Origin of the sequence: Burkholderia sp. Bp9012 (assembly GCF_003853825.1) — a bacterium.
Taxonomy (GTDB): Bacteria; Pseudomonadota; Gammaproteobacteria; order Burkholderiales; family Burkholderiaceae; genus Burkholderia; species Burkholderia diffusa.
In genome coordinates this window covers 1-56983 of sequence record NZ_QTQA01000025.1, presented here as the reverse complement: position 1 = coordinate 56983, position 56983 = coordinate 1, and the positions used below count along the sequence as shown (strand labels likewise).

The following is a 56983-nucleotide window of genomic DNA, read 5'->3' as shown; positions in this document are numbered from 1 at the left end:
ACGTGACGATGCTGCGGGTGTGATTTGCAAGGCGCGTCGGCGCGTAGCGCTCAGGCGGTGGAGAAAATCACGCAGGCAACGGTGAGGTCGACGTGCCGAGAGCGAAGTTTGGCAAGAATTGGGCGGGAATCACCCGAAAACGCCGCTTTGGCAAAAGAAATGTAGCACAGACCGGCCAGACGAGCCAAAGGGGCAGATCAAGATTGCGCAAGTCGGTAATTTCTGCCAGTTTCGCCCATTTGGGTGACTTTCGCCAGCTCCCAGCACCGGGAATCCCCCTCCGGCTCGTTTTCCGGCACGCTGGCGGCTTCGTGTGACGCGGACAAGGGGTAACTATGGCCCGGCCAGTCGATCGCTATCACGGCCGCACGTCTCAAATAGAAAGCTTTGTAATGTGCGGTGCGCCGCAACAATCGGCATCGCCAGGGCGTTTCGGGGGCGGATGGGCGTATTGTGCTCATTTTTTAAGCAAACTGGCCTGTTCCAGGTGATTGGCAGCCCGAAACCTGTGACGAGATGCTTGCGGAGGCCAGTTCACAGTGCAGACTTGGATTCGGCGAGGTCAATGAGTGGTTATTTTGAGCCTGCTCGACCACGCGGCGGCGCCGATGCGGTGCTACCCACGCCTGTTGTCAACTCGGCCGTGCTCTCCACAGCTTGTCGAAGTGGGTGAACACGTCATTGAGCAGCACGGACAACGGATGCGGCGTACCGCCGTGTTGGCTGGGCGCTCGCCGGTCGGTTCGAACGACTCAGCCAGCGCGCGGCATGGAGAGCAAGGGCGCTTTCTACGGCACCCGCTCCGTTCTTTGTCTCGTCCCAGCTTAGGCGGCCTCGATCACACCAGACTCATAGCTCTCAGAATCGGCCAGCGACGATTGTTCGACTAAAGCCTCCGCAAAGCGTGTCTGACAACTCTGCGTTACCCGCAGGCGGTCTCGTAGATGTGCACACAAACGCCGAAGTTCACTGGCCCGATTAACGATACGCTGCTGTTCGCTGAGAGGTGGCAGTGGTAGCAGGAATGAGTAAATCTTCTTGAGAACCAAATTCTTATTGCCGACTCCTTCTGTCCCATCGGCTGATTGCTGCCGGACCTCCGGAGAGTTGATGAGAAGCGCGAGATAGTCGCTGTTGATGAGCGCAGTTGGCAATTTGATCAGTGCGACACTCACAAATAAGCTAAATGGTCGATCATCGTCTACGACAACAGCTATACCTGTTGTGCCGATCTTCGTCAGCAAAACATCACCCGGTTTCGGATTGCACCGCATCGAAAGCTCTGCGTGGGTTTCCTCCGAGACAAACCGAGTGTCCGAAAAATCAAGGCGACCGGCGCTTATATCTTTAACTGATAGGAACGGAACGCCCTGCGGCGTGTATTCCGGCGTGTGATGCGCGCCATCTGTGATTTGCGTCGCAATATCCGCAAGCCTTACCCACTGCCAACTTGTAGGCAATTCACAGGGCTTGTCATCGTCGCTGATCGGCGCGACTGGCTTGTCTCGCTTGATCTTACCTCCAGCGAACAACCGATCCTTCTCTACCCGAATCTTTCGCAGCAGCTCCTCAGCAGGCTCGTCACTCGAATCCTGCGGCACGAGAAATCCGCGCACGGCAAGCTGCAGGATAGTCTGCTCAAACGCGTCCACAGCCTCCGGGCGATCTAGCAGAAGATCGAAATACGCGGACACCCGCCTCCAGTTCTCGGCGAGCACGTGCGGCGACCCGCTCGTGCCCAATGAATCAAGCAAGGTCGAGACCAGTCGTGCATGCTGATCCGCTTCCAGACGTCCACGTGCCTCTAATTCATCGCACAGGCACATCAGCTCGTCGACTTTCGTGACGATTCGGGCCTGCTCATTAATAGGTGGCAGCGGAAAACAATAGCGCGCCAATTCCCGCCCTGCGAAATGTTTGATCGTCGCGCCAGTGAAGTACTTCTCTAAACGGCCAGTCTTCGCATCAATTTCGAGACAAAGCGCAATATAGTCCGGAAGAATCCCACCATAAGGCCGAACTCGATGCAGCGCCTTCTGAAAGTACACTTCTGCAATCTGGTCGCGCCAAATAGCGCACCGCCCAGGCTCCCCGCCTTCGCATATCAACAGATCGCCGTATCGGACACGATATTCATCCAACTCGTGGGGCTCAAGGAATATCATCTTGACGTCGCCAAGATTAAATCGATTCCATTGAACGTTGGTGTTGCGAAGATAGGGGTATGGAGAGCCGGTGTTCTTTCCCTTATCAAGCATTTTCCCCAAGCGAGCGTCAGCAATCTGCTGAAGTCTTACCCATTTCCAGCTATCTGGAATCGTGATGGCCGCTTCCCCGAAAGCTATCTCGGCATGTACCCGATCAGGCTGCGTATTACGCTTGCCGCTTAATTGGATTTTCTCTGCTTCGACGCGAAACAATAGCGCATCAACTGGCTCATCGTTAGCGTTCTGAGGCACCAACTTGCCAGCCACGGCCAAACTTAAAATCAATTCTCGCAAGCGTGTGACGGCGTCCGGCGCTTTGGCCAGCAAGTCAAAACCTTCCTGGAGGTTCATGCTCGCCCCTCCAACGCATCCGCCAAGATTCCTTTGAGCTGTTCGCGCAACGCCTGAACCTCATCGGTCAGTCGCTGGTACTGCGCCAGCAATTCATCCGGGTCGTGACTCTCTTCCTCTGCCCGGTGCGGATTCTTTTGGTCAAGGTTGTAGCCGTTCGCCTTCAGCGCGTCGATACTGACCTTCCATGCGAATTCGTTTTCGACACGGCTCGCGAAGCCACCTTCTTCACTGCCCCACCATGCCTTCTCCGGCGCAAATTCTTCGATGCGAATCGGCTTGGTCTTCGAGTAGCTTTTGTACCCGGCGGGATAGGGATGCTCGTAGTACCAGACTTCGCGAGTCGGCGTCCCCTTCGTGAAGAACAGCAGGTTTGTCTTAATGCCGGTGTAGGGCGCGAAGACACCATTCGGCAAACGCACGATCGTGTGTAAGTTGCATTCGGTGAGCAGCTTTTCCTTGATTCGGCTCTTCACGCCCTCGCCGAACAGCGTGCCGTCTGGCAACACGACCGCCGCCCGTCCGTTGTGCTTCAGCAACTCAATGATCAGCACAAGGAACAGGTCGGCCGTTTCACGCGTACGCACATCAGCCGGGAAGTTCGTCTCGATACCCGGCTCTTCGGTGCCGCCGAACGGAGGATTGGTCAGGATCACGTCAACCAGATCGCGAGTGCCATAGTCCGCCAGCGGACGCGACAGCGTGTTGTCGTGACGAATCTGCGACGGTACCTCGATGCCGTGCAGCAGCATATTGGTCACGCAGAGCAGATGCGGCAACTGTTTTTTCTCGACGCCCCGGATTGAATTCTGTAGTACCGCGTCGTCATCCACGTGCTTGCGCTGGCCTTTCAGGTGCTCAATCGCGCAGGCCAGAAAGCCGCCCGTACCGCACGCCGGGTCGAGCACACGTTCGCCAAGCCGGGGGTTGATTTGGTCGACCATGAACTGCGTCACAGCACGCGGCGTGTAGAACTCCCCGGCATTACCGGCACTCTGCAAATCCTTGAGGATTTTTTCGTATAGGTCGTTGAATTGGTGGCGTTCCGACTGGCTGTTGAAGTCGACCTCGTTGATCTTATTGACCACCTGGCGCACCAGTTGGCCCGACTTCATGTAGTTATATGCGTCGCCGAACACCTCGCGCACGACAAAGCCGCGCGCATTGCGCTGCGCATCGGCATCCAGTTCCTTCAGGGTTGGGAACAGGTCGTCATTAATGAACGTCAAGAGCTCGTCGCCGGTAATGCTCTCGGGGTCCGCCGCCCAGTTACGCCAGCGCAGCCGTTCCGGCAGCGGCGAGCGGAACCCATCGCGCATTAGCTCAAGCTCGGTTTCCTGATCGTCGAAGATTTTCAGGAAGAACAGCCACGTCAACTGCGAGATACGTTGCGCGTCGCCATCGACACCCGCGTCTTGGCGCATGATGTCCTGTATGGACTTGATGAAGGTGGAACTGATAGTCATGAATACGTTGTTAATGCGTTACTGATAGAGGGCGCGTTCAAGTTCGCGCAGCGCGGCCTGATACTGGGCACGACCGCCGAATGCACTGATGATCTCGACCGGCGATCCAAGCAGGTCGAGCGGGGTGAGCTTCAGAACCTCAGGCTGTTCGATGTTCTCGATCCCGTCGTCGGCGTATTTGTCCAGCAGCGCCTGAAGGACCTTGCGAGCCGTGTCGCTATATTTTCCAAATGCGTCGCGTTTCTTCACGCGCTCGGCACGTTCACGGCGCGTGAGCGGCTTCTGTCCGAATGCGATGTGGCAGATCAGGTCAAACGGGTCCAGCTCCTTGCCAACCTCGCGGGCCAGCTCATCAAACAGGATGCCGTGTTCCTCTAGCTCTGAGATTATCGCCTGTTTCCGGTCGGCCTCACTCCACGCCTGCAGAAATGCATCGAGTGAGACGAAGCGCTTGCCAATCTGAATGCGCGTGAAGTCACGCAGCGACTCGGTGATCAGCTTGCCGTCCGGACCGAGGTACTGGACCCGCTCGTTGACAACATACACGGGCACCTCGTCGACCACATACCGGACACGTTCATCTCCACCCGGAGGTAATGGGCCTCCTGCCTGTCCGTCGATCCCCGGGGATTCGTCTTCATCCTCGGGGGGCGTGACCGGCGCATCGGGCTCAGGCTCAAAAACCACCACCGGATCACCATCAAACGCGGGATCGGCAAACAGTTCTGTCGCTTTCTTGAAGTCAAGAATCGTGAACCAAAGCTTCCCATGCTCTTCATCGATTCGTGTTCCCCGCCCGATGATCTGCTTGAACTCAGTCATCGAGTTGATCGTTCGGTCGAGCACTACCAACCGGCAGGTCTTCGCGTCCACACCGGTCGTCATCAAACGCGATGTAGTCGCGATAACCGGGTAGGCCTTACGCGGATTAATAAAATTGTCGAGCTCGAGCTTGCCTTCCGCGTTGTCGCCCGTGATCTGCATGACATACTTGGGATTGCTGGCGGCGAGATCAGCATTGGCGTTAGCGAGTGCCTGACGCATTCGCGCTGCGTGATCGATGTCTTCGCAGAACACGATGGTCTTTGCCATTCGGTCCGTCGCCTTCAGAAATTCCGTGATTCGCCTGGCCACCGCTTCATCGCGTCGCGTCAAAACCAACGACTTGTTCATGTCTGACTGGTTGTAGATGCGGTCCTCAATGATCTGCCCAGATTTATCGAGCATGCCCTGCGTCGGTCGCCAGCCGAGGTCCTTGTCGAGATCGACCCGGATCACCTTGTACGGGGCGAGGAAGCCATCCTCGATGCCCTGTCGCAGCGAGTATGTGTAGACCGGTTCACCGAAATAGGTGATGTTCGATATCTCGGCCGTTTCCTTGGGCGTTGCCGTCAGGCCAAGATGGGTTGCGGAGCTAAAGTAGTCAAGAATTTCGCGCCATGCAGAATCCTCGGCGGCACTCCCTCGGTGACACTCATCGATCACTATCAGGTCGAAGAAGTCCGGGCTGAACTCCCGGTAGACGTTCTGCTCTTCCTCGGTTCCCGTGACGGCCTGATAAAGCGACAGATATATCTCGTACGACTTGTCGATCGTGCGATTTTCGATCTTGGTCATCGCCCCGCCGAATGGCTTGAAGTCGTTGACCTTGGTTTGATCTACGAGGATATTGCGATCAGCAAGGAACAGGATGCGCTTTACTGCACGGGCTTTCCACAGACGCCAAATGATCTGAAAAGCCGTGAAGGTCTTGCCGGTACCGGTCGCCATGACAAGGAGGATGCGCTGCTGCCCCTTGGTCACAGCCTCGATCGCGCGATTCACCGCGTTCAATTGGTAGTAGCGGGCGGTCTTGCCGGGGTGGTAATCCTGCGAGTAGACGGGGGCGGCTTCCGGCGCAATGCCTTTCCATGCGAGATAGCGCTGCCAGAGCGCGTCCGGTGACGGGAATTCGTCGATGCCGATCTCACGTTCGAGGACGCCATCATGCATGGTCCGGTCGTGCCAGAGGAATCCGTCGCCGTTGCTCGAAAACGCAAATGGAACGTCCAGCATGTCGGCGTACGCGAGTGCTTGCTGGATACCGTCGCGCACCGAGTGCTTGTTGTCCTTTGCCTCGACCACGGCAAGCGGGATGCCGGGCTTCAGATACAGGACGTAGTCGGCCCGGCGGATAGTTTTCTCGTCGCGACGAGCTTTGTTGCCGCGTACCACGACGCGCCCGTCAGTCAGGGCGACTTCCTCGCGAATTTGCAGTTGGAGGTCCCAGCCTGCCTCGATCAGGGCAGGCGAAATGAACTTGCTGCGGATGTCCTGCTCGGATAGCGATTTTTTTTCCATGTTCTTCCGACTCTTTTGGGCTCCCCGAGAACGATCCACTTCTCGTGCAGGTAGCGGCGGCGTAACTGGCTGAACGGCTGTGATTTAAGCGTGTGGCCTGCATTATGAAGCAAGCTGCGGGAACTCAGCACCGAACTGGAAGCGATCAGCCAGCGTGCGGGACGCTGCCGAATCGAAATCGCCCAATGCCCCCGTCCACATCGCAGCTTTGACTGCGTTGCCGCCTGCGTGTGACGTGGTGGGGCGCGTGAAAGCCGGGCAAGCGTCAATGCTAACGCGACTTTGGTGCCGACGGAGCCGTTGACATTTGATCCCAAAACGGGAACAATCTTACCATGATCCCATCATGGGAACAAAAGAAAGGTGACGATGTCAACGGAGAAGTTGCAACATGAGAGTCATCGGGCTCGGCGTGCTAAGCGCCTTTTGTGACGAGCATGCTGATTGCCGAAAATGGGTCTCGAACTGGATTCAGGACGTCAAGCAGAGCACGTGGATGACAACGCACGACATTAAGTTGCGCTACCCCTCCGCCAGCTTTCTCGCAGAGAACATCGTGATCTTCAATGTTCGCGGAAACAGCTACCGGCTTGAGACGCAGGTTGCGTTCGGTACCGGGGTAGTTGCGGTGAAATGGATCGGCACTCACGCCGAATACGACAAACGGAAGTTTTAGGTATGAAGTACAGAGTTCTTAGGACAGAAGACCAGCATCGAGAGGCGCTCGAGGAGGCTGAGCGTCTAGTTGCGCTCGATCCCACGCCAGGATCGCCCGACGCTGAACGTCTGGAACTGTTGACGCTTCTCATCGAGGACTACGAAAAGCGCGCCTTTTCTTTCGACGCTCTCGATCCTCTCGATGTCATTGAATTCCGAATGGCAGAGCAGGGATTGCGCCAAAGGGACCTAGTCCCCATGATCGGCAGCCGCAGTCGGGTATCGGAGGTTCTTTCGGGCAAACGTCCGCTCACCGTACAAATGATCCGCTCTCTGTCGGTCGGCCTCGGAATCCCAGCCGATGCACTGATTGGGGCCGAGCCGAGCCGATCCTCTACGATCGCGGATCAAACCTCACTGACAATCGACTGGAAGCAGTTTCCCTATGGCGAAATGGAACGCCGCGGCTGGTTCAAGGGGATTCGAGTAACCGGTGCGACGAGCGAAGATCGATTGGAATCGTTCCTGAAGCAGGTGGTACCAAAAGAGCCAGCGGAGGTGCTTTTCCGCCGACGCTTCCAAGGAATCGAGATAGACGAGAAGTCGTATTACTCAACGCTGGCGTGGTCAGCGCGAATTCTCACGCGGGCTAGAGAGGCCGGTGAATCGCTGCCGCAATTTGATCCGGCAAAAATCACTACCGATACGCTGCGCGACCTTGCCCGCCTTAGCTGGCTGGACAACGGTCCGAGGCTTGCCGTCGAGTTCTTAGCAAAGCTTGGCATTGTCGTCATCGTCGAACAAAGACTACGTAATGCTGTTTTGGACGGCGTGGCTCTCATGTCCGAGACAAGGCGGCCAATTATCGGTTTGACGCTACGGATAGACCGGATCGACTATTTCTGGTTTACATTAATGCATGAGGTCGCGCACGTCTGGCGACACTTAAGTGATTCAAGCGAAGCGTTTATCGATAGGATCGAACGTATCGCGAGTGCTGAACGCACGACAGAATCGAAAGAGAACGAGGCAAACAGAATCGCGCGCGACGCGTTTATCAAGCGCGCGGTTTGGGAGCGGAGCCCGGCTCGGCTCGCTCCATCGCGGGAAAGCATCCAGATGCTCGCCGACCAATTGCATATCCATCCGGCCATCGTCGCCGGTCGAGTGCAGTTTGAGACGGGGCAATACAACCAGTTTCGCGAGTTTTTGGGCCAAGGCGAGGTGCAGAAACACTTCGAGGACGCTTTTCCTGATGCGGGGAACGAAACATGAAGTCGCCGGTATACGTGCCCATTGTGAAGGGCAAACTGTACGACGTGATGGCTGTCGGTGCGCTCTCAAGTCAAGAGCGTAACATCACGAAGCCGCTCATTGAGACGATGCCCATCAATCCCAAGAAGCCTGCGATCGATGAGCACGTCCACAAGTTTTGCCAGTACATTAGGAAGCACGTACCGCTCGGTGAGCTTTTTGTCGACTTTTATGGCCTGATGCCGGACGCATGTGCGTCCGATGGCACCAATGCAACGATCTTCGGGTATCAACTCCTAAAGGGCCTGGGACGGTATGCAACCCCCGTATACGGGCTTGAACGGAACGATGAACTTTGGATTTCGCTGAAAGATGTAGTTGCGAGTTTCAACAAAGGGTTCGCGTTTCGGCTTCGCCGGGATGATCTCGCCGAGGACTTAGTCGACGAAACATGGAGTTCCATCGTCGAGCGATCAGCTCAAATGGGCCTCAAGGAAGAGGCGGTCGACTTGATTCTTGATTTCGCGAGTCTGCCGGACGCTGACACAGCTGGAATCGAAGAAGCTGTGATTTCTTTCTTCTTTCACAATCCACGCGTGAGGCGCTATCGCAACATCGTCGTGGCTGCATCGTCTGCACTGCGGACGGTGGGTGATGTTGAGAAGGATGGCGTGAGCGAAGTTTTGCGTAGCGAACTTCACTTGTGGTCTCGCCTGTGGCACGACATGCCCGACGATGTCAAACCCATCTACGGCGACTACGGTGTAATCCATCCCGATTTCAGCGACATCGGGCCAAATAAATACATGAATGCCAAGATTCGCTATACCGTTGGCGACAAGATTGTGTACTTCCGAGGTCATGGTCTCTTACACCCTGTAAAGGATTACAACCAGTACTACGACCTGGCCAAAAAGGTGGTAACTGACATCCGCTATCGCACGCGGAAGTACAGCTTCGGCGACAGCTACATCGATGACTGCGCTCGCAAACTAGGCAAGCCCGGTGCGCCAGGTACTTGGGTAAGAGCTGACATGAATCACCACGTGACGTATGCGGCAGAGCAAGTGGATCGGCTGGTCAAAGTGTTCTCTTCATTGCCAAACCCGGCGGATGCCGCTGCGCTGCTGACTGCGGTCTGACTGCAAACTCCATTGTCCCGAGAAAAACGGCGGGGTCGGTTATACGGGGGGCAGCGTGTACTTCTATATTGACGAATCAGGACATACAGGACCCAACCTGTTTGATCCGGCACAACCAATGCTGTACTACGGAGTACTTTCAAGTCGCGTAAATCTGGATGTCGTTGCGGTAGAGAAAGTTGACGCAATACGGCGGCGCCTAGGAGTGCCTCGGTTGCATGCAGCCGAACTTGGCATTGGGCGTTTGATGGACGTAGTTCCTCACGTGCTCCCTCTTGTAAAGCAATTTGACATCCGTTTCGACGTCTATCGAATAGCCAAGCCTGATCACGCGATCATTTGCTTTTTTGACCAAGTCTTCGATCAGGGAGTGAACCCGGCGGTCACCTGGACAGGCTACTGGACACCTTTGCGATACGTCATCCTCATAAAGCTCGCCGCGCTCTTCGATGAGGACTTAGCTAGATCGGCTTGGCAGGCCCGTATTACACCCAAAGACGATATCTCCCTTCCCATCTTGCAACAAGTCTGCCGCGAGCTCAGGAGGCGCACTGATAGGCTGCCTGACGCGCGATCGAGACAGTTGATCGGCGACGCGTTAGCGTGGGTGGACGCAAATCCGGGCGAGATTTCCTACAACGTGTCGAGCAAGAGAGACATTCTTCAGGTGACGCCCAACGTGGTCGGATTCCAGTCTGTGGTGCACGGGATCGCAAGTCGACTTCGGAACATTAAGACGCGGGCTTCGCGCATCATCGTCGATCAGCAATCCCAGTTTAATAGCGCACAACGCACGCTGGCCGATTTCTATCGCAGTTCGCGTGGCTTCAAAGCGCCTATGGGTCCCGGGCTGCCCATGGTGGACCACACGCACGTTCCGGATGTGCCACTCGAATTTTTGGCCTCCACGAATAGTTGCGGCCTCGAGCTCGTTGACGTGCACTTGTGGGTTTTTAAGCGCGCGATGGAGGGCGCGGACCTACCGCCCAAAGTCGGCGCCTTGGTATGTGCACACATGTACCGATCCAAAACCGATGAGATTTCGATAAGCGCGATTGCGCATCGCTGGTCAAAGTGGTTTAGTGAAATCCCAGAGATTGAAGAAATGTCACCGGAAAAAATCGAACGCGCGAAAGAAATCATCAAGGTCGACGAAGAACGACGACTCAAGGCAATGGCAGGAGACCAGTCGCCGCGCTGACAACTCGCCCGACAGTACCGCGGTGCGAACCGAGCGGTGAATTCATGCCAGGAGTATTCTCGAAATCGAGCGTTGTTCCTCATCGATTTTATTGTATTGCACCGGCACAGCCAGCCGGGTATCACTGACGTCGTGTTCGGCAGCGTTCTTAAGCTTCGGACAAGAAAATTTCGATCTCCTTTCTGACAGCGTCCTCGCTTTCAAGCCGACCTGCAATCGTTATGGAGCGTTCTCGGCAATCCATTAGCAAGCCCAGGATAGCATTGACCTTGTCGAGCGATCTCAACAATTTCCTCACTCTGCCCAATTTGCTTGGATGGGCCGCCACCCAGGTCGTTGTTCTTATTTTGATCGGTGTTTTTCCATCATCCGCATAAGACGAGACCAATGAACCTCGCGATTCAGCATCCCTTATTAAGCCTTCAACCGACTCGTCAATTTCAGCATATTGCAACAACGCTGATGGATTGACGCCGACATCCTCGAAGCAGTAGTGGTAAATAATGCTGCTGTGAGAAAAACCACTCGGAAAGTATCTGAGCTCGTGCTGAAGGCATGACACCAACAGTTCCTGCATGGATTTTGTGTGCCCGAACAAAATAACGTCATTTTGAAGTGACGCGGAATCAAGAGTCGCTGTTGCATGCAGGTCGCATAGCACCGTTTCTAAGAATGCATCTATCTTTTTGAGTAACTCGAGAAGAGCGCAACTCTTAGGATCATACGGGAAGACATATCCAAGCTCGTCGTCCAGCGAGCGGTATGTTTTGTTTTGATCGGTAATGTCGAAATGCAAAAGACCCCTCAAGCTCTCAGATTCACGCATAACTTCGAGAGCGAGCGCTTGTGCAACAGCCGGTATCGTGAATGACTTTAGCCTGACCCACTTGTTGAAAAGAGCGTTTTGCTTTGCACGCAATTCTTTGCTGCGCTCGTCTTGCCATTGGGCCATGAGGCGGCCATGTGCGACATCGATCAGCAGTTGCAGCGTGCTTAACGGCAGAACACCCGCGCGAGGCTCAATCATACTCGCCCAGAAATCGCACCAATCCTTTCCGTCTATCGCCTTGAGATACCTGCCGTTCGACTTGTCATACATCATGACTCGCAGACCTACACCCCTACCCATACGTCCTCCCAGCTGATCGATCTTGTTCACATTGACACAATTATCATCCAGACATAGCCGCTCGGGGTCTATCACGGGGAGTTCAGGACGCGGTTAGCAGTGGGGAGTACGTTCCAGGGACCACCGACACGCCCCACTCGGCTCGTATGGGTACACCGTAGCGGGCCATGCGCCGGATCATCTGGATGTGGATCAACAGGGTCAACCGTTTATTTGATCCATGGTAAAATTGATCCATCATTTCAAATGATCCTCTCAAAACCATGCGCAAACTCTATTACGGGCGGATTTCCACCACGGACGGCCAGTCAGCCGCGAGCCAGTACGAGGACGCCAGAGCCCACGACGTGCAGGACAAGGACGTTTTCATCGACGAGGGCGTGAGCGGCTATCACGTGGCTCCTGACGCACGGGAGCAGTGGCGCAGAGCCGAACACGATCTGCGTCACGGCGGCATTCTCATCGTGCGCTGGCTGGACCGGATCAGCCGCCGCTATGACGAGTTGCACGCCACCATGCGTCGATTGATGGAGCTGGGTGTACGTGTCGAATGCACGCTCAATGGAATGGTATTTGACGGAAAGGCAAAAGACCCGATCGAGAAAGCGACACGCGACGCGATTCTGGCGTTCATGGCCGCACAGGGCGAAGCTGACTATCTGAACCGCGCCGAGATGCAGCGACGCGGGATTGCCATCGCGAAGGCCGAAGGGAAATACAGGGGGCGCGCACGGTCGCACGATTACGTAACGATCAAGGCATGGCGCGCTGAAAACGGCGCGAGTATCCGGGAAACCGCCGAGAAGTTCGGCGTCGGAACAGCGACGGTAAAGCGGGCGTGCGCCGAGACCATGCCGTCTGGTTCGGTAGTCAATCGCGGAAATCAATGTGACCGGTAATCAACACGCGCGGCTGGAGTTGTCTACCACGTTTGGGACGCTATCAGAGCGGTAGCTTATCGGACGATTCATTTCCAGACGTCCGGCATCTGCCAATGCGTCTCCCACGCAGCAGCACGGCAGAATCCATAGTTCGGTCGCATCCCAACTCACATGGGGACGCTTTCTCGGGTGATTGCGTGGTTCACCGCCGGGTTAGGCTAATTGGGGCCGCTCCCGAGCGCAGAGATGCCAGTGAATCCGTTCCCCGAGGCCCGTAGGCATCTCCTGCCGGACGCTCTGAGTAAGAGAGCGATGAAAAATCTGAAGACACAATGACAGAAACCGTGCTAAAACTACGCGAGCCGAAGTGAAAATTGCTCTAAATAGTCGATCATTATTGGGAATGCTGTGGTGGGTCTATTATTAAAGTCATTTCCTGCAATATTGTTGCCGACGCGCGCATAGTTCATTGCATTATCAATGCATCCCCCAGCCTTGATCAACGCATTGTATATATCCTTATCACTCTTGCCATAGTCGGGAAAAATTTCTTCCAGTCTACGTCTCATTTGAGTCCCGATGCTAGCATCGGGCAGAGCAGCAACAGGAGCGGTAGATGCTGCATCTTTGAAGTGCAGCAAGAGCCAGTACTCATAGCAAGGATTGCTGGGAATCGCAACAATAATCGGAAGGCCATCTCCATTTTTTAATGTCTGAGCCTGCGCCTGGTGGAGCGCGTCGCGAAAATGTGCATCATCATCATGGTCGAATACGCAAAAAATTTTCTCGTATTTTCCAGGGTGCCTGGCAGCATGTTCGACCGCCTCTTGCACTACCCTATGAGTTTGATAACCGAGACCAATGATTTCGCAGCGGTCCGGCGGCAGCCCAAGTTTTTCGCTGCAAAATGCCTTTAAATAATAGACAGAGCTTTTTGTATCTTCACAAAGGATAAGAACGCATCCTTTCAGGGGAAGCGCATGCCTCAGCATACCCATGGACGAGATGTTCGGAGCCTCCGCACTCTTTGTGTCACCGTTCTCATCTTCGACGACAACCTTGAGAATTGGCTCTTCCCAACATTTCCGTGATCTAAGGCTTATAAAGATACCGTTGCTAGCGACAACAGCACCTACAGCGTCGTGTGCGATCAATTCCCCGTCTACATCAGTATAGAAAATATGATTGTCAATCTCCTCCTTAGTTGGGCCGTCCGGCAAGCAATAGCGATACATCCATCCTGCTGCCACCTGCGCAAAGACGCTATCCTCAAATTTAATCTCATCGAGCCACGTGAAGAAGTCATACACCCCCTCTTCATCGGGCAATGGAAATCCTGGGCCATTAAATAGCGAGTCGCCGAAGTAAAGAGCCCCACCACAAACGCCTAGTTCGACCACATAGTCGATGAGCCCCGTCACTTCTGAAAACAAAGCTTTCGCTTCATTACGTGGAATCGTCGTTCCTGGTGAAACGCCCATGGATAAGGGGTTAAATATAAGAGGATACTCACTCATTTATTGTTGCCGTCTCTGCGCACGCATAATTTTCATCAAGGCCGCCTGATTTTGATCAAAAAATCCAGATGGCCATTCGCTGAGACGCCCGTTCGGCAGAATGTCAATTCTTTTGACTTCAGCCTCTAGTGCCGAACGTTGAAAGTAGTTTAGCGCCATCCGCTCCGGCGGGACACCGTCGCACGCAACAGCAACACAAAGGCCATTCAAAATATGGTCGCTGTGCGACTCAACAATAAACTGGACATCCTCTGCCGCTCGAGCCATAAGTCGTGCTAGCGCGATCTGGCCTTCTGGGTGCAAATGCGCTTCAGGATTTTCCATAAGCACAAGCGAGTGCGGCCGCGCATTCAGAATCGCGACAACAATAGGTAAGGAGTAGGTCACCCCAAATCCGACGTTGGTTGGTCGATGTTTTCTCGACCCGGAATAATAGAAGCTCGGCACAGTGATATCCGCCTGCTTCATTGGAAGCGCTTCCAATCGTACACCCGGACTTATCTCCCCCATCCACTTCTCGATGTTATGAAATAGATCATCACTAATTGCTTCGGGATGCCTAAGTCTGGGGTTTGGCAGTGCAACATCGCTCACGATTTCAGCCAAATATTGAAATGTATATTCGCCTCTTGTCCCCAAATATCCCGCCTTGATTCTTACTTCGTCCTCCCCGGTAGGAAAACTCGTACGCGGGCCAATACGTTCCGCACTAAGGTATTGCGGGAACAACCTCGCCGCAGATGGTTCAGATTTCTTACTTGTTATTCGAATACGCCCGTCCGTTTGCGATTCGGCTTCAATTTCGTAACGCAGTCCCTCATCCCCCGTCAGAAGCAGCTTCAGTTCGCTGGTTTGTGCGCCCTCGAAGTGGATGTCGGACCCTGTGCCGAGCCTGACCCAGTCCCCATTCAGTTTGAGAAAATCGCTTGCGTATCGATCGCAGTTTTGCTCAATCAAAAGAATGGATTGCAAAACAGACGATTTTCCCGTGCTATTAAGTCCGGAAAGCAAGGTAACTGGAGCAAGTGCGACATTTGTCGTACGGTGCGCCTTAAAGTTTGTTAATGTCAGTTGTCTAAACATTCTTTGAGAATTTCTCTGATAACCCGGTGTCTACAGTGAACTCGTGCAGTATCACCCGTCGTTGCAGAGATGGCGCTCATCAGCGTGACAGGTGCGCCACTTCCGCTCGATCTGTTTTCCTCCGTAGACTGGGCGTGCAATACGCGCTCGAAGGTCTCCAAAACTCTGCCTTTGCTCGTAACCAGCCTCTGAATCTGCTTTTCAGTTAGGTCAGTTAACGAGACCATCCAAGCCTCGTAAAGTGCTTTGTTGATAGGGCCGCGCCGAATTCCTGAGTCTGTAGCGTAGACTTTCCGGAATGCATACCGCCCGAGAATATTCTTTGCCGCAGTGCTGGCGCGAATAAAATCATCTTCCCACTTGTCTCTGTCCTGATCCGATGCCAGATTGAGACGCTCCATGGCTCTATCGAGAAACGAACCAAGTGTGTTATAGCCAGCATCTTCCCGCGATAAACTATAGTTTTCCCATCCGTAGGTATAAAAAGCGAGATACCGCAGAATGCATTCTCGAGCCTCCATTCTGCTGTCGTCAATTTTCCCCTCAGTCGACGCTTTGAACATTGGGTGTTCGACAATACGCCCAAGCCACTCACTGCCAGGCCCTTGAAAGAGAGCATGTCGAATCTCTTGATCCGACAGCGGCAGGCCCCCCGTATTGATCCGTCGAAATATGCTGGTCATGACTGTTTTGTCATGAACAGGCTGAATAATGTGAACTGTAATCTCGTATTCTTCAAAGCGCCTGACGTAGCTTCGCGGAAGGTCGCTCCATTTTTTCCCCTCCAGATCAGTCAGATATTCCAGGCCACTTAACACAAGTGGATCGGATTTATTCAGAACAAATTGTTGAATGCTGGATAGTCTCTGAAGTCCGTCGACAACGAGCCAGTGATCAGCGTCTTTTGCCGCAAAATAAAAAACCGGCAATGGTATTCGAAGCAAAATCGACTCGATTAACCGTGACTTTCTTTCGTTTGTCCACAGGTGAGCTCGCCGTTGAAAATCGGGGCTCAGCTCGATTTCATTGTGCGTGAGTCTTTTGACGAGGCTGTCCAGCGTAAGAGGCTTCGTTTTGACGTCTAGCTTTTCTGGATCAAACGGGACATGTGGAACGCCAGCTCCGGCGTTTTCTTCTTCAACGCTCGTAGTTTGGCCGCCCTCGACAAGAAGGAGGTCATTCTCAATTGGTAGTGTTGCACTCGCTGCCATTGTGCTCGCCACGGAAAAAATAGTTTGATCGCACGGGTTCCCGCTAGCTCCGAACTGCATGTAGGAGCTGAAGCCGGGACTTATCAGGCTGCCCGTTTGACACGTATCTTATCGTACGTATGCTTCAACGCCATCAACCCTCACACAAATGCATCGTGGGATATAGGTTGTGCATCCGCAGCTCGGGCACAAGACTGACCCTCGATGCAGTTAATAATCGCTGCGCCTTCCCATTCTAGACGACCAGACGGACGGGCTTCTGGCCTCTCAATCGGTGGATCGAAATGCTTCCTTCGGCGAACCGGTTTTCGCCGCCACAGCGCACGACAACACAGCCAGCGAACATTGGCGGACTTGCCCGGACGTCTGCAGACGATTCGCCAGCCACTGACCGAAGAGAAGACGTACGGGGCAACTCTGGGGGCAACTCGGCGTGGTAGATATTATGGATCGTTGCTACACATGGCTTTTAGTCATGAGTTTGGTTGTCCTCCGCCCACCAACGGAATTCGAAGGGTTCGGTCGCAAGACCGAACCCTTTTTGTTTTTTCGCATGTCCGCCCCCCCCCGCCGTCACCCGCGCCCGAAACTCGGCCGCTTCGGATCGTACGTCCACCCCGGCACCAGATACCGCATCGCCATCGCATCGTCGCGCGCCGTGCCGCCGACTTGCCCGTACAGCGCATGGGCAGCCTCGACCTGCGCCATGTCGAGTTCGATCCCGAGCCCGGGCCGCTCGGGCACGGCCACCTGGCCGCCGACGATCTCGAGCGGCTCGCGCGTGAGCCGCGCGTCGCCTTCCTGCCAGATCCAGTGCGTGTCGATCGCGGTGATCGTGCCGGGTGCCGCCGCGGCCGCGTGCGTGAACATCGCCAGCGAAACGTCGAAGTGGTTGTTCGAGTGCGAACCCCACGTGAGCCCCCAGTCGCGGCACAGCTGCGCGAGCCGCACCGAACCCTGCATCGTCCAGAAGTGCGGATCGGCGAGCGGAATGTCGACCGCCTGCAGCCGCACCGCGTGATCCATCTGCCGCCAGTCCGTCGCGATCATGTTGGTCGCGGTCGGGATGCCGGTGGCGCGCCGGAATTCGGCCATCACCTCGCGGCCCGAGTAGCCGGCTTCCGGCCCGCACGGGTCCTCCGCATACGCGAGCAGATGACCTTGCCCGCGGCACAGCGCGACGGCTTCGTCGAGTGACCACGCGCCATTCGGGTCGAGCGTCGCGCGCGCGTCGGGAAAGCGCGCCTTGATCGCCGCGATCGCTTCCATCTCGTCCGCGCCGGCCATCACACCGCCCTTCAGTTTGAAATCGACGAAGCCGTAGCGCTCGACCGCGGCCTCGGCCTGCCGCGCGATCGCGGCCGGCGTGAGCGCGGCTTCGTTGCGCAGACGGAACCACGGATCGGCCGCGTGCATCTCGTCGCGATACGGCAGGTCGGTGCGGCGCCGCTCGCCGATGTAGAACAGGTACGCGAGCATCGGCACCGCGTCGCGCTGCTGGCCTTCGCCGAGCAGCGCGGCGACGGGCACGTCGAGATGCTGGCCGAGCAGGTCCAGCAGCGCGGCCTCGATCGCGGTGATCACGTTGTCGAGCCGCAGGTTGATCTCGTGCGGCTGGCGCAGCACGGCCGCCTCGCCGGCCGACGTCACCTCGTGCCGGATCGTGCGTCCCGCACCCGCAGCGGTGCCGGACAGCACCGCGCGCACCGCGTTGAGCGTCGCCTGGTAACGCCCGATCGACTGGCCGACCACGAGATCGGTCATCCGTTCGAGCGCCTGTCGGATGCCTTCGCCGCCGGGCACTTCGCCGACACCCGTGTGGCCGCTGCTGTCGTCGAGGATCACGAGGTTGCGCGTGAAATACGGTGCGTGCGCGCCGCACAGGTTCAGCAGCATGCTGTCGCGGCCGGCGACGGGGATCACTTGCATGTGCGTGACGCGCGGGGTGCCGGCACGGCAGGGTTCGGACATCGGTTCGCTCCTGGTTCCGGTGGCGTGCGGGCCGCTGGGTGCACTGGCGCAGCCCACGCCGTTCATCATTGAAGCTCGACGCGGCGAATTTCGCCGACGACGAACAGGTAGCAGATTACGGCGACGAGCGCGTGCGCGACGACGTACACGAGCGCGCCGTTGAACGAGCCGCTGCGGTCGACGATGTAGCCGATCGCGATCGGCGTCGTAATGCTGGAAAGATTGCCGCACGTATTGAGCAGCGCGCCGCTCAGGCCGGCGATCTGGCGCGGCGCGGTATCGGCGTTGACGGCCCAGCCAAGCGCGCCGAGCCCTTTGCCGAAGAACGACAGCGCCATGAACAGCACCACGAGCACGTGCGAATCGGTGTAGTTGCAGACGATCATCGACATCGACAGCAGCATGCCGATCACGATCGGCACCTTGCGCGCGACCGACAGCGACTGCCCCTGCTTGAGCAGCGCGTCGGACACGATGCCGCCGAGAATTCCGCCGAGGAACCCGCACACGGCCGGGATCGATGCGACGAGCCCCGCGTTGAGGATCGACATCCCGCGCGCCTGCACGAGATAGACGGGAAACCACGTGATGAAGAAGTAGGTGAGGGCGTTGATGCAATACTGCGCGACGTACACGCCGACGAGCATCCGGTTCCTCAGCAGCGCCTTCACGTGACGCATCGACGGGCCGCCGTCGCGCGCGCCGGTCGCCTGGTCGATGTTGACGAGCGCACCGCCTTCGGTGAGGTAGTCGAGCTCCGCGCCGTTGATGCGCGGGTGCACCTTCGGGTCGTACATCGTGCGGTTCCACACCAGCACGAACGCGAAGCCGAGCACGCCCATCACCGCGAACACCGACTGCCAGCCGTACGCGTGCACGAGCCAGCCCATCAGCGGCGCGAACACGACGGTCGCCGCGTACTGAGCGGCGTTGAAGATCGCCGACGCGGTGCCGCGCTCCGCGGCCGGAAACCACGTGGACACGATCCGGCTGTTGGCCGGGAACGACGGCGCCTCGGCCGCGCCGACGAGGAAGCGCAATCCGAACAGCAGCGCGAACGCGGTCGCGCCGCCGACGAAGCCGATGCCGCCCTGAAGCAGCGTGAACAGCGACCAGAAGAAGATGCTGAACGCATAGACGATGCGCGAGCCGAAGCGGTCGAGCAGCCAGCCGCCCGGCAGTTGCGCGATCACGTACGACCAGCCGAACGCCGAGAAGATGAAGCCCATCTGCACATGGCTCAGGTGCATCGTGCGGGCGAGCGCCGGGCCCGCGATCGCGATCGCCGCGCGATCCGCGTAGTTGATCGTCGTGACCGCGAACAGCACGGTCAGCACGAGCCAGCGCACGCGGGTGCGCCGGGCCGTTGCCGACGCGGACGCCGGCAATGCGTGAAGCGGATTCATGACTGTCTCCTCCGAAGGGCGGAAGGTGCCGTCGTGCGGCTGCGCGTCGGTGCGCGCGTTTTTTCGTGGTGGTCTTGCCGGCCGGAGGCCGGAGGCCGGAGGCCGGACGCCGATGCCCGGAGGCGGGGCGTCCGGATCATTCTGTCATGGCGAAAATTGCGCTTTCATGCCAATTGCTGACTTGATCGATTCAGGAATTGGATCGATCCGTGGCATCGGCATGTCTCTTTTTTACCCGGATGATATTGACAACAATTTATACCCGGATAAAAATGGCGTCATTCCGATTCCTGCCCACGGGCAACCACGATGACTCTCTCCATGCTTCTCCCTTCCTACACGGCGTTCGATGGCCACCGGCGCGTCGCGTCGGGCCCGCTCGCGACGGTGGCGGTGGCGGTCCGTCAGGCGGCCGGCAATGCGATGTCCGGCACCATCGTGATCTTCGACGACGCGACCGGCCGCTCGATCGACCTCGACCTGCGCGGCACGGCGGACGATATCCGTGCGCGTTACGCGCCAGTGCCGGGCGAGGCATCCGCGCCCGCCGAGCCCGCCGGCGCGGCCGAACAACGCGGCCGCGGCCGTCCGAAGCTCGGCGTCGTCTCGCGCGAGGTCACGTTGCTGCCGCGTCACTGGGACTGGCTCGCCGCGCAGCCGGGCGGCGCGTCCGTCGCGCTGCGCAAGCTTGTCGAGGACGCGCGGCGCACGCACGCGGCGGCCGACCGGCGCCGCGACGCGCAGACGCGCGCATACCACTTCATGTCGGCGATCGCGGGCGACCTGCCCGGATTCGAGGAGGCCGCGCGTGCGCTGTATGCGAACGACCTCGAGCGGATGACCGAACTGATTGCCGGCTGGCCGGACGACGTGCGCGACCATGCGCTCGCGCTGGCGCGCGGCGATTTGCCGCCGTCGACCGAAGACTGCTGACGGAGCAGACGACGCGATGACGACGTTCGATCTGAACCGCGGCGCGATCGCGCCGGTCGCCGACGAAGTCGACCTCGTCGACCTGCCCGTGACCGGCACGATCCCGCCCGAACTCGACGGCACGCTGCTGCGCAACGGCCCGAATCCGCCGGGCGGCCGTTTCGAGGGCAACGACGTGCTGTCGTGGTGGCCGGAAGCGGCGATGCTGCACGCGATCGCGTTCGAACGCGGCCGCGCGGCCGGCTACCGGAACCGCTGGGCGCGCACGCGCCGCTGGGCCGATGTGCACGCGCCGGAGCAGGCGCCGCACCTGCCCGACACGAATCCGAACGTGAACGTGCTGCAGCACGCCGGCGAATTGCTCGCGCTGGCGGAAGGCGGCGCGCCGCTCGCGATCACGGCCGCGCTCGATACGCTCGGTGCGCCCGCGCGGCACACGGCGTTCGGCGGCGCGATGACCGCGCATCCGAAAGTCGATCCGGTGACGGGCGAACTGATCCTGTTTCGCGCGGACTGGCGCGCGCCGTGGCTGCGCTACGGTGTCGCGGATGCGCAGGGCGTGCAGCGCGTCGACCTTGTCGTCGACGTGCGTGCGCCGTCGATGATGCACGACCTCGCGATCACCGAAACCCGCAGCCTGCTGCTCGACCTGAACGTCGGCTACGACTTGGCGATGCTGAAGCAGGGGCACCGGATGCCGCTGCGCTGGCACGACGACCGCGACGCGCGGATCGGCGTGATGCCGCGCCACGGCGGCGACGTGCGCTGGTTCGGCATCGAGCCGTGCTTCATCCAGCACGTCGTGAATGCGTACGACTGCGATGCGTCGTGCATCGTGCTCGACGCGGTGCGCTATCCGTGGTTCCTGCGGCTCGACGCGCGCACGGGCCGCTTCGCCGACAACCCGGTCGGCGAGCTGTGGCGTTACGTGATCGATACCGCGAACGGGCTGATCGACGAAGGGCCGCTGGCTGACGGCGGCATCGAGCTGCCGCGCATCAACGAAAGCCGGACGGGGCGCCGCTACCGCTACCTGTATGCGGTCGAGCAGCCGAACAACGCCGAGATGCGCGGCGTGATGCGTTTCGACCACGTGCGCGGCACGACGACCCGCTACGCGGTGCCGGCCGGCGACCAGAACGGTGAGCCGGTGTTCGTGCCGCGCCCGGGCGGCACCGACGAGGACGACGGCTGGCTGCTGGTGGTGGTCTACCGCGCGGCGACGGATACGAGCGATGTCGTGATCCTCGATGCGCGCGCGATCGACGCGGCGCCGGTCGCGACGGTGCACCTGCCGCGCCGCGTGCCGGCCGGGTTCCACGGCGCGTGGGTGCCGCGCGAGCGTCGGGCGTGAGCGGCCGCGCGCGTCACTGTGCGCGCAACGCGTCGACGATGTTCAGCCGCGCGGCGCGCATCGCCGGCAGGAAGCCGCCGACGAGCCCCATCACGAGCGAGAACAGCAGCGTCTTCACGACGATCGCGGGCGTCAGCACGAAACGAAACGACAGGTCCGCGAAGGTCTGGAAATTGGTCGTCGAGAACGACGCGAACTCCATCAGCGACGCGCACACGAGCCCCGCGACACCGCCGACGAAGCCGAGCAGCAGCGCCTCGAGCAGGAACGCGGCGAGCACGTTCATGCGCTTGAAGCCGAGCGCGCGCAGCGTGCCGATTTCGGCGGTGCGGTTCGCGACCGACGCATACATCGTGATCATCGCGCCGATCATCGCGGCGATCGAGAAGATCGTCGACAGCGTGATGCCCAGGATGTTGATGAAGGTCGACAACGCCTTCGACTGGTCGCCGTAAAACGTCTGCTCGCGTTTCGCTTCATCCGTCAGGCGCGGGTCGACGTCGATGTCGGCCTTGAAGCGCGCGAAGCCGTCGGCGCTCGGGATGCGCAGCACCATCGACGAGTAGCTGGTGCGCCGGAACGACTGCATCAACTGGTCGACGTCGCCCCAGATCTCCGAGTCGAAGCCGCTGCCGCCCGCGTCGAAGATGCCGACGACGGTCCAGTCGCGCTGCGCGAAATGCAGGCTGTCGCCGAGCTGCGTGCCGCTGAACCCCTTCGCGATCGCGCTGCCGACGATGATCTCCGACGAGCCGGGCGTGAACATGCGGCCGGCGACGAGCTTCACGTGCGGGCGCAGCGCGAGGCCGGCCGGCGACACGCCGCGGATCACGACGTTCGACGGCTTGCCGGACGACGTCTTTACCAGCGAAATCAGCACGACCGCTTCCTTCGACACGAGCGGCCGGCCGTCGGGGCCGAGCGCGACAGCCGGATGCATCTCGAGCGCGTTGGCCTGCTGGTGGTCGATCGCACTCTGAATCTCGGTTTCGGCGCCCTTGCGGATCACCACCGCGTTGTCCGGTTCGCCGGTCGACACGAGCGTCTGCGTGAGCCCCGCGTCGAGCATCTGCACCGTCGCGAACACGAAGATTACCAGCGCCATCCCGCCCGCGGTGAGCGCGGTGGTGAGCCGGCGGGTCCACAGGTTGCGCGCGATGTAGGTGAGTGGAATGGCCATGCGCCTATCCGATCGCCCGCAGGCCTTCGACCACGCGCACGCGCGCCGCCTGCCACGCCGGCACGAGCGCGGCCGCGAGGCCGACCGCGACCGAGCATGCGGCCTGCAGCGCCATCGTTTCGGCCGACACCTTGAATACCGGGAAGATGCCGCCCGCGGCCTGCTTGAAGAGGCTCGCGGCCGGCGGTGTCGCGAGCATCGCGAGCCCGCCGCCGACCACCGCGATCACGACCGATTCGCCGAACACGATCAGCGCGAGAAAGCCGGGGCCGAAGCCGAGCGCCTTCAGCGTCGCGTATTCGGCGGTGCGTTCGCGCGCGCTCATCGCCATCGCGTTCGCCATCACGGCCATGATGATCAGGATCACCACGTACGACACGACGCGGATCGCCGCGATGATCTGGTTCGACATCGCGACGAAGCCGAGCTGGAACGCCTGCTCGGTCTCGGTCAGCGTTTCGGCGAGCGAGTTCTTGAACACCGCGTCGACGTTGCGCGCGATCGCGGCGCCGTCGTCCGGGTTCGCGACCCCGAGCACGAACACGCCGACCTGGTCGGCCTGCTTCGGCGTTCGCTTGCGCACCGTCTCGTTCAGGTAATCCCAGTGGAACACCAACTGGCGCGTGATCGTCGAATCGTCGCGGCCGTCGAGAATGCCGCGCACGACGAAGTCCCACGTGCCCGGGTAGATCGTGCCTTTCAGCGGAATCACGTCGCCGACCTTGAAGCCGAACTGCGTCGCGAGCTGGCGCCCGACGAGGCAGCCGCGGCGGTCGCGGTCGTAGTCGGCGCGCTGCGGCGCCGGGAGGATGAATTCCGGATACAGGTCGAGATAGTTCTCCGACACCGCGAAGCTCGCGAAGAAGTTCTTGGGGTCGCGGTAGATGCCGCCGAACCAGTTCGAGCGGACCACGGCCGTCACGCCGTCGACACCGCGGATCCGGTTCTCGTAGCTGACCGGCAGCGGGAACACGAGCGAGATCGCGTTGCGCGTGACGAGCCGGCCGCTGGACGCGGCGGCCGCGCCTGCGTACCACGCGTCGACGACGGTGTGCAGCAGCCCGAACGCCAGCACCGCGATGGTCAGCCCGAGCACGGTCAGCAGCGTGCGCAGCCGGTGCCGCAGCGCATTGCGCGCGATCAGCTTCAGCACGTACATCGCGCGCGCTCCCGTCCGTCAGACGGCGTGCCCATCGATCAGCTCCCCTTTTTCCAGATGCACGAGCGAGCGCGCGGCGGCGGCCGCGTGCGCATCGTGGGTCACCATGATGATCGTCTTGCCGAGCTCGGCGTTCATCCGCTGCAGCATCGCGAGCACGTCGGTGGCCGATGCGCGGTCGAGGTCGCCGGTCGGCTCGTCGGCGACGATCAGCACCGGATCGGTGATCAACGCGCGCGCGATCGCGACGCGCTGCTGCTGGCCGCCCGACAGCTCGGACGGGTAATGGGTCTTCCGGTCGCCGAGATTCACCATGTCGAGCACCATCTCGACGTGCTCGCGCCGTTCGCGGCGCGACAGGTGCGTGAGCATCAGCGGCAGCTCGACGTTCTCGAACGCGGTGAGCACGGGCATCAGGTTGTAGAACTGGAAGATGAAGCCGACGTTCGCCGCGCGCCATTCGGCCAGTTGCGCTTCCTCGAGCCGCGAGATGTCGAGGCCGCCCACGCGCAGCTCGCCGCTGTCGGGCCGGTCGATGCCGGCGATGAGATTGAGCAGCGTGCTCTTGCCGGAACCCGACGGCCCCATCAGCGCGACGAAGTCGCCTTCGCCGATGTCGAGCGTGATGTCGGTCAGCACCGGCACGATCTGGTGGCCGCGCCGGTACGACTTCGCGACGTGGCTGATCTCGACGAGCGGCGGCGAGGCGTCGTTCACGCGCGCCACGCTACTTCTTCGCGACGGTCACTTTCGCGCCGTCCTTCAGCTTCGCGCCCGGCGCGAGCACGACGGTGTCGCCGGGCTTCACGCCGCGGATCGCGACGAGTTCGCCGATCCGCGCGCCCCTGGTCACCGCTGCTGCATGCACGGTGTCGTCCTTCACGACGAACACGACCGGTCGGCCGTCGCGCTCGACCACCGCGCTCGCCTGCACGGCCGTCACCGGCTGCCGGTCCTGCGGCGAAGCGGGCTTCGACAGGAACGCGATCTTCGCGCTCATATCGGGCAGCACGCGCTCGTCGCGGTCGACGAAACGCACCTTCACGAGCACCGTCGCCTTCGAGCGGTCGACGGTCGGCACGATGCGCGACACGCGACCCGCGAAGCGCATGTCGGGCAGCGCGTCGAGCTGGATCTCGCACGGCTGCTCCGCGCGGATCTTCGCGATGTTCGATTCGGCGACGTCGGCCTCGACCTCGAGCGTCTCCATGTCGGCAATCGTCACGACCGCGCCCTTGCTGTCCGACGCGGACGAGAACGGCGTGATGTTGTCGCCGACGTTCGCGTGCTTTGCCAGCACGATGCCGTCGAACGGCGCGCGGATCACCGTCTGATCGACCGCGACCTGCGCGGCCTGCGCATTGGCCTCGGCGGACGCGATCGCGGCCTCGTCGCTGTTGACCGATGCGCGCGCCTTGTTCACGCGGGCCGTGTCGATGTCGAGCTGTGCGGCCGGCACCGCGCCCTTCGGCGCGAGCACGGCGGTGCGGCGCAGCGCGATCTCCGCGTCCTTCAGCTCCGCCTGAGCGACGCCGAGGTTGGCGCGGGAGACTTGCGCCTGTGCGCGTGCCTGCGCCAGCGACGCTTCCACGTCGCGGCTTTCGAGGCGCGCGATGATCTCGTCCTTTTTCACGCGCGTGCCTTCGAGCACGCCGAGCCATTCGACGCGCCCCTGGCCTTTCGACGCGACCGCGGCCTTGCGCTGCGGCACGACGTAGCCGGTCGCGTTGAGCTGGGTGTCGTTCTGGTACGGGTAGGCGGACGTGACGGCGGTCGTGTCGACCGTCGGGCGGCCGGTGAGCGCCAGCACGGCAACGATCGCGACGATGACGAGCGCGGCGGCGACCGCGTAGCGGACCCACCGGCGCCGGCGTGGCGCGGTTGCGACGGGACGCCGGTCGATTTTCAGTTTGTCCAGATTGTGATCGGGCAATTTGGGCGCCTCGCGACGGCGGCGGTCTGTGACCGGCCGCGTCCGGTTGGGACGGAAGGAGGCCAGTATAGCGTCGCCGCGGCGGGCGCGAGAGACGGTTTGTCGGACGATTGATGCACGTCCCGCGGCGCGTCGCGCGGGCCCGAAACCGGCTCCCCCCGGGGAAACCCGAGGGATGCAAGCCGCATGTCAACTGGTCGCGCGGGCGATGCGTTATGGAGCCAGTGCATCAGTATTTGTCGAGGCGGAAAGGCATGAGCCGGCCCGCCCGGCGGCGACCGGCGATCCGGCGCGACTGATGTTCCGATGCGGATGCCTCGCATCACTTACCGGTACGTTTGACTTTTTCTCCGCTAAAGGAAGAACAATGAAGAAGACGCTCGCTTCGATCATGACCGCAGCATTCGCTCTCGCATCGGTTTCGGCATTCGCACAGGAGTCGGCGTCGGCTCCGGCAGGCGCGATGGCACCCGCTTCCGCACCGATGAAGAAGGATCACAGCAAGCCGAAGCACCAGCTGAAGCAGCACGGTTCGGCAAAGGGCAAGGCAAAGGCCGCAGCCGCTTCGGCCGCCGGCACGAACGACGCGGGCGCAGCGAACTAAGCGCGCGTCCCCGGCGCTGGCGCTGCCAGCCATCCGTCGCGAAACCCCGCACGCTTCGGCATGCGGGGTTTTGTTTTTCAGGCGTCCGCCGCGTCCGGAACGTCGAGGGCACCGGGCGGCGGCGCGCGCATCGCGTCGACCACCGCGCGCATCCGGCGCCAGTGCGATCCTTCCCAGAACACCCGCTGGCACACGTCGCACGCGGCAAAGCGCCGGTGCCGCTGCCGGACGCCGGCCGGCACGCGCGGCGCGGCGTCCGCCGCATCGAGCGCGTGCAGCGGTGCGTTGCAGCGCAGGCACAGCCGGAACGGCCACATGTGCGGCGCGAGGTCGAGCCGCGCGAACAGCTCGCGCAACTGCGCGTCCGGCTGCTGCGCGTGCAGGTAGCAGCCGCGTGCGACCGCGCGGCGCTTGAGCAGCTCGCGGTCGCGTGTCAGCACGATCCGGCCTTCGCGCGAGGCGAGCGCGACGAGCTCGTCGTCGCGGTAGTGGTTGTCGTAGCAGGTGTCGAAGCCGGCGAGGCGCAGCAGCTGCGCAAGGCCGCCGAGGTGCGCGTCGGCGACGAAGCGCCAACGGTCCGGTTGCGGCTGCGGGGATGCGGCCGACGGCTGCGCGCGCTCCGGATGGATGTCGACGCGGTCGCCGTCGCCGAGCGGCCGGTCGAGGGCGGACGGTGCGCCGTTCACGCAGAGCCGGCCGATTTCCGTATGCGGCACGCCGAGCGCCTCGATCGCATGTTTGACCGTCGCGTAGCGGGAAAACGCGTGCGCGAACGCGCGCTCGCGCTGGGCGCGAGCGAGAAATGCGTTCAGTTCACCGTGGAAGCGGAAGATCGCGGTCGCCATCCGGGCAGTATCGCACCGCGTGCAGCCGGTCGCCGGGGCTGCAGGTCACCGCCATCTGTGTTTAACTCCACGCTTCACGAGCGAAGGAGCGGGGAAATGGATCTCGGATTTATCGGGCTGGGCGAAATGGGGCAGGCGATCGCGACGAACCTGCTGAAGGCGGGGCATGACGTGCGGGTCTGGAACCGGTCGCGCGAGCGCGCCGAGCCGCTCGCCGCGCTCGGCGCACAGATCGTCGCGACGCCTGCCGACGCGTTTCGCGGCGATGCCGTTTTCTCGATGCTCGCCGACGATGCCGCGGCGCGCGAAGTATTCGACGACGCGCTGCTCGCGCAGGCGCCGCGCGGCCTGATCCACGTGAACATGGCCACGGTGTCGGTCGCGCTCGCCGAGTCGCTCGCGCACGCGCATGCGTCGCGCGGCCTCGCCTACGTCGCCGCGCCCGTGATGGGGCGTCCGGACGTCGCGGCCGCCGCGCGCCTGACGATCATGGCCGGCGGGCCGGCCGAGGCAATCGACCGCGTGCAGCCGCTGTTCGACGCGATTGGCCAGAAGACCTGGCGCTTCGGCTCGCTGCCGCAGCACGCGAACGTCGCGAAGATCGCCGCGAATTTCACGCTCGCGTCGGCGATCGAGACGCTCGGCGAGGCGTCCGCGCTGCTCGGCGCGCACGGCGTCGCGATGCGCGACTTCCTCGACGTCATCACGAACAGCGTGTTTCCGGGGCCGGTCTACGAAGGCTACGGCGGGATGATCGCCGAGCGCAGCTACGAGCCCGCGCGTTTCAAGGCGCGCCTCGGGTTGAAGGACGTGCGGCTCGCGCTGCAGGCCGGCGACGCCGCGTCGGTCCCGCTGCCGGTGGCGAGCGTCGTGCGCGACAGCCTGCTCGATGCGCTCGCGCACGGCGGCGGCGAACAGGACTTCGCGGTGCTCGGCGAAGTCGCGCTGCGCCGCGCGGGCCGCTGAGCCGGCGCGGGACAGACACGCCGCGTGCGCGGCATAATCGACATTTCGTTTCTCTTTCGGTCGGGGTGGTCATGAACCTGCATACGTGGTGGCTTTTCGTGGCGACGGTGTTCGTCGTGTCGGCGATTCCGGGTCCGAACATGCTGCTCGTGATGACGCACGGCGCGCGGCACGGGCTGCGGCGTTCGGCGTGGACGATGGCCGGCTGTCTCACCGCGCTGGTGCTGATGCTGTCGGTGTCGGCGGCGGGCCTCGGTGCCGTGCTCGAGGCCTGGCCGGCGATGTTCAACACGTTGCGCTTTGCGGGCGCGGCCTACCTGATCTACCTCGGCGTGAAGGCGTGGCGCGCGCGCGTTGACGACGAACAGCCTGCCGCCGACGTCGAAACGGTGTCGCGCCAGGTCGCGTCGGCATCGCGCTCGGCGTTGTTCCGCAACGGCTTCCTGGTCGCGGGCAGCAACCCGAAGGCGATTCTGTTCGCGGCCGCGCTGCTGCCGCAGTTCATCAACGCATCCGAGCCGACGCTGCCGCAGTTCGGCATCCTCGTCGTCACGTTCGCGGTGATCGAGGTCAGCTGGTATCTCGTCTACGCGTCGTTCGGCACGCGCATCGGCGCGACGCTGAAGAGCCAGAGCGTCGCGAAGGTCTTCAACCGGCTGACGGGCGGCATCTTCGTCGGCTTCGGTGCGATGATGGCGCTGGTCCGTCACTGAATTAAGCCTGCGCGGTCCGCCGGACGCCCCGCACCTCGTCAGAGGGCGGGGCGTTTTCCTGTCCGGGCCCGCGTCAAGCGCGCGGCCATGCGGCGGCGCCGGCCCGGCGGCTCGCCGACAAGCCGAACGCCGCGGCCGCGCCTGCGAACGCGAAGCCGACGCCGCACACGGCGCTCCACCCGCCCCACGCCCATGCGCTGCCCGCGAGCGCCGCGCCGAGCGCCCCGCCGACGAAGAACAACCCGACGAACAGCCCGTTCAGACGCCCGCGCGCGGCCGGATTCAGCAGGTTGATTTCCCGGCGGCCGATCGTCTGGTCGACGATCACGCCCGCGTCGAGCAGCGCCGCGCCGCTGGCCAGCAGCGCCAGCGCGAGCCCGCGGTGGGCGTGCGCATCGAAGCCGAACCAGCCGGCGCCGGCGATGCCGAGCACGGTGAGCGCGGCGAGCATCGTCACGTGCGCGATGCGCTGCGCGGCCGGGCCGTGGCCGCGATCGCCGGCGCGGCCGGCCAACGGCGTGACGATCGCACCGCTTGCGCCGGCGAACGCGAACAGCGCGATTCCGTGCAGGTCGAGGCCGAATGGCGGCTGCGCGAGCCGCAGCCCGACGGCGGTCCAGAACGCGCTGAACGCGGCCATCGCGAGCGCGGCCGACAGCGCATGTCGGCGCAGCACCGGTTCGTCGGCCAGCAGGCGGCCCATCGACGCGAGCAGCGCGCGATAGCCGGCCGTCACCGGCGGCACGCGCGGCGGCAGGCGCCGCGCGAGCACCGCCGCGATCGCCGCGTTCGCGAGCGCGGCCAGCGCGTAGAACGCGCGCCAGCCGGCCGTGCCCGCGATCAGGCTGGCGAGTGGCCGCGACAGCAGGATGCCGAGCATCAATCCGCTCATCACGTTGCCGACTGCCCGCCCGCGCTGCGCTTCGGGCGCCATCGACGCGGCCATCGGCACCAGCATCTGGATCACGCTCGACGCGGCGCCCGCGGCCAGCGTCGCGAGCAGGAAGACGGTGCCGGACCGCGTGAACGCCGGCAGCGCGAGCGCGGTCGCGCACGCGACGAGCGTCGCCACGATCAGACGGCGATTCTCGAGCAGGTCGACGAGCGGCACCAGCAGCACGAGGCCCGCTGCGTACCCGAGCTGCGGCAGCATCGCGACGAGGCCCGTGAGGCCGGGCGGCAGCTGCAGGTCAGCGCTGATCGGGCCGGTCAGCGGCTGCGCGGCGAACAGGTCCATCACGATCACGCCGACCGTCGCGGCGAAGAAAAGCGTCATGCCTGCACTGAGCGCGGGCGGTGCGCCGCGCGCGGGGTGACCGGCGGGCGGGTAGGAATCGGCAGGGCAGTTCATCGAAGGCCTCGGGTCTTGAGCGAAGGAAGTCCCATCGTAGGTGCCCGATGTTTATGCGACAATTGAAATATGTCTAACATGATTATGCGAGTTTGCTTTGAATACGCGTGATCTCCAGGCGTTCGTCGCGGTGGTCGACAGCGGGTCGATGGTCGCCGCCGCCGCGAAGCTCCATCTGACGCAACCGGGCCTCACGCGACGCGTGCAGAACCTCGAGACGCTGCTGGGCATGCCGCTGCTCGAGCGGCAGAGCAAGCCGCTGAAGCCCACGGCCGCCGGGCGCGACGTCTATGCGCTCGCGCGCAACGTGCTGGGTGCGGTCGACGAATTGATGGCGGCTGGCGCACCCGACAGCGAGCCGTCCGGCGAACTGCGCATCGGCGTGCCGCCGTTCCTGTCCGAGCTGGCGCTCGAGCGGCCGATCGACCAGCTGCGCGACACGTTTCCGCGACTGACGCTGCGCGTGACGGCAGGCTGGTCGCCGGCGCTGGTGCAGGGCATCGAACGCGGCACGCTCGATGTCGCGACGGTCATGGTGCCGACCAGCGCGGCGCTACCCGACACGCTGACGGCCACGCTGCTCGGCACGCAGCCGACCGTGCTCGTCGCCGCGCGCGACTTCCCGCTGCCGGACGGCCCGCTGTCGCTCGACGTGCTGTCGGGTTTTCCGTGGGTGCTGAGCCAGGACGGCTGCGGGATGCGTTCGGCGCTGAGCCGTGCGCTCGGCGCGGCCGGGCTGCCGTTCGACGTCGCGGTCGAGGCGTTCGGTTCGGAGTTGCAGTTGTCACTCGTCGCGCGCGGTGCGGGCATCGGAATCGCGTCGCCGAATGCGCTGGTGCGCAGTGCGCATCGCGATGCACTGAGGGTGGTGGAAACGGCGGGGCTGGAGACGCGGATCAACGTGTGGATCGTGCACGGTGCGCTGCCCGGCCGCCTGACACGGCCGGTCGCGCTGCTGCGCGATGCGCTGGGAGCGGTGCTCGACCGGGAGAACGAGAAGGGGTCGGATGCGAACTAACGCGCTAGAGTGCGCATTCGAGGGAAAATCCTGATTTTCTCTACGGAAATGTTGCAATGCGGAAATCAATTCGCTATAGTTACACCTGTCTCCTCCATGTCTCCTCTGATATGGATTCAGCCCGCCTCTTAGGCGGGCTTTTTTTTGCCCGCGTTTTTTGCGCGGGCCATCCATTCGTCCTCTGTCCGTCCTCCGTTGTCGGCGTCAGAACTTGTAGGTCATCCCGACATAGCTGATGATCGGGTCGGCCTTCAGGTCCGATTTCGACTCGGCGAGCACCGTGCCGTCGGCCGCCTTGATCGTCACCGTCGACGTCGTCTTCAGCGGGATGTACGTCACCGACGCGATCAGCCCGAAATGCTCCGTCATGTTGTACTGCAGGCCCGCGTTGAACACCGGCTGCCACGACGACGACGCCTTCGCCTCCACCGATGTCGTACCCGGCTTGCCCGCGCCTGCCGCGAGAATCGCGCCGAGGTTGTCCTGCGTCTGCTTGATGAAGTTCGTGTTGAGCTGCAGGTCGCTGAACCAGTTGTACGACACGCCGAGGCCGAGGAACGGCCGGAACTTCGCGGTCGCCTGTCCGAAGTAGTACTGCAGCAGCACGGCCGGGCTCCACTGCCGCACGCTCTTCACGATCGGGTTCACCGACGCCAGCCCGATGTTCTGCGTGCCGAGCGCGCCGGCCGGGCCGGGCGGCTTGATCGTGCCCTGGCCCGACACCTTGAACACCGGCGGCACGCCTGCCACCGACGTGACCGCGATGTGGTCGGTCAGGAAGTGGCTGACCGTCAGGCCGACCGTATCGGCACCGCTCGTACGCAGCCCGGTGCCCGGCGACGTGAACGACGGCGGCAGCCGCAGCGGCGTATTGATCGGTGTCGGCGCGACGTTGGTCGTCATCGGCGTGCTGCTTTGCTGCGGCATCACGTGGAACCAGCCCAGCGTGACGACGTTGCTGCCGGCGCTCTGCGCGTGCGCCGCGAGCGGCGCCAGCGCGGCGGCGCCGGCCGCCGCGCAAAGAAGGGTCTTCTTCATCACGGCTTGCCTCCGCTTACTGGACGAACGCGCCGATCGTGAAATACGGCGTCGAACCCGCGTTGTCGAGGAAACCGAACACGCCACCCGTGAAGATGAACTTGCCGGTCGGCGACGTGCTGCCCGAACCCGTGTGGATCGTCGTGACCGTGCCCGGCACCTTCTGCGTGTAGTCCAGGTCGAGCGCGGTCGCGAGCGATGCCTGCGACGGCTGGAACGGATCGAGCAGCGTGGCCTGGTTGTTGATCAGCGCGGTGGTCCGGTAGTCGAACTGGCTGTCGACGCCGATGTATTCGCCGTTCTGCGAGCCGGCCGCGATCGCGGTCTGCGGCGAGAGGATCGAGATGCTCGATTCGTCGTCGGCGGTCAGGCCCGGCACGCCGTTGCTGTCGGGCGTCGGGTTCGGGTTCGCGACGCCCGTGCGCACGAGGATCGGCACCAGCTGGTTGCGCAGCTTGCCGACGATCATGAAGCCCTTGCCCTGCGGCGTCGCCGACAGCGTCGGCTTCAGCTGGCTCTGGTAGTTGTTGCTCTGGAACGCGCCGCTCCCGTCGGCCGACTGCACGAAGTTCGTGCCCTGCTGCATGCACGCGCCGCCGGCGAACTGGCCGGTCGTGTCGCACTTGGTCCACGTGCCGTCCGCGTTGATCGTCACCTTGGCGTCGATCGACGCCGGCGCGAATTTCTGCGACGGCACTTCGCCGAAGCCGATGTGGCTGTACGTGCCCGCGACCTTCGTGATGTCGGTTTCGATCGACGAGAAGCCGATGAACGGGTAGTACGGGAATTTCGTGTCGGGCACCGCGGCCTGGCCGAGCACGCCGTCGAACTGGATCTCTTTGCCGGGAATCGTGCCGCCCGCCACGCCGAAGCCGACGAAGATGCGCGCCGGACGCGACGCATCGAGGCTCGCGCCATTCAGCCGGAACGCGCACTGGTTCAGCTTGTTGGTCGGCAGCAGCGTTTCCTGCGTGAGCGTGCCGCTGTCGACGGTGCCCGCGCGGGTCGGCGTGACGGTGCCGGTCTTTTGCGGAACCGCCGATTCGACATAGGTGACCTGCCAGGTCATCTTGGTCGTATCGAGCTGGACCTTGGCCAGTTCGCCGCTGCCCGCGCCGCCGGTAAACACGGTGCTGTAGTCGAGCGTCGCGGGGCAGAGCCGGTCTTCGACGAGCGGAGGCGGATTGTCGCTGCCGCCACCGCACGCGGAAAGAAGGGGGGCGGCAAGGGCCGCCGCCAGAACGAGGTTGCGCTTCATGTTGCTCCTCCAGATTTGTCTTGTCAGGCGGCCGGCTCCCTGTCGACCGCTTCTGTTGCTTGTGCTCGTGCTGCCTGCGCCGTGCCGGGCGCCGTCGTTTCGTGCCTTCCCTGCATCCCGCGGCGGCGTATCGAGCGCCGCCGCGTCCCCGATCGTTACTTGCTGATCTGTGCGCCCACGCCGAAGTACGGTGTCGACGACGTGCTCGAGTTCGCCGACGTCGACGTGACGCCGCCGTTCACCGTGCCCTGGATGAGCGCCGCGTACAGGCCGCCCGTCGCGATCACCACGCCCGGTGCGGACGGATAGGTCGCGCCGCTCGCCGGCGTCGTCGTCGTGTTGAGCAGGCCCGGCGTTCCCTGGCCGTAGTCGAGCGTGAAGGCGTCTTCCTCTGCCTGCGTGGTCGGGTTGATGAACGACGCGTTGCTGCCGCGGATCAGTGCAGCCGTGTACTTGAAGTTCGAATCGGCGCCCGCGTAGCCGCCGTCGATCGCGCCCGACTGGATCGCGCTCGCCGCGCCGAGCACCGCGATGCCCGATTCGTCGTCGACCTGCGCGTCGGCATGCAGCGGCGGCGTGCCGAGGTTCACGTTGCCCGTGCGCACGACCACTGGCACGGTCGCGCCGTTGAGCTGGCCGATCACCATGTGCGCGGTGGCCGACTTGCCGGTTGCGCCGATCAGCGGCAGCTGCGTTTGCGGCAGGATCTGCGGCGCCTTCGCGCTGTTGAGGTAGCCGCCGGTCGCGTTCACTGTCCATGGATCGCCGGTCGTCTGGCAGCCGCCGGCACTCGTCGACGTGCATGCGCCGTTCGCGTCGAACGTCTCGCTCGAATTCGTGCCCTTCGTCGCGTAGTTGCTCGACGGCACGAGGTGGTAGATCAGCGCGTTGTACGTGCCCGGCAGCTTCGTGAGGTCGGTCGTCGTGTTCGCGAAGCCGAGGAACGGATAGAAGTCGAAGTGGCGGTTCGGCACCTGGCCGACGTTCTGGATCACGCCCGGGATGATCGTCAGCCCGTCGTACTGAACCGTCGCGCCGGGGATGCCGCCGCCGGCCACGCCCATGCCGACCAGCAGCATCGGCGGGTTCGCCTGGTTGAAGTCGGCGGCCGTCGAGTAGGTCGAGCCGTTCGGTGCCGTGCCCGAACCCGGCGTGAGCACGAACGCGCAGCGCGTCTGTTCCGCGGTCGGCAGCGTGCCGGTCGGCGGGTGGACGACCTTGCCGGTGATCGTGGTGCCGGCGCGGCTCGGCGTGACCGTGCCGGTCGCGAGCGGAATCGGCGATTCGAGCCACTTGAGCGTGTACGTCATCGCGACCGCGTCGATGTTGACGCTGACGATCTCGCCGCTACCGGCGCCGCCGAGGTACGTGCTCTTGACGATGTCGGCGTCGGCCGGGCACAGCGCGCCGTTTATGGGCTGCGACGGCGGCGGCCCTTGCGTGCCGCAACTCGATCCGGAACATTGGGGTGCCTCGATCGGCGCGGGCGCGCCGCCGTCCCCTCCACCACAGGCAATCAGGAAAGGGGCGATGGCAAAGGCCGTTGCCACCCCCTTCGATAAGGCGTGCGACATGCCGCTGTCTCCAATCGTTTAATTGTGCGAGCTAATGTCGCTGTCTGGATTTTTGCTGTCAATTGATGAACTCGTCTAAAAAAGACGATTGAAACAGCGTGCACGCGATGAATCCTTGCAGGATCGGGATTTCAGTAAGAATTAAAACGCGTGAAGGGTGCTAGAGTGCTGCCGAAGTGGGGTGGCTGCCACGCACGCAGGGCTCTCGAGGCCCTCACGCGTATAACGGCAGCGTTTAAAGCGGCGGTATCCGGTTTATCCCTATTCGGGATTGACTGGAGAAAATTGGGGTAATTAATTCATCGGTAATCGCGCAATGGAAAGCTTGTAAATATTTGTAAATGCGCGAACCGGATTTTATTGATTGCCTGATACGGGAAAATAAAAAGCCGGCCAGCGGCCGGCTTTGCATCGCATGCAAGCGCAATCAGCGTTTGAGGCCTGCATCCTCGGCGGCGCCGATGTTGAGGTTCATGCACTGGATCGCGGCGCCCGATGCGCCCTTGCCCAGGTTGTCGAGGCGCGCGACCGTGACGAAGCGCTCTTCGTTGCCGAACACGAACAGGTCGACGCGGTTCGTGTCGTTGTTCGCCTGCACGTCGAAGAAGCCGCTGTCGAGGTTCGCATCCGCGTTGAACGGCGCGACGCGCACGAACGGTTCGTCCGCGTAGTACTCGGCGAACACGCGCTGCACGTCCTGCGGCGTCGCGCGCTTCGCGAGCTGTTCGGGCGAGAAGTAGGTCGTCACGGCAAGGCCCTTCAGGAACGGGCCGACGATCGGCGTGAAGATCGGTGCGTGCGCGAGGCCCGTGTGCGCGGCCATTTCCGGCAGGTGCTTGTGCGCAAGCGCGAGCGCGTACGGACGCGGGCTCGCGAGCTTGCCGCCCGGCGCCGCGTTTTCGTATTCGGCGATCATCGACTTGCCGCCGCCGCTGTAGCCGGTGATCGAGTAGCTGTGCGCGGCGAAGGTCGGCGCGACGATGCCGGCGTCCACGAGCGGACGCATCGCGAGCACGAACGCCGATGCATGGCAGCCCGGCACGGCGATGCGCTTCGACGTGCGAATCTTCTCGCGCTGCGCGCGCGTCAGTTCCGGCAGGCCGTACGCCCAGTCGGCGTGCGTGCGGAACGCGGTGCTCGCGTCGATCAGCGTCGTGTTCGGGTTCTCGACCAGCGATGCCGATTCGCGCGACGCGACGTCCGGCAGGCACAGGAACGTGACGTCCGATGCGTTGATCAGGCGGCGGCGCTCGTCGACGTCCTTGCGCTTCGCTTCATCGATGCGCAGGATCTCGATGTCGTTGCGCGCCGACAGGTATTCGAAGATCTTGAGGCCGGTCGTACCTTCCTGGCCGTCGACAAAAACTTTGGTGCTCATTTCGTTCTCGCTGAATGAAACGGGAGCCGCGGCGCCCTGAAACCGCCATTTTAAGACCTCATCCGGCGGGCCTGCACCGCACGGGGCGAAAAAAAGACGGCCTGCGGGCCGTCTTGTACCGCTCGCGCGCGCCTGCGCGGCATTGCCGCGTCACCGGCGGCGCGGCCGGGCGCGCGTGCCGCCGCGTTCAGCGGCCGCCGGCCAGCCAGCGGGCGGTCGTCTCGGCGACGCGCCGGCCGAACGCCTTCGCGGTCTCGAGGTCGCCCGGCAGCGGGCCCTCGTCGGGCGTCGCGTCCGCCGGCGACTGCGCGAGCAGGCCCGTGAAGCCGCCGACGTAGTTGATGTCGTTGCGGGTGGCCGCCTTCGAGTTGGCCGGCATCATGCCCGTGCCGACCCACACCATCCCATGCTGCATCGCCAGTGTGACGAAATACTGAATGGTCGAGAACTTGTCGCCGTTCATCGTCGCGGAGTTCGTGAAGCCCGCGGCGATCTTGTCCTTCCATTTCTGCGTGAACCACGGTTTCGACGTGGCATCGGCGAACTGCTTGAACTGCGCGGACGGGCCGCCCATATAGGTCGGCGCGCCGAAGACGATCGCGTCCGCCGCGTCCAGCGCGGCCCAGCCCGCGTCGTCGAGTTCGCCGACGGCGATCAGGCGTGCGGTGGCGCCGGCGTCCTGCGCGCCTGCGTGGACGGCGTCGGCCAGTTTCTGTGTGTGACCGTAGCCGCTGTGATAGACGATGACGATGTTCGACATGAAGCGTTCTCCGGAAGGGGACGAAACGGCGGGCGTCGCAGCCTGCCGCGTCACGCGCCGCGGTCGGGCGGCGCGGCGGATGCGCGGCGGGATGCCGCGACCGGTGACGCCGAGTCTAGCAAGTCGAAATGACGGGAGAAAAGCACGCAGGCGAGGCGGGGAAATTCGCGGGCGCGGGCGAGGGAGGCCGGGGACACGCGCAACGGGGCAGGCGGCGGCGCGTGAGCGCTCACTGGCCGTAAGTGACCGTGAGCCGCGCGGTGCCGATCGTCAGCGTGCCGATCTCGTGCTCGAACATCGGTGCGGGGCGCCCTTGCGCGACGCGCAGGTCCGTGCCCTTCAGCGCATAGACGGTGATGACGTAGCGGTGCGGCTTGCCGGGGGGCGGGCACGGGCCGCCGTAGCCGTCGATCCCGAAGTCGTTGCGCGCCTCGCTCGCGCCGATGCGGCGCAGGAGGCCCGACGCGCTCGCGTCGGCCGGCAGGCTCGTGACGCTTGCCGGGATGCCGGCGACAGCCCAGTGCCACCAGCCGTGCCCTGGCGCATCCGGATCGAAGATCGTGATCGCGTAGCCCTGCGTGCCGGGGGGCGGGTTGCGCCAGCTCAGTTGCGGCGAACGATTGGCGCCCTTGCAGTCGCCTCGGTCGAACACGTTCGCGGCGCCGACGCGGCCGCCGGCCGTCAGGTCGTTGCTCGACACGGTGAACGGGCCTTCCGCCCGCGCGGGCAGGACGGCGAACGCGACGCACGCGGCGGCGCAGGCAAGGGCGGCGATGAACGGCGAAGGACGACCCGGGGACGCAGGCGAAGTGATCCGGCGATCCACACGCATATGGCGCTTCTCCCGTCACGTGGGCCGGACCGATGCTCCCGGCATTGTTGGCGTTGTGCGTTGCCCGCGCAGCTGATGGCGACGATGGATCAAGTCTAGCATTAGGGTTCGATGCGCGATGCATGCCGCGGCCCGCGATGCGGGCCGGCCTCGGTGCGAATCGGTGGACGAAAAAAAAGCCGCTCGCGATCAGGCGAGCGGCTTGTTCAGCCAGGGTGCCGGCTGCATGCCGGCCCGGCATTACTCCTTCGGCGCCGTCGCGCCGCCGTGCGCGGCCGACCACTCGGCCGGCGCGTGCAGGAACTTCTCGACTTCGTCGAGCGTCTTGGTCTCGAAGTAGCCCGAGGCCTTCGCGACGCGCAGCACGTCCCACCAGGTCGCCAGCGCGTGCAGGTCGACGTCGATGTCCTTCAGGACCGACACGCTTTCCTTGAAGATGTTGTAGTGGAACAGCACGAAGCAGTGATTCACCGTCGCGCCCGCGGTGCGCAGCGCGTTGACGAAGTTGATCTTGCTGCGGCTGTCGGTCGTCAGGTCTTCCACGAGCAGGACGCGCGAGCCTTCTTCCAGATGGCCTTCGATCTGCGCGTTGCGGCCGAAACCCTTCGGCTTCTTGCGAACGTACTGCATCGGCACCATCATCCGATCCGCGAGCCATGCCGCGAACGGGATGCCGGCCGTCTCGCCGCCCGCCACCGAGTCGATCTGCTCGAAGCCGACGTCGCGCATGATCGTCGTTTCCGCCATTTCCATCAGCGCACGGCGCACGCGCGGATACGAGATCAGCTTGCGGCAGTCGATATAGACGGGGCTTGCCCAGCCGGACGTGAAGATGAACGGTTTTTCTGCATTGAAGTGCACTGCCTGTACTTCGAGCAGGATTTTGGCGGTCGTATCCGAGATCGACTGACGATCGTAGCCTGTCATGGGCATTCCTTGGGTGATGAGCGAAGAGCGGGCGCGGGCCCCATGGCGCAGCAAGGGGAACCTGCCCGAGGGGCCGGGGCGCGATCGGAGGGCCAATCGCATCGCTGCGCGCGTAGCCGGCTATTTTACCCGATTCAGGCCGGTTTTCGGCGGAATTCGCGCGGGTTCGCCGCGTGGCTCACCACCGGCGAAACAAGCGGGGCCGGACCGCTCGCGCGCTGATGCAAAGGATGCGGCGTTGCACCAACATGCGTCATGCGCGGGGTGTACACTAGGCGACCCTTAGAAATCGTTCAGTACTTTGTACTTTCCTCTTGCCACCCGCCAAGGTTCGATGGCGTGCCGACCCGGCGCGCTGCGTGCCGTCTCGCAGTCGACCACCCCTTCGATTCAAGTAGACGCGGCCCAAGGTGCTGTGTACTGAACCGTCAAAAATTTCGCATGTCTCTCGCAGGTCAATCATGGACGAACAACTGAAGCAGGCCGCTCTCGCTTATCACCTGAACCCGAAACCCGGCAAGATTTCGGTCACCCCGACCAAGCCGCTGTCGAACCAGCTCGATCTGTCGCTCGCGTATTCGCCGGGCGTCGCCGCCGCGTGCGAGGCGATCCATGCCGATCCCCTCGACGCGCAGAAGTACACGTCGCGCGGCAACCTCGTCGGCGTCATCACGAACGGCACGGCCGTGCTGGGCCTCGGCAACATCGGCCCGCTGGCCGCGAAGCCGGTGATGGAAGGCAAGGGCTGCCTGTTCAAGAAGTTCGCGGGCATCGACGTGTTCGACATCGAACTGTCGGAATCCGACCCCGACAAGCTCGTCGAGGCGATCGCGATGCTCGAGCCGACGCTCGGCGGCATCAACCTCGAGGACATCAAGGCGCCGGAATGCTTCTACATCGAGCAGAAGCTGCGCGAGCGCATGAAGATTCCCGTCTTCCACGACGACCAGCATGGCACCGCGATCATCGCGTCGGCCGCGATCCTGAACGGCCTGAAGGTGGTCGGCAAGAAGTTGTCCGAAGTGAAGCTCGTGTGCTCGGGCGCGGGCGCGGCGGCGATCGCGTGTCTGGACCTGCTGGTGAACCTGGGTCTCACGAAGGCGAACATCCTCGTCGCCGACTCGAAGGGCGTGATCTACGAAGGGCGCGGCAACCTCGACCCGTCGAAGCAGCGCTATGCGGCGGCGACCGACGCGCGCACGCTCGCCGACGCGATCGTCGGCGCCGACGTGTTCCTCGGCTGCTCGAGCGCGGGCGTGCTGAAGCAGGACATGGTCAAGACGATGGGCGACCGCCCGCTGATCCTTGCGCTCGCGAACCCGGAACCGGAAATCCGCCCGGAAGACGCGAAGGCCGTGCGCCCGGACGCGATCGTCGCGACCGGCCGTTCGGACTATCCGAACCAGGTCAACAACGTGCTGTGCTTCCCGTTCATCTTCCGCGGCGCGCTCGACGTCGGCGCGACGACGATCACGGAAGAAATGAAGCTCGCGTGCGTGCGCGCCATCGCCGAGCTGGCCGAGGAGACCGACCAGAGCGAGGAAGTCGCGAAGGCGTATGAAGGCCACTCGCTCGAGTTCGGGCCGGAATACCTGATTCCGAAGCCGTTCGATCCGCGCCTGATCATCAAGATCGCGCCGGCCGTCGCGCAAGCCGCGATGGATTCGGGCGTCGCCACGCGTCCGATCCAGGACATGGACGCATACCGTGAGCAGCTCGGCGCGACCGTCTACCGCACCGGCATGGTGATGCGTCCGGTGTTCGCGACCGCGAAGAAGAAGCAGGCGCGCATCGTGTTCGCCGAGGGCGAGGACGAGCGCGTGCTGCGCGCCGCGCAGTTCGTGCTGCAGGAAAAGATCGCGAAGCCGATCATCGTCGGCCGTCCGTCGGTCATCGAGATGCGCTTGCAGAAGATCGGCTCGAAGCTCAAGGCCGGCGTCGATTTCGAGATCGTGAATCCGGAAGACGACACGCGTTACCACCGCTACTGGCAGGCCTACCACGAGATCGGCGCGCGCGACGGCGTCACGCCGGAAGTCGCGAAGGCCGCGATGCGCAAGTTCAACACGCTGATCGGCGCAATGCTCGTGCATCTGGGCGACGCGGACGGGATGATCTGCGGGATGATCGACACGTACCACACGCACCTGAAGTTCATCGAGCAGGTGCTGGGCCGCGCGAAGGGCGCCGAGCACTTCGCGGCGATGAACCTGCTGATGCTGCCGGGCCGCAACCTGTTCCTGTGCGACACGTACGTGAACGAACTGCCGAGCGCCGAACAGCTCGCCGACATGACGATCCAGGCAGCCGCCGAGATCGAGCGCTTCGGCATCGTGCCGAAGGCCGCGCTGCTGTCGAACTCGAACTTCGGCAGCGCGCCGTCGGCGTCGTCGCGCCGCATGGCCGAAGCCCGCAAGCTGATCAGCGAGCGTGCGCCGAACCTCGAGGTCGACGGCGAAATGCACGGCGACGCGGCGCTGTCGGAAGCGGTCCGCAAGGCCGCATTCCCGGGCACGACGCTGTCGGGCGAAGCGAACCTGCTGATCATGCCGAACGTCGAAGCGGCGAACATCGCGTACAACCTGCTGAAGATGGTCGGCGGCGAAGGCGTGACGGTCGGCCCGCTCCTGCTCGGCGCGGCGAAGCCGGTCCACATCCTGACGCCGGCCGCGACCGTGCGCCGGATCATCAACATGACGGCAGTGGCCGCCGCGAACGCGAACACGAAGTAAGTTCGCGCCCGCGTGTGCCGTGCATCGCGCGCGGCGCAATGAAAAACGCCACGGAACCTGCGTTCCGTGGCGTTTTTTTTGTGAACCGCCCACCGCGCGGAGGCGGACGTCCCGACCGCGAACGTCCGCCTCGCGCCGTTACGCGACCTGCTGGCGCGACTGCCCGCCCGACGGCGAACGCCACTTCGCGAGCAACGTGTTCCACTTCTGGCGTACCGCGCGCAGGTTGTTCTCCTTCACGTGGCCGTAGCCGCGAATGCCGTCCGGCAGTGCCGCCAGCTCGAGCGCGAGCGGGTGGTTGGCCGCGTTCAGCCTGGCCAGCACTTCGTCGATCAGCGCTTCGTACTCGCCGATCAGTGCGCGCTCGGTGCGGCGCTCCTCGGTGCGGCCGAACGGGTCGAGGCCCGTGCCGCGCAGGAACTTTGCCTTCGCGAGCAACCGGAACGCCGACAGCATCCACGGGCCGTACGCCTTCTTCACGAGATGGCCGTGAGCGTCCGTCTTCGCGAACAGCGGCGGCGCGAGATGGAACTTCAGTTTCCAGTCGCCTTCGAACTGCGACGACAGGCGCGCGAGGAACGCCGGATCGGACTGCAGCCGCGCGACTTCGTATTCATCCTTGTACGCCATCAGCTTGAACAGGTTGCGCGCGACCGCTTCGGTCAGTTGCTCCTGCATCGTGTCGCCGTCTGCCAGCGCACGCTCGGCTGCCCGCACCTTGTCGACGAAGGCTGCATAGCGTGCTGCGTATGCGGCGTTCTGGTACGCGGTGAGGAATTCCACGCGCTTCGCGATCAGGGCGTCGACCGCCTTCTTCGTGTGCAACGCGATCACCGTGGCGCCTTGCGCCGGGCGTGCGTCGCCGGCCGCGGCCTGCTTCACGCTCGCGAGGTCGTGGGCGGCGCGGCGGCCCCAGTCGAATGCTGCACGGTTCTTCTCGACCGATACCGCATTCAGCTCGATCGCTCGGACGAGCGACGCAAGCGTGAGCGGCAGCCAGCCTTTCTGCCACGCGTAGCCGAGCACGAACGGGTTCGTGTAGATCGCGTCGCCGAGCAGCGCGACCGCGAAGCGGTTCGCGTCGATGAAGTCGACGGCTTCACCCGCCGCCGCGCGGATGTCGTTTTCCGCGGACAGGCCCGGGAACGCCCAGTTCGGATTCTTGATGAACTCGGCGGTCGGCGTCTGCGCACTGTTGACGACCACGCGCGTCGCGTCATGGCGCATGCGCGACGTGCATTCGTCGCCAGCCGTGACGATCGCGTCGCAGCCGATCACGAGGTCGGCTTCGCCCATCGCGATCCGCGTCGCGTGGATGTCGGTCGGCGCGTGCGAGATCTGCACGTGGCTCATCACGGCGCCGCCCTTCTGCGCGAGGCCCGTGACGTCGAGCACGGTCACGCCCTTGTTCTCCAGGTGCGCGGCCATCCCGAGCAGCGCGCCGATCGTGACGACGCCCGTGCCGCCCACACCCGTGACGAGCACGCCGTAGGCACGGTCGATCGCCGGCAGCGTCGGCTCCGGGATCGGCGGCAGCGCACCGCCGTCCACCGACACGGCCTTGGGCTTCTTCAACTGGCCGCCTTCGACCGTGACGAAGCTCGGGCAGAAGCCCTTCACGCACGAGAAGTCCTTGTTGCAGCTCGACTGGTTGATCTGGCGCTTCGTGCCGAATTCGGTTTCAAGCGGCTCGACCGACAGGCAGTTCGACTGCACCGAGCAGTCGCCGCAGCCTTCGCACACCGCGTCGTTGATCACGACGCGCTTCGCCGGATCCGGATACGTGCCGCGCTTGCGTCGGCGGCGCTTCTCGGTCGCGCAGGTCTGGTCGTAGATCAGGATCGTCGTGCCTTCGATCTCGCGCAGCTCGCGCTGCACGTCGTCGAGCTGGTCGCGGTGATGGATCGTCACGCCTGGTGCTAGGAGCGCCTTCTGGCTGTCGTACTTCTCCGGTTCATCGGTGACGATCACGATCTTCTTCGCGCCCTCGGATGCGAGCTGGTGCGTGATCTGCGGCACCGTCAGCACGCCGTCGACCGGCTGGCCGCCCGTCATCGCGACCGCGTCGTTGTAGAGGATCTTGTAGGTGATGTTCGCCTTCGACGAGATCGCCGCGCGCACCGCGAGCAGGCCCGAGTGGAAATAGGTGCCGTCGCCGAGGTTCGCGAATACGTGCTTCTCGTCCGTGAACGGCGCCTGGCCGATCCACGGCACGCCTTCGCCGCCCATCTGGCTGAAGGTGCTCGTGTTGCGGTCCATCCAGACCGTCATGTAGTGGCAGCCGATCCCGGCGATCGCGCGCGAGCCTTCCGGCACGTTGGTCGACGTGTTGTGCGGGCAGCCCGAGCAGAACCACGGCTTGCGCTCGGTCTGCACGTGCGGCTTCGCGAGCGCCATTTCCTTCGCGTTGATCACCGCGAGCCGCGCGGCGATGCGCGCGCGCACGTCGGACGGCAGCTCGAACTTCTCGAGGCGCGTCGCGATCGCCTTCGCGATGATCGCGGGCGACAGTTCGTAGTGCGCGGGCAGCAGCCAGTTGCCCATCGGTACCGACCATTCCCCGCCGGCGCCGTCCTTCTCGTCGAACTTGCCGAACACGCGCGGGCGCTGCGCATCGGGCCAGTTGTACAGTTCTTCCTTGATCGCGTATTCGAGGATCTGGCGCTTTTCCTCGACGACGAGGATTTCGTCGAGGCCGCGCGCGAACGCCTGCGCGCCCTGGGCCTCGAGCGGCCACACGCAGCCGACCTTGTACAGGCGGATGCCGATCCGCGCGCAGGTTTCGTCGTCGAGGCCGAGGTCCGTCAGCGCCTGGCGCACGTCGAGGTACGCCTTGCCGCCCGTCATGATCCCGAAGCGCGCATTCGGCGAGTCGATTTCGATCCGGTCGAGCTTGTTCGCGCGCACGTACGCGAGCGCCGCGTACCACTTGTAGTCGAGCAGCCGCGCTTCCTGGACGAGCGGCGGGTCCGGCCAGCGGATGTTCAGGCCGCCTTCCGGCAGGATGAAGTCGGTCGGCAGCACGATCTCGGTGCGATGCGGGTCGATGTCGACCGATGCCGACGATTCGACCACGTCCGTCACGCACTTGAGCGCGACCCACAGGCCCGAGTAGCGGCTCATCGCCCAGCCGTGCAGGCCGAAGTCGAGATATTCCTGCACATTGGACGGAAACAGCACCGGCAGCCCGCAGGCCTTGAAGATGTGTTCGGACTGGTGAGCGAGCGTCGACGATTTCGCCGCGTGGTCGTCGCCGGCCAGCACCAGCACGCCGCCGTGCTGCGACGAGCCGGCCGAGTTCGCGTGCTTGAAGACGTCGCCGGTGCGGTCGACGCCCGGGCCCTTGCCGTACCACATGCCGAACACGCCGTCGTGCTTCGCACCCGGATACAGGTTCACCTGCTGCGAGCCCCACACGGCGGTGGCGGCGAGATCTTCGTTGAGACCGGGCTGAAAGACGATCTGGTGGGCCGCGAGGTGCTGCTTGGCCTTCCAGAGCGAGAGATCGAGGCCGCCGAGCGGCGAGCCGCGATAACCGGAGATGAAGCCGGCCGTGTTGAGGCCGGCGGCGCGGTCGCGTTCCTGCTGGAGCATCGGCAGGCGCACGAGCGCCTGAATGCCGCTCATGTACGCGCGGCCGCGTTCGAGCGTGTATTTGTCGTCAAGCGTGACGGACTTCAGCGCGGCTTCAAGCGACGCGCGTTGGCCTGCGTCTAGCGGGGCATTCATTAACTGTCTCCTCCACCCAGTTTGGGATCACCAAAGCTTCAATTGCGTCGACGTCTTGTGAACGTCTCGGCAGTGGCCGGCATATTGGCCGGTTTTAAGCGATGGTAGCACTGGGATAAACCCGTCGCTCACCGGCCGGTTGGCCTCGGCGCATCGACGAAACGGCGCGCCGCAATGCGTTACATCATGTAAAAGCATGTAAAGCCGGTCCCATCTTCGTACAAATGCCGTTAATCTTGTCGGCCTGCCGGAGGTGCCCGGCCGCGTCGGCCCGTTTCGACGCAACCGGGGAGGCGCCGGCAGTTTTAAAGGAGGTGCAATGAACACACGTCATATCCAGAGTTTCCTGATCGTGTCCGCCGCGTTTTTCGCGATGACCGGCCCGGTGTACGCGCAAGGCGCGAGCGCACTGGCGGCAGCCGGCGCGCAGATGCGTCAGATCGCGCCGGCGCAGGCTGCCGACGCGCAGCCGGCAGCCGCGCGCGTCGTGTCGAAGGCGAACGTGCGTTGATCTGTTCGCGCGGCGCCGGGCCGCGCCGAAACCACGCAAAAGACGAAAGGGCGGGAATCGCAGGATTCCCGCCCTTTTTTCATGTGCCGCCGAGGCTCGCTCGGCGCCCGGCTGCGTCAGGCCTTGTCCTGGACCACGCCGCGGCGGATCTGGTCGAGTTCGATCGATTCGAACAGCGCCTTGAAGTTGCCTTCGCCGAAGCCCTGATTGCCCTTGCGCTGGATGATCTCGAAGAAGATCGGGCCGATCTGGTTCTCGGTGAAGATCTGCAGCAGCAGGTCGTCGCGGGCACCGTCGATCAGGATCTTGCGCTTCTTCAGTTCGTCCAGCGATTCGCCGTGGTTCGGCACGCGGCGGTCGACCAGCTCGTAATACGTGTCGATCGTGTCGAGCAACTTCACGCCCTTGCCGCGCAGGCCGTCGACCGCGCCGTAGATGTCGTTCGTGCCGAGCGCGATGTGCTGGATGCCTTCGCCGTGGTACGCGTCGAGGTATTCCTGAATCTGACCGGCCGTGTCCGAGCCTTCCTCGTTGATCGGGATCCGGATCTTGCCGCACGGCGACGTCATCGCCTTCGACTTCACGCCGGTCACCTTGCCTTCGATGTCGAAGTACCGCACTTCGCGGAAGTTGAACAGGCGCTCGTAGAACTCGGCCCATTCCTGCATGCGGCCGCGATGCACGTTGTGCGTCAGGTGGTCGATGTAGGTGAGGCCGTGGCCGACGGGGTTCGGGTTCGCGCCGGCGATCGGCTCGAAGTCGACGTCGTAGATGCTGATGTCACCGATCGCGCCCGGCTGCGCGCCGTTCTTGCCGCGCCAGCGGTCGACGAAGTAGATCAGCGAATCGCCGATGCCCTTGATCGCCGGGATGTTCAGCTCCATCGGGCCCGTCTTGTTGTCGAAGCCCCACGCGCCGAGTTCGAGCGCGTGCTTGTACGCCTTCGCGGCGTCCTGCACGCGGAACGCGATCGCGCAGATCGACGGGCCGTGCAGGCGTGCGAAGCGTTGCGCGAACGAATCGGGTTCGGCGTTGATGATGAAGTTGATGTCGCCCTGGCGGTAGACCGTCACGTCCTTGTGGCGATGGCGCGCGATCGCGGTGAAACCCATCCGTTCGAACAGTTGTCCGAGCGCTTTCGGATCCGGAGCGGTGTATTCGATGAATTCGAAGCCGTCGGTGCCGACGGGGTTGTCCCATTGGGGGATCTGCATGTCGTGTCTCCTGTGCGGGGCGATCGGCCGGCGCGACGTGCGCGCGCGGCCCGGTTCGATGTCGAACGCGGCGCACGCGTCGGCGTGCGCAACGAATCGGTACGTGCGACAAAGTGTAGCGGGCGGCCGCGAGCGTAAACTTGCGAACTTAATCGTCCATGCCTACGATGGCGCAATTTCCAGTCTCTGAACCATCATTGGAGGGCAGAAAATGGCGCAAGCCGAATTGGATGCCATCGACCGGCGGATTCTCGCGATTCTTCAGGAGAACGGCCGCTTGTCGAACCAGGAGATCGCCGAGCGCGTGAACCTGTCGCCGAGCCCGTGCCTGCGACGGATCCGGCGGCTCGAGGAGATCGGTGTGATCACCGGCTACGTCGCGTTGCTCGATCCGCAGAAGCTGGGGCTCGACCTGCTCGCATACGTGAGCGTGCGGCTCGAGAAGCGCGGCGGCCTGGCGCCGGTCCGTGCCGACGAGACGTCGGCGCGCGCGGGCGCGACCCACGCGGAACTGTTCCGCGCGGCCGTGCAGACCTGGCCGGAAGTGGTGGCGTGCCACGCGATGACGGGCGACATGGATTACCTGCTGCGGGTGCAGGTCGAGGACATGGCGCACTTCTCCCGCTTCGTGCAGGAGCATTTGCTGCACCATCCGTCGGTGATCGACGTGAAGACGAGCTTCTCGCTCGAGTGCTTCAAGGAGACGACGGCGTTGCCGATCCGGTCGGTGCGCTAGAGCGCGGTGCGAAAAGGGGAGAAAGAAGGATGAGCCGGGCGCCCCGCAAGGCAGCCCGGTCGGCCGATGTCATGCCGTCAGCGCGGCGGGCATCAGCGATTCGATGAACTTCGACGTGCGATGCGCCTGGCGCTTGAGCGCGTAGTCGAATACCGCGGCCTGCTCCTGCAGCATCTCGGCGAGGATCGTCGAGTGGTCGGCCGGTGGCAGCGACAGGTACGCATCGGCCTCGCCGTATGCGTACTCGATGCGCATCCCGGACTTCTTCGCGATGTGCATCATCGTCGCGTTGCGCGACAGGCAATGCATGTACAGCATCGTCACGCGGGTGTTGCGGCTGCGGATCGCAGCGCGCTCGAACAGTTTCGAGCCGACGCCGCAGCCGCGGGCGCTTTCGAGCACCGACACGCCGAATTCGGCCGTACGCTTGTCGCCTTCGGCGGGCAGATACGCCAGGTGGCCGACGCCGATCAGCTCGAGCGCATGGTCGAACACGCCGAACACCGTGTCGCGACCGAAGTCGATCGTACGGACATAGTTCTCGATCACGTGGTCGGGCACCATCTGGCCGAAGCGCAGCAGGCGGTCCTCTTCGTTGAGCGAGAGAAAGTGGGTGAGCATTTGCTCACGGTCTTTGGAAGCCAGTTCCCTGACGAGAACCGGCGCAGTACCGGCGTGGCCGACTGCATCGGCACGGCGGTTGAGTTGCGTGTTCATCGTGGGTTCCTCAGTGTGTAGCTGCACGAGCAACTTGTGCAATGCAGCGCATTTTACCTGAGCGGGGTTGGGGAAAACCCGTATTTGACGTTATTTGTGCTGAGGGGGAATTCTAAATCCGCTTAGTTCATTCTATATCTATTTGATTTTTAACGGATTTAAAATTCATCATATGAAATTTGCGGCGGCCTGTCGCAGTGTGCCCGCCGCGCAACGCATGCTGCTGCGCGGCAATCACGCACCGGGCGACAGCCCGCGTTCCATCAGGTCGATCACCTGTTCGGCGAAGTCGCGGTAGCCGAGGCGGCCACCCGGCTTGAGCCACGTGAACGTCCAGTTGATCATCCCGAACACCATCATCGTGACCGACGTCTGGTTTTCCTTCGAGATCCGGTCCGGGTAGGCGCGCGCGAGCTGGCGCGCGAATGCCGCGACGATGTCGCGCTGGCGGTCGAGCACGATTTCGCGCTGCGCGTCCTCGAGATACTTCACGTCGTTGAGCAGCGCGACATGGCGGCTGTGCGATGTCTCGTACTCGGCGAGGAACGCGCGCACCAGCTCGGCGAACGCGTCGCGCTCGCTGAGGCCGCGCCGCTGACTCGCGCCTTCCACCTCGGCGATGATCAGCATCAACCGCTTCGTGTAGCGGTCGAGCAGGTCGAACAGGATCGCTTCCTTGCTCTCGTAATAGTGATAGAGACGTGCCTTCGACGTGCCGCTCGCGGTCGCGAGATCGGACATCGACGTGCTCGGATAGCTCGTCTGCGCGAATTTCTCGGCGGCGAGATCGAGGATCTGCTCGCGCTGGGATTCGTGGTCGGGCGCTCGGGTACGGGCCATGGTCGAATGCGAAAGTTGTAGCGTTAGCGAGGCGCGGCTGCTGCGCGCACCTGCGTGGAAGAAAGGGCGGCCGGCGCGTCGTCCTGCAGCTCGAGCCGGCCGGCAGCCGCGAGTTCGCGGCAGCGCCACCAGGCGATCGAATCGCTGACGAACAGCCCGCCGCGGTCGGCGTTGGCCATGATGTCGCCGACGACGCGTCGCGCGGGCAGCCAGCCGGGTTCCGCGTGCGCGACGATCAGCGCGTCGAGGTCCGCGTAATGGCCGCTCTCGATCGTGTTGCTGACCCAGTAGCGCAGCTCGGCATTCAGGTGCTTCGCCTCTTGCCATTCGAGCGCGAGGCGACCGATGCGCAGTACCGAGATCGGCGCGGCCACCGGCCGTTTGCGAGCGAGTGCCGCGGGCGAGAACATCCCGGTCGAGCAGGCCTGGTCGGTGCGGGTCAGCGCCGCGCGCTGCGGGGCGTCGAGGTCCGCGGCCGACAACCGCACCTCGTTCAGCCGCTGCGGCGCGTTGCGCAGGTGATAGGCGACGCGGCGCAACAGCAGCTTGTCGCCGACGCTCGGTGCGTGCCAGACGACTACCTGGTCCGTATCCATCGCGAGCTGGTCGAGGCGGGTGAATTCACCTTCGATCTCCGCATTCCAGTCGGGAATCTGGTCGCCGAGCACGCGCTGCCAGAAGGCGGCGCGCGTGTCGGGCGTCTCGTCGGCGCCCTTCAGCGGCCCGACCGCGAGATCGTCGAGCAATCCGACGACGCGCTCGTCGCGTCCGGCTTGCGCGAGCGCCTCGCGCAGCGACGCGGCGGCGGTGCCGCCCTGAATCACGTGAATGGTACTCATCGGCCTGTCATCAACAAAAGAAAACCGCCGGCCGGGCGGACGTTGCGACGTCCAGCCGGCCGGCGGCCCCTAGTGTAAGCGAGATGTGTGACGACGAGAAACCGGCGCGCCCCGCCGGTGCGACACCGCTCAACGCTCGTCGAAGCTCACGACGACCTTGTCGCTGATCGGATGGCACTGGCACGTGAGCACGAAGCCGTCCTTCACTTCGTGTTCCTCGAGCGTGTAGTTCTTCTCCATCCGGACTTCGCCTTCGACCACCTTCGCGCGGCACGTGCAGCACACGCCGCCCTTGCACGCATAGGGCAGCGCGAGGCCCGCGCGCAGGCCGACGTCGAGCAGGCTCACGCCCTCGTACGGCAGGCGCAGCTTGCGCTTCTTGCCGTCGAGCACGATTTCGAGATCGGCGGCCGGCGTCTGGTCGGTGATCTCGACGACGGGCGCGCCGGCTTGCGGCAGCGGCGTGCCGAAGCGTTCGACATGTACCTTCGCCGGCGGCACGCCGGCTGCCTTCAGCGCGGCTTCGGCCGCGTCCATCATCGGCGCCGGGCCGCAGATGAACGCTTCGTCGATCGCATCGGCCGGCGTCAGCGTGGCAAGGAATTCCGCGCATTTCGCCTGGTCGAGCACGCCGTTGAACAGCTCGACGTCCTGCTGGTCGTCCGACAGCACGTGGTACAGGACGAAGCGGTTCATGTAGCGGTTCTTCAGGTCCTCGAGCTCCTCGGCGAACATGATCGCGTCGACGCTGCGGTTGCCGTAGATCAGCGTGAACGTGCTGCGCGGCTCGAGCTCGAGCGTCGTCTTCACGATCGCGAGCACCGGCGTGATGCCCGATCCGCCGGAGAACGCGACGTACTGTTTGCCGTGGTCGGCGTTCAGGTGCGTGAAGAAGCGACCGTCCGGTGTCATCACGTCGATGGTGTGGCCGGGCTTCAGCGTATCGAACGCGAAGTTCGAAAACCGGCCGCCGCGCACGCGCTTGATGCCGATGCGCAGCTCGCCGTCACGGTCGTAGTCGGTCGTACCGACGCAGATCGAGTACGAGCGGCGCGTTTCCTCGCCGTCGATGTGAGTCTTCAGCGTGACGAACTGGCCCTGCGTGAAGCGGTACGCGTCGCGCAATTCGGGCGGCACGTCGAAGGAGACGGTAACGGCGTCGGCGGTCTCGGGGCGCACATCGCGGATACGCAGCGGGTGAAATTGCGGGGTCGCCATGATCAATAAGGTTTGAAGTAGTCGAAGGGTTCGCGGCAGTCGACACAGCGATACAACGCCTTGCAGGCCGTGGACGCGAATTGCGCGAGACGCTCGGTGCGGGCGGAACCGCAGCGCGGGCAGACGGGCGCCGCGACGGGGCGCGGCACGAAACGCACGACGTTTTCCCGCGGCGCGGCGCCGGCGCACTGGCCGACGGGCGGCGCGATGCCGTACGCGCGCAGCTTGTCGCGCGCTTCCTGCGTGATCCAGTCGGTCGTCCATGCGGGCGCGAGCACCGTCTCGATCCGGTGCGGCGGCAGGTCGGCGGCGTGCATCGCCGCGGCGATGTCCTCGGCGATCTGCGACATCGCCGGACAGCCGGAGTAGGTCGGCGTGATCACGACTTCGAGCAGGCCGTCGTCTGCGCGACGGACGTCGCGCAGGATGCCGAGCTCGCGGATCGACACGACTGGAATCTCGGGATCGGGCACGGCTTCGAGCACGTCCCACGCGCGCGCGAGCAACGGATCGTTGCTGTGCGCGGCGGGTGCGGCGTCGGCGGGGGCGGCAGTCTGGACGGACATCGTCGGGCTCCGTTGGGTCGGCCGGTTACCAGGTCGCGCCGGGGTGCTGGCGCGCGAGGCTCTGCATTTCCGCGAGCAGGTAGCCCATGTGCTCCGAGTGCTCGCCCTGCTTGCCGGTCGTCACATGCTGCACGGGCGCGGGCAGGGTGAGCGTCGCTTCCGCGAGCGCATCGTCCACGTCCGCGCGCCATGCGGCTTCGAGCGTGGCCGCTGCCGGGCCGATGCCGGATGCGGCGATCGCGTCGTCGACCGCGTCGGCGGCGAAGAATTCGCGCGTGTACGGAATCAGGTAGTCGAGCGCGGCCTGCGCGCGGCGATGCGACTCGTCGGTGCCATCGCCGAGGCGCAGCAGCCATTCGCGGGCATGCTGCACGTGATAGCGGGTTTCCTTCACCGATTTCGCGGCGATCGCGGCGAGTTGCGCGTCCGTCGACGTTTCGAGCGCCGTCCACACGTGCAGCATCAGCGTCGCGTAGAGGAAATTGCGCACGACGGTCACCGCATAGTCTTTGTCGGCGTGCGCCGTGCCGGCGATCGGGCCGTAGTGCGGCAGCTCGGCGAGCGTGAAGTTCGCGAACTCGCGCTCGGTACGGAAGTACGCGTAGTCGTCTTCCGTCTTCGCCGCGCCGTTCAGTTGGCGGTCGAGATCGGCTGCGTGCGTATACAGCATGCGGGCCTGGCCGATGAGGTCGAGGCTCATGTTGGTGAGCGCGATGTCTTCCTCGAGGATCGGGCCGTGGCCGCACCATTCGGCGTTGCGCTGACCGAGGATCAGCGCGTTGTCCGCGAGGCGCAGCACGTAGGAGAGGTGTTCGGGCGTGATCGTCATGGCGCGGGCGTTACATGTGGTTGACTTCGTCGGGCAGCGTGTAGAACGTCGGGTGACGGTAGATCTTGTCGCCCGCCGGTTCGAACAACTCGGCCTTCTCGGCCGGATCCGACGCGGTGATCGCCGACGACGGCACCACCCAGATGCTCACGCCTTCCTGGCGGCGCGTGTAGACGTCGCGCGCCATGCGCAGCGCCATCGACGCGTCGGCCGCGTGCAGGCTGCCGCAATGCTTGTGGTCGAGGCCCTGCTTGCTGCGCACGAACACTTCCCAGATCGGCCATTCCTTGTTCATCACTCTCTCCTGAATCCTGTATTCGATGGTTGCCGCTCAGGCGGCTTGCTGCTTGGCGCGGGCGCGGCGCTTTGCTTCGTGCACGAGCGCGGCTTCGCGCACCCACGCACCGTCGTCGTGCGCCTTCACGCGCGTCGCGAGGCGTTCCTTGTTGCACGGGCCGTCGCCGTTGACGACGCGCCAGAATTCATCCCAGTCGATCGCGCCGTAGTCGTAGTGGCCGCGCGCCTCGTTCCATTTCAGGTCAGGGTCGGGCAGCGTCACGCCGAGCACCTTCGCCTGATCGACCGTCGCGTCGACGAACTTCTGCCGCAGGTCGTCGTTCGAGATCCGCTTGATGCCCCATTTCGCGGACTGGTTGCTGTGGACCGAATCGGCGTCGCTCGGGCCGAACATCATCAGCACCGGCCACCACCAGCGGTTCACCGCCTGCTGGACCATCGCGCGCTGCGCGTCGGTCCCCTTCATCATCGACAGCAGTGCATCGAAGCCCTGGCGCTGGTGGAACGACTCTTCCTTGCACACGCGGATCATCGCGCGCGCATACGGGCCGTACGTGCAGCGGCACAGCGGGATCTGGTTCATGATCGCGGCGCCGTCGACGAGCCAGCCGATCACGCCGACGTCGGCCCAGGTCGGCGTCGGGTAGTTGAAGATGCTCGAGTATTTCGCCTTGCCGGCGTGCAGCGCGTCGATCAGCGAATCGCGCGATACGCCGAGCGTTTCGGCCGCGCTATATAGATAGAGGCCGTGACCGGCTTCGTCCTGGACTTTCGCGAGCAGGATCGCCTTGCGCTTCAGGCTCGGTGCGCGCGAGATCCAGTTGCCTTCCGGCAGCATGCCGACGACTTCCGAGTGCGCGTGCTGCGAAATCTGGCGGACCAGCGTCTTGCGATAGGCATCGGGCATCCAGTCCTGCGGCTCGATCTTGCCGTCCGCGGCCATGACCGCGTCGAACCGCGCCTGCTCGGGCGACTCGGCTGCGGCGTCGAGCGGTGCGACGTTGCCGGGGATGTCGAGGGATTGCGTGTACATGGCGGAGGATCTCGTCCGGTTGAATGTGTGCGAAGTATAAACCAACCGACCGGTCGGTTAATAAATTTCTTGCGGATTTGCAGCGGGACTCGGGTAAACGTGGGGCGAGGGGCGAGGGGCGCGATCGCCGGTCGGGAGGGCGGTGGCGCGTGAGACGGGTGGCTTCTGCGGCACAATGCCTGCTTTCCGATGAGGATTTCACCGATGTCATTTCGAAGCAGTTTCGTCGCGACCGTGCTGGGCGCGTCCGTTTTCATGTCGCCGCTCGCGGTCTCGGCCGCACCGGCCGGGTGGGTCGCCGCGTGGGCGACCGCGTTGCAGCCGATTCCCGACCTGACTGCGCCGCCGCCGCTCTACCGCGCGCCCGACGTGGCCGGGCGAACCGTTCGGCAGGTCGTCTACCCGACGGTTTCCGGGCATGCCGCGCGGATTCGTATCAGCAACGCCTACGCTCGCGCGCCGCTGTTGGTCGAGGCGGCCAGTCTCGCGCGCGCCGGTGACGGCGCGGCGCTTGCCGACGCGACGGGCGCTTCCGTCCGCTTCGGCGGCAAGACGTCGGTGACGCTCGCCCCGGGCCAGGAGATTGAAAGCGACCCGGTGGCGATCGACGTGACGGCCGGGCAGCCGTATGCGATCAGTCTGCGGATGGGGGCAAACCAGCGGATGACGGTGTGGCACCGTGTGTCGAACCAGCTCAATTACGTATCGGCGCCGGGCGATCATGTGAACGATCCGGGCGCTGGCGCATTCCGCACGCGCTTTACCCAGTATGCGTGGGTGACCGAACTGGCCGTCGAGGCGGGCGCCGCGCGGGCGAGTGTCGCCGCGATCGGGGACTCGATCACCGACGGGTTACGCTCGAGCCTGAACCGCAACCGTCGTTGGCCGGATGCGCTGGCGCGCCGGCTGGCCGCGGCAGGTTCGGATTCGCTCGGCGTCGTGAATCTCGGGATCAGCGGCAATCGGCTGCTGAGCGATTCGGCATGCTACGGCACGTCGCTGGCGTCACGGTTCGAGCGCGATGCGCTTTCGCGTGCAGGGGTGAAGGCGGCGATCGTGCTGATCGGCATCAACGACATCAACTTTGCGGCGATGCCGCCGCGTGCGGGGCTCGATTGCGACAACCCGCATACGCAGGTCACGGCCGCTTCGTTGATCGACGGCTATCGCCGATTGATCGAGGCAGCACATCACCAGGGCGTGAAGGTCTTTGGCGCGACGCTCACGCCTGCGGCGTTGCCGGCTGGCCGCGAGGCGGTCCGACTCGAGGTGAACCGGTGGATCCGGAGCGGCGGCGGGTTCGACGGCGTGGTGGACTTCGACGCGGTGCTTCGCGACCCGGCTCGCCCGAGTGTGCTGCAGCGCCGGTATGACAGTGGCGACGGCATTCATCCGAGTGACGCGGGTTACACGGCCATGGCCGATGCAGTGCCGATGGAGCGGCTGCAGGCCGCAGTCGGCGGCAAGTGACATCGCCTTATATATAGAGCGACGAACCACCGGCTTCCTCGAGATTGTGGGCGGCGCTCGGTCCCCCAAGCCCCCGTGCGCGTTAGCGCACGGGGGCTTTTTCAAAATATTTTCACAAAGGGGTTGCGCAGACCGGGGCGGGTGCATAGAATCACGCCTCTTTCGCGCTAACGGAAACGCGGCGCGGAGGAAGAAGGGAAGCGGTGCGATGGAGGGTCGGTTGTAGAGCCCCGGCGCACACGAAGTTGAACCCAGTCGTCGCAACGAAGCAGTTCAAAAAGTTGTTGACTGACTGAAAAAGACGGTTCATAATCTCGCTTCTCTGCTGCTGAAAACGCAGCGCTGCTGAGAAACTCCAGGTTTCTCGCAGAAATGCTCTTTAAAAATTAACAGCCGATAAGTGTGGGCGCTTGATGGAAGCGAGCTGATCTTCGGATCAGATGGCGAAAGTATCAAGAGTCTCACACTAAAGTAAGTCAGGTTTATGAAGCAATTCATATTCCTGTCAGCTTTGAGTGAGCGACCGGTTCTTAACCGAACCGAAAACAGTAACAGGTTTAAACTGAAGAGTTTGATCCTGGCTCAGATTGAACGCTGGCGGCATGCCTTACAC

General features: G+C 63.4%; 48 protein-coding genes. 16 read left to right on the top strand and 32 right to left on the bottom strand.

Going from position 1 to position 56983, the window contains the following annotated elements; all coding sequences use genetic code 11:
* Positions 1-824: 824 nt before the first annotated feature.
* From DIE11_RS28400 to hsdR, 3 genes are read right to left on the bottom strand one after another with little or no spacing between them, the layout of a single operon-like run.
* Complete coding sequence (locus DIE11_RS28400) at positions 825-2558, bottom strand: restriction endonuclease subunit S (protein ID WP_124628593.1); 1734 nt, start codon at positions 2556-2558, stop codon at positions 825-827.
* Positions 2555-4024, bottom strand: a complete 1470-nt coding sequence (locus DIE11_RS28395; protein WP_124628591.1) for a class I SAM-dependent DNA methyltransferase — start codon at positions 4022-4024, stop codon at positions 2555-2557. Before DIE11_RS28395 ends, DIE11_RS28400 begins: the two co-directional genes overlap by 4 nt.
* 18 nt (positions 4025-4042) lie before the next feature.
* The gene (gene hsdR, locus DIE11_RS28390) at positions 4043-6364 is read right to left on the bottom strand and encodes an EcoAI/FtnUII family type I restriction enzme subunit R (protein WP_124628588.1); all 2322 of its coding nucleotides are present in this window, start codon (positions 6362-6364) and stop codon (positions 4043-4045) included.
* Between the two features lie 391 nt (positions 6365-6755).
* Here hsdR and DIE11_RS28385 point away from each other — a divergent pair, with 391 nt between their 5' ends.
* From DIE11_RS28385 to DIE11_RS28365, 4 genes are read left to right on the top strand one after another with little or no spacing between them, the layout of a single operon-like run.
* Positions 6756-7040 carry a type II toxin-antitoxin system HigB family toxin gene (locus tag DIE11_RS28385; protein WP_124628586.1) on the top strand — a complete coding sequence of 95 codons (285 nt, stop codon included), beginning with the start codon at positions 6756-6758 and terminating at the stop codon, positions 7038-7040.
* Positions 7041-7042: 2 nt separating this feature from the next.
* Positions 7043-8296 carry an ImmA/IrrE family metallo-endopeptidase gene (locus DIE11_RS28375; protein WP_185633835.1) on the top strand — a complete coding sequence of 418 codons (1254 nt, stop codon included), beginning with the start codon at positions 7043-7045 and terminating at the stop codon, positions 8294-8296.
* A complete protein-coding gene (locus DIE11_RS28370; RefSeq protein ID WP_124628582.1) occupies positions 8293-9417 on the top strand; it encodes a beta family protein in 1125 nt (374 codons plus the stop codon). The genes DIE11_RS28375 and DIE11_RS28370 overlap by 4 nt, the downstream gene beginning before the upstream one ends.
* A gap of 55 nt (positions 9418-9472) precedes the next feature.
* The gene (locus tag DIE11_RS28365; RefSeq protein ID WP_124628580.1) at positions 9473-10618 is read left to right on the top strand and encodes a DUF3800 domain-containing protein; all 1146 of its coding nucleotides are present in this window, start codon (positions 9473-9475) and stop codon (positions 10616-10618) included.
* Between the two features lie 148 nt (positions 10619-10766).
* Here the strand turns inward: DIE11_RS28365 and DIE11_RS28360 are convergent, their stop codons facing one another.
* Positions 10767-11777, bottom strand: coding sequence for a hypothetical protein (locus DIE11_RS28360; RefSeq protein WP_185633834.1), 1011 nt, complete (start codon positions 11775-11777; stop codon positions 10767-10769).
* 233 nt (positions 11778-12010) lie between these two features.
* Here DIE11_RS28360 and DIE11_RS28355 point away from each other — a divergent pair, with 233 nt between their 5' ends.
* On the top strand, positions 12011-12646 hold the full coding sequence (locus tag DIE11_RS28355) for a recombinase family protein (RefSeq protein WP_124628576.1): 636 nt from the start codon (positions 12011-12013) through the stop codon (positions 12644-12646).
* A gap of 335 nt (positions 12647-12981) precedes the next feature.
* Here DIE11_RS28355 and DIE11_RS28350 read toward each other — a convergent pair whose 3' ends face one another.
* The 5 genes from DIE11_RS28350 to DIE11_RS28330 all read right to left on the bottom strand — a co-directional run bounded on the left by DIE11_RS28350 (position 12982) and on the right by DIE11_RS28330 (position 19816).
* Positions 12982-14145 (bottom strand): RloB family protein, encoded by a 1164-nt coding sequence (locus tag DIE11_RS28350; protein ID WP_124628574.1) that lies wholly within the window; start codon positions 14143-14145, stop codon positions 12982-12984.
* On the bottom strand, positions 14146-15228 hold the full coding sequence (locus tag DIE11_RS28345) for a DUF3696 domain-containing protein (protein WP_124628572.1): 1083 nt from the start codon (positions 15226-15228) through the stop codon (positions 14146-14148). It lies immediately after the preceding gene.
* A complete protein-coding gene (locus tag DIE11_RS28340; protein ID WP_185633833.1) occupies positions 15213-16439 on the bottom strand; it encodes a DUF262 domain-containing protein in 1227 nt (408 codons plus the stop codon). Before DIE11_RS28340 ends, DIE11_RS28345 begins: the two co-directional genes overlap by 16 nt.
* Positions 16440-17012: 573 nt before the next feature.
* Entirely contained in the window at positions 17013-18410 is a 1398-nt protein-coding gene (locus DIE11_RS28335) for an enolase C-terminal domain-like protein (protein ID WP_124628568.1), read from the bottom strand.
* A 65-nt stretch (positions 18411-18475) separates the two neighbouring features.
* The gene (locus DIE11_RS28330; protein WP_124628566.1) at positions 18476-19816 is read right to left on the bottom strand and encodes an MFS transporter; all 1341 of its coding nucleotides are present in this window, start codon (positions 19814-19816) and stop codon (positions 18476-18478) included.
* On the opposite strand from DIE11_RS28330, the gene DIE11_RS28325 reads away from it, so the two are divergent.
* The 3 genes from DIE11_RS28325 to DIE11_RS28315 are packed head-to-tail and all read left to right on the top strand — an operon-like array spanning position 19815 to position 22103.
* Positions 19815-20129, top strand: coding sequence for a hypothetical protein (locus tag DIE11_RS28325; RefSeq protein ID WP_124628564.1), 315 nt, complete (start codon positions 19815-19817; stop codon positions 20127-20129). The genes DIE11_RS28330 and DIE11_RS28325 overlap by 2 nt on opposite strands.
* Positions 20126-20749, top strand: coding sequence for a DUF2239 family protein (locus DIE11_RS28320; protein WP_059607759.1), 624 nt, complete (start codon positions 20126-20128; stop codon positions 20747-20749). Before DIE11_RS28325 ends, DIE11_RS28320 begins: the two co-directional genes overlap by 4 nt.
* A gap of 16 nt (positions 20750-20765) precedes the next feature.
* Positions 20766-22103, top strand: coding sequence for a carotenoid oxygenase family protein (locus DIE11_RS28315; protein WP_124628562.1), 1338 nt, complete (start codon positions 20766-20768; stop codon positions 22101-22103).
* A 13-nt stretch (positions 22104-22116) separates the two neighbouring features.
* On the opposite strand, the gene DIE11_RS28310 is transcribed toward DIE11_RS28315, so the two are convergent.
* Genes DIE11_RS28310 through DIE11_RS28295 form a run of 4 tightly spaced genes read right to left on the bottom strand, consistent with a single transcriptional unit; the run spans position 22117 to position 26375 of the window.
* Entirely contained in the window at positions 22117-23283 is a 1167-nt protein-coding gene (locus DIE11_RS28310; RefSeq protein ID WP_124628560.1) for an ABC transporter permease, read from the bottom strand.
* A gap of 4 nt (positions 23284-23287) precedes the next feature.
* Entirely contained in the window at positions 23288-24442 is a 1155-nt protein-coding gene (locus DIE11_RS28305) for an ABC transporter permease (RefSeq protein ID WP_124628558.1), read from the bottom strand.
* An 18-nt stretch (positions 24443-24460) separates the two neighbouring features.
* Complete coding sequence (locus DIE11_RS28300; RefSeq protein WP_124628556.1) at positions 24461-25159, bottom strand: ABC transporter ATP-binding protein; 699 nt, start codon at positions 25157-25159, stop codon at positions 24461-24463.
* 10 nt (positions 25160-25169) lie between these two features.
* Positions 25170-26375, bottom strand: coding sequence for an efflux RND transporter periplasmic adaptor subunit (locus DIE11_RS28295; protein ID WP_124628554.1), 1206 nt, complete (start codon positions 26373-26375; stop codon positions 25170-25172).
* 175 nt (positions 26376-26550) lie between these two features.
* Here DIE11_RS28295 and DIE11_RS37110 point away from each other — a divergent pair, with 175 nt between their 5' ends.
* Positions 26551-26979: a hypothetical protein gene (locus DIE11_RS37110; protein ID WP_244112003.1), complete on the top strand. Its 429-nt coding sequence runs from the start codon at positions 26551-26553 to the stop codon at positions 26977-26979.
* Between the two features lie 77 nt (positions 26980-27056).
* Here the strand turns inward: DIE11_RS37110 and DIE11_RS28285 are convergent, their stop codons facing one another.
* Positions 27057-27824 carry a Mut7-C RNAse domain-containing protein gene (locus DIE11_RS28285; RefSeq protein WP_124628552.1) on the bottom strand — a complete coding sequence of 256 codons (768 nt, stop codon included), beginning with the start codon at positions 27822-27824 and terminating at the stop codon, positions 27057-27059.
* 96 nt (positions 27825-27920) lie between these two features.
* On the opposite strand from DIE11_RS28285, the gene DIE11_RS28280 reads away from it, so the two are divergent.
* Both DIE11_RS28280 and DIE11_RS28275 read left to right on the top strand, forming a co-directional pair.
* Entirely contained in the window at positions 27921-28790 is an 870-nt protein-coding gene (locus DIE11_RS28280) for an NAD(P)-dependent oxidoreductase (RefSeq protein ID WP_059607766.1), read from the top strand.
* 71 nt (positions 28791-28861) lie between these two features.
* Entirely contained in the window at positions 28862-29503 is a 642-nt protein-coding gene (locus DIE11_RS28275; RefSeq protein WP_124628550.1) for a LysE family translocator, read from the top strand.
* 73 nt (positions 29504-29576) lie between these two features.
* Here the strand turns inward: DIE11_RS28275 and DIE11_RS28270 are convergent, their stop codons facing one another.
* Positions 29577-30854, bottom strand: coding sequence for an MFS transporter (locus tag DIE11_RS28270; protein ID WP_124628548.1), 1278 nt, complete (start codon positions 30852-30854; stop codon positions 29577-29579).
* Positions 30855-30951: 97 nt separating this feature from the next.
* Between DIE11_RS28270 and DIE11_RS28265 the strand changes: the two genes are divergently transcribed.
* Positions 30952-31872 carry a LysR family transcriptional regulator gene (locus DIE11_RS28265; RefSeq protein WP_124628546.1) on the top strand — a complete coding sequence of 307 codons (921 nt, stop codon included), beginning with the start codon at positions 30952-30954 and terminating at the stop codon, positions 31870-31872.
* Between the two features lie 204 nt (positions 31873-32076).
* Here the strand turns inward: DIE11_RS28265 and DIE11_RS28260 are convergent, their stop codons facing one another.
* The 7 genes from DIE11_RS28260 to DIE11_RS28230 form a co-directional block, all read right to left on the bottom strand.
* Positions 32077-32910, bottom strand: a complete 834-nt coding sequence (locus DIE11_RS28260; protein WP_059608521.1) for an OmpW family protein — start codon at positions 32908-32910, stop codon at positions 32077-32079.
* A 16-nt stretch (positions 32911-32926) separates the two neighbouring features.
* Complete coding sequence (locus DIE11_RS28255; RefSeq protein ID WP_124628543.1) at positions 32927-34168, bottom strand: DUF2957 domain-containing protein; 1242 nt, start codon at positions 34166-34168, stop codon at positions 32927-32929.
* Between the two features lie 155 nt (positions 34169-34323).
* Complete coding sequence (locus DIE11_RS28250; protein ID WP_124628541.1) at positions 34324-35742, bottom strand: DUF2957 domain-containing protein; 1419 nt, start codon at positions 35740-35742, stop codon at positions 34324-34326.
* Between the two features lie 427 nt (positions 35743-36169).
* Complete coding sequence (argC, locus tag DIE11_RS28245) at positions 36170-37120, bottom strand: N-acetyl-gamma-glutamyl-phosphate reductase (protein ID WP_124628539.1); 951 nt, start codon at positions 37118-37120, stop codon at positions 36170-36172.
* A gap of 187 nt (positions 37121-37307) precedes the next feature.
* On the bottom strand, positions 37308-37880 hold the full coding sequence (locus DIE11_RS28240; RefSeq protein ID WP_124628537.1) for a flavodoxin family protein: 573 nt from the start codon (positions 37878-37880) through the stop codon (positions 37308-37310).
* A 229-nt stretch (positions 37881-38109) separates the two neighbouring features.
* Entirely contained in the window at positions 38110-38712 is a 603-nt protein-coding gene (locus DIE11_RS28235; RefSeq protein ID WP_059608516.1) for a YbhB/YbcL family Raf kinase inhibitor-like protein, read from the bottom strand.
* A 240-nt stretch (positions 38713-38952) separates the two neighbouring features.
* Entirely contained in the window at positions 38953-39639 is a 687-nt protein-coding gene (locus DIE11_RS28230) for an orotate phosphoribosyltransferase (protein WP_006752465.1), read from the bottom strand.
* Positions 39640-40100: 461 nt separating this feature from the next.
* On the opposite strand from DIE11_RS28230, the gene DIE11_RS28225 reads away from it, so the two are divergent.
* Entirely contained in the window at positions 40101-42371 is a 2271-nt protein-coding gene (locus DIE11_RS28225) for an NADP-dependent malic enzyme (protein WP_124628535.1), read from the top strand.
* A 138-nt stretch (positions 42372-42509) separates the two neighbouring features.
* Here the strand turns inward: DIE11_RS28225 and DIE11_RS28220 are convergent, their stop codons facing one another.
* The gene (locus DIE11_RS28220) at positions 42510-46100 is read right to left on the bottom strand and encodes an indolepyruvate ferredoxin oxidoreductase family protein (protein WP_124628534.1); all 3591 of its coding nucleotides are present in this window, start codon (positions 46098-46100) and stop codon (positions 42510-42512) included.
* A 319-nt stretch (positions 46101-46419) separates the two neighbouring features.
* On the opposite strand from DIE11_RS28220, the gene DIE11_RS28215 reads away from it, so the two are divergent.
* On the top strand, positions 46420-46611 hold the full coding sequence (locus DIE11_RS28215; protein WP_124628532.1) for a hypothetical protein: 192 nt from the start codon (positions 46420-46422) through the stop codon (positions 46609-46611).
* Positions 46612-46727: 116 nt separating this feature from the next.
* Here the strand turns inward: DIE11_RS28215 and hppD are convergent, their stop codons facing one another.
* Positions 46728-47825: a 4-hydroxyphenylpyruvate dioxygenase gene (gene hppD, locus DIE11_RS28210; protein WP_124628530.1), complete on the bottom strand. Its 1098-nt coding sequence runs from the start codon at positions 47823-47825 to the stop codon at positions 46728-46730.
* 211 nt (positions 47826-48036) lie between these two features.
* On the opposite strand from hppD, the gene DIE11_RS28205 reads away from it, so the two are divergent.
* The gene (locus DIE11_RS28205; protein ID WP_011655746.1) at positions 48037-48561 is read left to right on the top strand and encodes an Lrp/AsnC family transcriptional regulator; all 525 of its coding nucleotides are present in this window, start codon (positions 48037-48039) and stop codon (positions 48559-48561) included.
* 69 nt (positions 48562-48630) lie between these two features.
* Here the strand turns inward: DIE11_RS28205 and DIE11_RS28200 are convergent, their stop codons facing one another.
* The 8 genes from DIE11_RS28200 to paaA all read right to left on the bottom strand — a co-directional run bounded on the left by DIE11_RS28200 (position 48631) and on the right by paaA (position 54900).
* Positions 48631-49278, bottom strand: a complete 648-nt coding sequence (locus DIE11_RS28200) for a GNAT family N-acetyltransferase (RefSeq protein WP_124628528.1) — start codon at positions 49276-49278, stop codon at positions 48631-48633.
* Positions 49279-49512: 234 nt separating this feature from the next.
* On the bottom strand, positions 49513-50118 hold the full coding sequence (locus tag DIE11_RS28195) for a TetR/AcrR family transcriptional regulator (protein ID WP_006757885.1): 606 nt from the start codon (positions 50116-50118) through the stop codon (positions 49513-49515).
* 23 nt (positions 50119-50141) lie between these two features.
* The gene (locus DIE11_RS28190; protein WP_059608510.1) at positions 50142-50957 is read right to left on the bottom strand and encodes a DUF1835 domain-containing protein; all 816 of its coding nucleotides are present in this window, start codon (positions 50955-50957) and stop codon (positions 50142-50144) included.
* Between the two features lie 129 nt (positions 50958-51086).
* Positions 51087-52175: a 1,2-phenylacetyl-CoA epoxidase subunit PaaE gene (gene paaE, locus DIE11_RS28185; protein WP_124628526.1), complete on the bottom strand. Its 1089-nt coding sequence runs from the start codon at positions 52173-52175 to the stop codon at positions 51087-51089.
* 2 nt (positions 52176-52177) lie between these two features.
* The gene (paaD, locus tag DIE11_RS28180) at positions 52178-52741 is read right to left on the bottom strand and encodes a 1,2-phenylacetyl-CoA epoxidase subunit PaaD (RefSeq protein ID WP_124628523.1); all 564 of its coding nucleotides are present in this window, start codon (positions 52739-52741) and stop codon (positions 52178-52180) included.
* A gap of 25 nt (positions 52742-52766) precedes the next feature.
* A complete protein-coding gene (gene paaC / locus DIE11_RS28175; RefSeq protein WP_124628521.1) occupies positions 52767-53570 on the bottom strand; it encodes a 1,2-phenylacetyl-CoA epoxidase subunit PaaC in 804 nt (267 codons plus the stop codon).
* 10 nt (positions 53571-53580) lie between these two features.
* Positions 53581-53865 carry a 1,2-phenylacetyl-CoA epoxidase subunit PaaB gene (gene paaB / locus DIE11_RS28170; RefSeq protein ID WP_006752453.1) on the bottom strand — a complete coding sequence of 95 codons (285 nt, stop codon included), beginning with the start codon at positions 53863-53865 and terminating at the stop codon, positions 53581-53583.
* A gap of 36 nt (positions 53866-53901) precedes the next feature.
* Positions 53902-54900 carry a 1,2-phenylacetyl-CoA epoxidase subunit PaaA gene (gene paaA, locus DIE11_RS28165; protein ID WP_124628519.1) on the bottom strand — a complete coding sequence of 333 codons (999 nt, stop codon included), beginning with the start codon at positions 54898-54900 and terminating at the stop codon, positions 53902-53904.
* 204 nt (positions 54901-55104) lie between these two features.
* Here paaA and DIE11_RS28160 point away from each other — a divergent pair, with 204 nt between their 5' ends.
* Positions 55105-56370 (top strand): SGNH/GDSL hydrolase family protein, encoded by a 1266-nt coding sequence (locus tag DIE11_RS28160; protein ID WP_124628517.1) that lies wholly within the window; start codon positions 55105-55107, stop codon positions 56368-56370.
* The last annotated feature ends 613 nt before the right edge of the window (positions 56371-56983 follow it).

Excerpts from the sequence above, each read along its gene's own strand:
- DIE11_RS28400 (WP_124628593.1), bottom strand. The coding sequence starts at position 2,558 with ATGAACCTCCAGGAAGGTTTTGACTTGCTGGCCAAAGCGCCGGACGCC.
- DIE11_RS28395 (WP_124628591.1), bottom strand. The coding sequence starts at position 4,024 with ATGACTATCAGTTCCACCTTCATCAAGTCCATACAGGACATCATGCGC.
- hsdR (WP_124628588.1), bottom strand. The coding sequence starts at position 6,364 with ATGGAAAAAAAATCGCTATCCGAGCAGGACATCCGCAGCAAGTTCATT.
- DIE11_RS28385 (WP_124628586.1), top strand. The coding sequence starts at position 6,756 with ATGAGAGTCATCGGGCTCGGCGTGCTAAGCGCCTTTTGTGACGAGCAT.
- DIE11_RS28375 (WP_185633835.1), top strand. The coding sequence starts at position 7,043 with ATGAAGTACAGAGTTCTTAGGACAGAAGACCAGCATCGAGAGGCGCTC.
- DIE11_RS28370 (WP_124628582.1), top strand. The coding sequence starts at position 8,293 with ATGAAGTCGCCGGTATACGTGCCCATTGTGAAGGGCAAACTGTACGAC.
- DIE11_RS28355 (WP_124628576.1), top strand. The coding sequence starts at position 12,011 with ATGCGCAAACTCTATTACGGGCGGATTTCCACCACGGACGGCCAGTCA.
- DIE11_RS28350 (WP_124628574.1), bottom strand. The coding sequence starts at position 14,145 with ATGAGTGAGTATCCTCTTATATTTAACCCCTTATCCATGGGCGTTTCA.
- DIE11_RS28345 (WP_124628572.1), bottom strand. The coding sequence starts at position 15,228 with ATGTTTAGACAACTGACATTAACAAACTTTAAGGCGCACCGTACGACA.
- DIE11_RS28340 (WP_185633833.1), bottom strand. The coding sequence starts at position 16,439 with ATGGCAGCGAGTGCAACACTACCAATTGAGAATGACCTCCTTCTTGTC.
- DIE11_RS28335 (WP_124628568.1), bottom strand. The coding sequence starts at position 18,410 with ATGTCCGAACCCTGCCGTGCCGGCACCCCGCGCGTCACGCACATGCAA.
- DIE11_RS28325 (WP_124628564.1), top strand. The coding sequence starts at position 19,815 with ATGACTGTCTCCTCCGAAGGGCGGAAGGTGCCGTCGTGCGGCTGCGCG.
- DIE11_RS28330 (WP_124628566.1), bottom strand. The coding sequence starts at position 19,816 with ATGAATCCGCTTCACGCATTGCCGGCGTCCGCGTCGGCAACGGCCCGG.
- DIE11_RS28320 (WP_059607759.1), top strand. The coding sequence starts at position 20,126 with ATGACTCTCTCCATGCTTCTCCCTTCCTACACGGCGTTCGATGGCCAC.
- DIE11_RS28315 (WP_124628562.1), top strand. The coding sequence starts at position 20,766 with ATGACGACGTTCGATCTGAACCGCGGCGCGATCGCGCCGGTCGCCGAC.
- DIE11_RS28310 (WP_124628560.1), bottom strand. The coding sequence starts at position 23,283 with ATGGCCATTCCACTCACCTACATCGCGCGCAACCTGTGGACCCGCCGG.
- DIE11_RS28305 (WP_124628558.1), bottom strand. The coding sequence starts at position 24,442 with ATGTACGTGCTGAAGCTGATCGCGCGCAATGCGCTGCGGCACCGGCTG.
- DIE11_RS37110 (WP_244112003.1), top strand. The coding sequence starts at position 26,551 with ATGCAAGCCGCATGTCAACTGGTCGCGCGGGCGATGCGTTATGGAGCC.
- DIE11_RS28285 (WP_124628552.1), bottom strand. The coding sequence starts at position 27,824 with ATGGCGACCGCGATCTTCCGCTTCCACGGTGAACTGAACGCATTTCTC.
- DIE11_RS28280 (WP_059607766.1), top strand. The coding sequence starts at position 27,921 with ATGGATCTCGGATTTATCGGGCTGGGCGAAATGGGGCAGGCGATCGCG.
- DIE11_RS28275 (WP_124628550.1), top strand. The coding sequence starts at position 28,862 with ATGAACCTGCATACGTGGTGGCTTTTCGTGGCGACGGTGTTCGTCGTG.
- DIE11_RS28270 (WP_124628548.1), bottom strand. The coding sequence starts at position 30,854 with ATGAACTGCCCTGCCGATTCCTACCCGCCCGCCGGTCACCCCGCGCGC.
- DIE11_RS28260 (WP_059608521.1), bottom strand. The coding sequence starts at position 32,910 with ATGAAGAAGACCCTTCTTTGCGCGGCGGCCGGCGCCGCCGCGCTGGCG.
- DIE11_RS28255 (WP_124628543.1), bottom strand. The coding sequence starts at position 34,168 with ATGAAGCGCAACCTCGTTCTGGCGGCGGCCCTTGCCGCCCCCCTTCTT.
- DIE11_RS28250 (WP_124628541.1), bottom strand. The coding sequence starts at position 35,742 with ATGTCGCACGCCTTATCGAAGGGGGTGGCAACGGCCTTTGCCATCGCC.
- argC (WP_124628539.1), bottom strand. The coding sequence starts at position 37,120 with ATGAGCACCAAAGTTTTTGTCGACGGCCAGGAAGGTACGACCGGCCTC.
- DIE11_RS28240 (WP_124628537.1), bottom strand. The coding sequence starts at position 37,880 with ATGTCGAACATCGTCATCGTCTATCACAGCGGCTACGGTCACACACAG.
- DIE11_RS28235 (WP_059608516.1), bottom strand. The coding sequence starts at position 38,712 with ATGCGTGTGGATCGCCGGATCACTTCGCCTGCGTCCCCGGGTCGTCCT.
- DIE11_RS28230 (WP_006752465.1), bottom strand. The coding sequence starts at position 39,639 with ATGACAGGCTACGATCGTCAGTCGATCTCGGATACGACCGCCAAAATC.
- DIE11_RS28225 (WP_124628535.1), top strand. The coding sequence starts at position 40,101 with ATGGACGAACAACTGAAGCAGGCCGCTCTCGCTTATCACCTGAACCCG.
- DIE11_RS28220 (WP_124628534.1), bottom strand. The coding sequence starts at position 46,100 with ATGAATGCCCCGCTAGACGCAGGCCAACGCGCGTCGCTTGAAGCCGCG.
- DIE11_RS28215 (WP_124628532.1), top strand. The coding sequence starts at position 46,420 with ATGAACACACGTCATATCCAGAGTTTCCTGATCGTGTCCGCCGCGTTT.
- hppD (WP_124628530.1), bottom strand. The coding sequence starts at position 47,825 with ATGCAGATCCCCCAATGGGACAACCCCGTCGGCACCGACGGCTTCGAA.
- DIE11_RS28205 (WP_011655746.1), top strand. The coding sequence starts at position 48,037 with ATGGCGCAAGCCGAATTGGATGCCATCGACCGGCGGATTCTCGCGATT.
- DIE11_RS28200 (WP_124628528.1), bottom strand. The coding sequence starts at position 49,278 with ATGAACACGCAACTCAACCGCCGTGCCGATGCAGTCGGCCACGCCGGT.
- DIE11_RS28195 (WP_006757885.1), bottom strand. The coding sequence starts at position 50,118 with ATGGCCCGTACCCGAGCGCCCGACCACGAATCCCAGCGCGAGCAGATC.
- DIE11_RS28190 (WP_059608510.1), bottom strand. The coding sequence starts at position 50,957 with ATGAGTACCATTCACGTGATTCAGGGCGGCACCGCCGCCGCGTCGCTG.
- paaE (WP_124628526.1), bottom strand. The coding sequence starts at position 52,175 with ATGGCGACCCCGCAATTTCACCCGCTGCGTATCCGCGATGTGCGCCCC.
- paaD (WP_124628523.1), bottom strand. The coding sequence starts at position 52,741 with ATGTCCGTCCAGACTGCCGCCCCCGCCGACGCCGCACCCGCCGCGCAC.
- paaC (WP_124628521.1), bottom strand. The coding sequence starts at position 53,570 with ATGACGATCACGCCCGAACACCTCTCCTACGTGCTGCGCCTCGCGGAC.
- paaB (WP_006752453.1), bottom strand. The coding sequence starts at position 53,865 with ATGAACAAGGAATGGCCGATCTGGGAAGTGTTCGTGCGCAGCAAGCAG.
- paaA (WP_124628519.1), bottom strand. The coding sequence starts at position 54,900 with ATGTACACGCAATCCCTCGACATCCCCGGCAACGTCGCACCGCTCGAC.
- DIE11_RS28160 (WP_124628517.1), top strand. The coding sequence starts at position 55,105 with ATGTCATTTCGAAGCAGTTTCGTCGCGACCGTGCTGGGCGCGTCCGTT.